Below are 50,701 nucleotides of genomic sequence, written 5' to 3'. Positions count from 1 at the left end.
CTGCGAGAGGCACAGCTGGCGTCGCGCGCGGCGGCCGCGCAGGTGCGCGCCGCGCGGGCACGGGTCACCGCCGAGCGGATGTCGCTGGGCACCGGATCCGTACTGCCGCTGGACCGGCTGCGCGCCCGCCACGAGAGCGTGCTGGCCCGCTGGATCGCCTACGAGACCGACCCCGGCCTGGCCCTGGCGTACCCCGCGATGAGCGACGCCCGTCAGCCCCACACGGCCGCGTTCCTCGTGATCGTCGAGCGCGCCAGAGACCGTCGTCCCGCTGAGGCGGGCCGTGTCACGGCATCCGACTACTCGTTGTACCGTCAGGCCGTCGACGACCTCGAGCACGCTTTCGACCTCGCCGAGCGCTCGGCGCGGGGCGAGCGCGTGCAGCAGGACCTGCCGGATGCGCTGTGGGAGGCCGCCCGCGGCTTCGCCGAGCGCTCCACCGACGTGCTGAATCGCACGGCCGAGCTGCTCGGGGAATGGACCTCGCGTCGCCGGGAGCGCTGAGCTACGCGTCGACCGTGCGCGTGCGCACCAGCCGCTGGTACCAGCGTCCGGAGTCCTTGACTGTGCGCTCCAGCGTGTCGAAGTCCACGCGCACGATGCCGAACCGCTTGGCGTAGCCGTAGCCCCACTCGAAGTTGTCCAGCAGCGACCACACGAAATAGCCTCGCAGATCCACACCGCGGGCCAGCGCCCGGTGCGCGGCCGTGAAGTGCCGGCGCAGGTAGTCGGTGCGCTCGGCATCCCGCACCGAGCCGTCTGGCGAGACCTCGTCCTCGAACGCGGCGCCGTTCTCGGTGACCATCAGAGGCAGCCCGGGGAACTGCTCCGACAGCGAGACCAGCAGCTCCTCCAGTCCGTCCGGGGCGATGTTCCAGCCCATGGCGGTGTGCGGGCCGGGCTGCGGGGCGAACTCGACGATCCGGTCGCTGCCCGGCCAGGCGGTTCCGCCTTCGGCGCCCTTGTGGCCATCGTTGCGCTGCTGCGGTGAGACGCCGTCCCACAGCCGCACGGTGGCCGTGGAGTAGTAGTTCACGCCCAGCACGTCGATCGGCTGGTGGATGGTCTGCAGGTCGCCGTCCTGCACGAAGCCCCAGTCCGAGACGGATGCCGTGTCCGCCAGCAGATCGGCAGGGTACTCGCCGCGCAGCAGGGGACCGGTGAACGCGCGGTTGGCCAGCGCGTCGATGCGGCGCACCGCCTCTGCGGCCCCGTCGCCCTGCCCTCGGAGCACGTGGAAGTTCAGCGTGACCGAATAGTCCGGGTCGCCCGTGGATGCGGCGCGCAGCGCCTGCAGCGCGCGCCCGTGCGCGAGGTTGAGATGATGCACGGCGGCCAGAGCGGATGCCGGCTCGTGCCGGCCCGGTGCGTGACCGCCCTGCCCGTAACCGAGGTACGCCGAGCACCATGGCTCGTTGAGAGTCGTCCAGGTCTGCACGCGGTCGCCGAGGGCTGCGCCCATGATCGCGGCGTACTCCGCGAAGGCGTCCACCGTGGCACGGGATGTCCAGCCGCCGGCATCCTCCAGGTACTGCGGCAGATCCCAGTGGTACAGCGTCGCCACCGGGCGGATGCCGCGCTCGAGCAGCCCGTCCGCCAGCCGCGAGTAGAAGTCCACTCCGTCCCGGTTCACTCCGCCACCCGGCACGGGGACGATGCGGGGCCAGGCGATCGAGAACCGGTACGCCTGCAGGCCCAGCTCGGCCATCAGATCCAGGTCCTGCTCCACGCGATGGAAGTGGTCGCAGGCCACGTCCCCGGTGTCGTCGTTCCACACCAGTCCCGGCGTGTGGCTGAACGTGTCCCAGATCGAGGGCGTGCGGCCCTGCTCGGCCGCGGCGCCCTCCACCTGGTAGGCGGCCGTCGCCGATCCGAACGTGAAGTCCTCGGGGAACACCAGCCCCGAGCCGCGGTAGTCGTCTGCCGGGGAGCTCACTCCGTCGTCTCCTCGAGGTTCACCGTGTAGTCGCGTGCGGTGCCGTCCGGGGCCGTGACGGCGACGGATGCCATACCGGTGCCGCCTGGGAAGACCCGCAGCCGCAGGCCGTCGTGGTAGTCGTAGTCGGGTCGGTCGGTGCGGGCGCCCCAGGGGATCACGGCGCCCGGGCGCGCGTACAGCGGCAGCGACAGGAAGTCGTGCACCTCACTGCGCCAGCCGCCGCCGGTCACGGTCTCGCCGGTCAGCAGCGAGGTCCACTGCCCGGCGGGCAGGTAGAACTCCACCTCGCCCGACGCGCTGAGCACGGGAGCCACCAGCAGGTCGGGGCCCAGCATGTACTGCCGGTCCAGGTGCCCGGTGGCGGGATCCTCGGGGAACTCCAGCGCCATCGGCCGCATGAGCGGCACCCCCGTGCGCACGGCGTCCAGCCCGTGCCGGTACAGATACGGCATGAGTCGCATCTTCAGCTGCGTGAACCGGCGGGTGACCTCCACGGCCTCGTCGTCGAACGCCCACGGCACCCGGTACGAGTTCGAGCCGTGGAAGCGGGAGTGCGAGCCCAGCAGGCCGAACGCCGTCCAGCGCTTGAAGACCCCGGCGTCCGGAGTGCCCTCGAAGCCGCCGATGTCGTGGCTCCAGAACGCGAAGCCGCTCATCGCCAGCGACAGTCCGCCGCGCAGGGTCTCCGCCATCGACACGTAGGTCGAGGTGGAGTCGCCGCCCCAGTGCACGGGCATGCTCTGCCCACCCGCGGTCGCCGAGCGTGCGAACAGCACGGCGTCGCCCGCACCCCGGGCATCCACCAGCACCTCGTGCACGGCGCGGTTGTACAGCTGGGTGTAGAGATTGTGCATGCGCTCGGGATCGGCGCCGTCCGCCCACACCACGTCGGTGGGGATGCGCTCGCCGAAGTCCGTCTTGAAGCAGTCCACGCCCTGGTCCACGAGGCGGCGCAGGTGCGACTGGTACCAGGCGGTCGCGTCGGGGTTCGTGAAGTCGACCAGGCCCATGCCGGCCTGCCACAGGTCCCACTGCCACACCGCGCCGTCCGGACGGGTGACCAGATAGCCGGCATCCGCGGCCTCGCGGAACAGCGGCGACCGCTGCGCGATGTACGGGTTGATCCACACGCTCACCCGCAGATCCTTCTCGTGCAGTCGCGCCAGCATGCCGACGGGGTCGGGGAACACCCGCGGATCCCACTCGAAGTCGCACCAGTTGAACTCGCGCATCCAGAAGCAGTCGAAGTGGAACACCGACACCGGCAGCTCGCGGGCCGCCATCTCGTCGATGAACGAGTTGACGGTCTGCTCGTCGTAGTCGGTGGTGAAGCTCGTCGACAGCCACAGCCCGTACGACCAGGCCGGCACCACGGGCGGCCGTCCGGTGAGGGCGGTGTAGCGGCTCAACACCTGCTTGGGGGTGGGACCGGCGATCACGAAGTACTCCAGCACCTCGCCGGAGACCGAGAACTGCACGCGCTCCACCGCCTCCGAGCCCACCTCGTACGAGACGTGGCCGGGGTCGTTGACCAGCACGCCGTAGCCGCGGGAGGACAGATGGAATGGCACGCTCTTGTACGCCTGTTCGCTGGAGGTGCCACCGTCGGCGTTCCAGATCTCCACCGACTGGCCGTTCTTCACCAGCGGCCCGAAGCGCTCGCCGAGGCCGTAGACGAGTTCGCCCACGCCCAGGTCGAGCTGCTCGTGCACGAACGCACGACGCACCGGTCCGACACCGCCGTCCCGTGCGTTGGAGACGATCCCGCCATCCACTTGCGCGTCCGGCGCCAGCCGCACGTACCCTTCCGCCTTGCGGCCGCTGCCGGTCACCCGGCGGCCGTCGATCTCGAAGGACAGATCCCAGGGGGCGCCGGGGGCGATGCGGGCGGCCAGCCCGCCGGCATCCAGCACCCCGCCGTCGGCGGAGATCGAGACGGATGCCGTGCCCGAGCCGGCGCCGGGCAGGTCGAACCCACCGTGCCACCGGGCACCCGCGTGGTGGGCGATGCGCACCCGGATGACTCCCTCGGCGGGGGAGGAGAGGGTGGTGGTCAGCACGGGCCGGTTGAGCACGTCGCCGCGCTTGGCGATGACCGAGGTGGGTGCGGTGACCACGATCCCCGGCCCGTCCGGCGTGTCGTGGGTGCGCTCGATGTCGTACGCCTCCTGGGCGTACAGGGCGCTGACCCCGGGGCGAAGCTGCCAGAACCCGTCGGTGAACTTCATTACTTGATCGCTCCTGCCGTGATGCCGCGAGTGAGTGTGCGCTGGAAGATGAGGAAGAAGATGAGCGTGGGGATGATCCCCAGCAGTGCCGACGCGCTCGTCGTGGTCACGTCCATGAGCCGGTCGCCCTGCAGCACGCTGATCGCGACGGGCACGGTCTGGTTCGCGTTCGAGGCGAGGAACGTCAGCGGGATGAGGAACTCGTTCCACGTCCAGATGAAGAAGAAGATCAGCAGCACCGACAGTGTGGGCCGGCTGATCGGGAACACCACCCGCCACAGGATCTGCCAGCGGCCGGCGCCGTCGAGGGATGCCGCCTCCAGCACCTCCTTGGGGAACGTGCCGTACACGGAGGAGAGCAGATAGGTGCCGAACGCGGCCTGGATGACCGTGAACACGATGATCACCGACCAGATGTTGTCGTAGAGTCCGACGCTCTTGAACATGTAGTACAGCGGGTACAGCAGCGCCTCCTGCGGCAGCAGGTTGGCCATCAGGAACAGCAGCACGATCCAGGTGCGTCCCCGGACCCGGCCGATGCCGATCGCGAACGCGTTGAGCATGGAGATCAGCACCGCGAGCACCGAGACGACGCCGGAGATGAGGATCGAGTTCCACACCTTCTCCGGGAAGTTCACGCGCTCCCAGAACTTCGCGATGCCGGTGAAGTCCAGCTCGTGTGGGAGGGCCAGCGGGCCGGAGGTGGCATAGTCCACGGGTGACTTGAAGGAGTTCACCAGCACCAGGTAGAACGGCACCAGCACGAGGATGCCGCCGGCGACAACCAGTGCCAGCAGGAGCCAGTCGACGGGACGACGGCGGGTCATGCCGCCGCGCGGGCGCGCGCCCGGCCGGGGCGTCTTGCCGGTGATTATCGCGGTCGTGGCGCTCACAGTCCCGCCCTCTCCTTCTGCTCCACGGAGTTCTGCACTCGGATGAAGATGATCGACACGATCACCACGACGATGGTCAGCACCGTCGCGATGGTGGCGCCGTAGCCGATGTTCCGCTTGGTGAAGAACTCCTGATAGGCGTAGTACGACGGCACGAGGGTGGCACCCGCGGGCCCGCCGCGGGTGATGACGTACACCGGGCCGAACACCTTCAGCGCGGCGATCGTGCAGGTGAGCGTGACGACGAAGATCTCGGGGCGGATGATGCTCACGGTGATGGCCCGGAACCGCTGGATCCAGTTCGCGCCGTCCAGTTCCGCCGCCTCGTACAGCTCGGGGTCCACGCGCTGCAGGGCCGCCATGAAGATGACCACGGGATAGCCCAGCTGCACCCACACCATCACGACCATCAGCACGATCAGCGCCGACGGCATCCGTCCCAGCCAGTCGACGTCCGGGATGCCGAACCAGCCCAGCATCTGGTTGAGAGCGCCGTCGCTGTCGGGGCGCACGATCCAGCCGATCACGATGCCGGCGACCACCACCGGGAGGATCTGCGGCAGGTAGTACGTGGCCCGCAGGAAGCTGCCGACCTTCCCGCCGAACTTCCGGCCGATGACGTCGAACAGCAGCGCCGCGACGAGGAGCCCCAGGATGGTCGGGACGACCACCATCGCCAGGATCATCCACACCGAGTTCGAGAACGACGTCCAGAACGCGTCGTCGGTGAACAGCTTCTGCCAGTTCTCCAGGCCGATGAACTCGGGGGCGCGCACGCCGCGCCACTTCTGGAAGGTGAGGTACACGTTCCAGCCGAGGGGGATCAGCACGATGATCAGCAGCAGCACGAAGCCGGGCAGCAGGTAGAGCCAGTAGCCCCCGGTGCCGCCCTTGCCCTGGGGGATCGCGGGCTGCTCGGGCGGATTCCTGCGCGCGGTGTGCGCGGTGTGCGCGGTGAGAGTCATGTCCATCACTCCTCGGTCGGGTCGGAGTCGGTCGGGGCGGATCGGGGCGATGCGCGGGCATCGCCCCGACCCGCGTGGATCAGCGGAAGTCCGCCGTGCCCTCGTCGTAGGCCTTGCCCAGGCCCTCATCGACGGCCTTGACGTCCTCGGAGCCCGTGACCAGGCCCTGCAGCTGCTGCACGATCACGTCGTAGAAGCCCGGTGCGGGCCAGTCCGGGTAGAAGGAGAGTCCGTCCTTGTCGAGGATGCCGTTGAAGGTCTTGATGAGCTCGGAGCTCTTCACGTCGGTGATGTCGCTGGGGTTCGCCGCGACCGGCAGCCCGCCGTTGTTGCCGATGATGGCCTGGATCTCCGGGCGCATCGTGATGTCGATGAACTTGTAGGCGAGGTCCTTGTTCTTGGCGTTCTCCGGCACCACCCAGAGGTTGCCGGAGGAGCCCAGCGACAGGTCGGCGCCGGGGAAGGCGGTCATGGTCCAGTCGAAGCTCGTCGCTTCGGTGACGAACCGGCCGTACCACCACGAGCCGGAGACGAAGATGGGCGCCTTGCCGTTGATGAACGACACTCCGGCATCCTCCGCCTTGATGGAGGAGACGTCCTTCGCGATGTACCCCTTGTCCACGTACTCCTTCAGCGTCTTGGTCGCGGAGGTGATCTCCGAGCCCTGCCAGTCGACGGGCTTCTTGTAGAGCTGGTAGTCGTCCACGAAGGAGCGGTCGCCGTTCATGAGCGCCAGCTGGTACCAGAGCTGCCCGAGCGGGTACTCGGCACCGGCCTCGGCCAGCGGCGTGATGCCCTTGGCGACGAACGCGTCGAGCACGGTGACGAACTCGTCGTACGTGGTGGGGATCTGCAGGCCCGCCGCGTCGAAGGCGTCCTTGTTGTAGTACACACCCACGAACTCGCCGTAGTTCGGCACGCCGTACCAGCTGTCGCCGCCCATGACGCCCTTGTCGTCGTACTTGGCGGTGGTCTGCAGCGACGGGGCGAGCTTCTTGTCCCAGCCGTACTTCTCCACCGCATCCGAGATGTCGGTGATCAGGCCGGTGGATGCCAGGAAGCCGGCGGTCGCATTGCCCTTGTTGAACTCCATCAGGTCGGGCGCGGCGTCGGTGTCCAGCACCTGGCTGGCCGTCTTCTGGATCTGCTCGAAGGACTTCTCCTCGAAGGTGACCTTGGCGCCGGTCTCCTTCTCGAAGACCTTGATGGCCTCGTTCCAGGCCTTCCCCATGGCGCTGTCGGCGCCCTCGTAGTGCCAGAGCTTCAGCGTCTGTCCGTCACCTCCTCCTCCGGAGCCTCCGGCGGGGGAGCAGCCGACCATGGCCAGTCCTGCGGTGAGGGCCGCGATCGCGGCCAGTGTCTTCGTCCTGCGTGTGGTGCGTGCCATCGTCGGCACTCCTTCTGTGTCAGGGCCCGTCGGGCGGGCGATTCATCGGGATGCTGTTCAGTTGTCGGGTTCGTGAACCATCGAAGCGTTTCGACGATTCACGCGATGCGGGTGATGCGGAAGGTGGATCAATCCGTGCGGGCGCGGACCGATCCGGCGGAGCGGTACTCGGGTGGGATGAGGTGGATCTCGGGAGCGACGTTCTTCTCCTCGAGGTGCCGCAGCGCGATCTCGACGGCGAGATCGCAGGAGCGGCTGGGCACGAGCGGGATCGTGTCCACGGCCGCGCTGAGCGCGGTGGTGTCGAACGCTGTCGCGGCGGAGATCACCGAGACGTCGCGTCCGATGGTCAGGCCGTGGTCGGAGAGCGCGGACAGCAGCGCCTCGTGCGCATCGCCTGTGGCGTGCACGATGAAGGCGCGATCGCCGCGGGCGAGGGCTGCCCCGACGGCGGCGCGCACGGCGCCGGCATCCGTCGACACCTCGCCGGAGCAGACCGTCTCGAGGGCGATGCCGTGCTCCGCCGCACGGGAGACGACGCCGCGGCGCAGACGGCGGGGGAAGTTCGAGGTGCGGTATGACACCGCCGGCTGGCCGATGAGCGTGATCGCGGTGTGTCCGGCATCGGCGAGCCGGTCGATGGACATGCGCCCTGCGGCCTCGAAGTCCAGGTCCACGCAGGTGAGCCCATCCGCGACGTCGGGGATGCCGATGAACACCGTGGGCGTGCGGATGGAGCGCGCGATGTCGGCGCGCGCGTCGTCCGGGCCCACGTCCAGCACGAGGATGGCGTCGACCAATCGGCTGGAGGTCACGCGGCTCATCCCGTCCGAGGCCTGCTCGTCGGTCAGCAGCAGAATGTCGTAGTCGTGCTTGCGTGCGGCGATGGATGCCGCCAGCACGAACGCCATGTGCGTCGGCGCGTGCGTGTCGGCGCGCAGGGGCTCGGTGAGGGCGAAGATGTGCGTGCGCCTGCCCGCCAGCATCCGTGCCCCGGCATCCGGCGTGTACCCCAGGGTCGATGCGGCATCCTCGATGCGGCGACGGGTCTTCTCCGACACCGGCCGCTTGCCGCTGAGCGCATACGAGACCGTGCTGATGGAGACGCCGGCGGCCTCGGCCACCTGGTGGATCGTCGTCATCAGTGCTCCATCGTCGCTGTGCGGAACGCTCGTGTCGAAGCGTTTCGACTGTCTCTGCCAGCGATAATAGGCCGATCCGGACTTCCGCGCAAGGGGTTTGTCGTTTTATCCAACAAAAGAGCGGATGCCGGGGAGAGCACTCTCATGGGAGAGGGCGACGGGGTCTCGGCGGGGGAGGAGATCCGAGGCCCCGCCGCCGGTTCAATTCGTGACGCGGATCTGCGCGATGACCTCGGAGTACTCGGTCTCGCCGACGGGCTCGAAGCCCACGCGGCGGAAGAACGCCTCGGGGCCGCCGTCGCCGGCCTCGTAGATCACGTTCACGTGGTCGACGCCCCGCGCGCGGGCCTCGTCGATCAGGGCCTTGACGGCGAACCGTCCGATGCCGCGACCCTGGTCGTCGGCATCGACGTTGATGCGCCACAGGACGCTGCGGAAGTGCTCGTCGGGGGCGTCGGCGTCGAAGCTCGCGCTCACGAAGCCCACGACCTGCTCGCCGTCCAGCACGACCCGCTGCCAGGACGTCTGCGGGTTCACCACTGTCGCCGCGATGCCGTACGACACCGGAGCGAGGAACTGCTCCTGTCCCGGTTTCAGTGACAGCTTGTTGACGGCGACGATCGTCGCCGCGGAGAGTTCGACCACACGCAGTTCCGACATGAGACCCAGGCTATCCCCTCGCGGAGCATCTGTGGCCGAATCGATGTCATGCCGTGCGTCATCATTCGGAAATCCCCGAGGAGTGCAGGAATCCAGACTCGGGTATCTTGGTATCGAGATAAAATCTGCCCTCGCGAACGGAGATCCGGTGACCGACGACGCCATCATCTACACCTATACGGACGAGGCGCCGGCTCTGGCCACGGCGTCGTTCCTGCCCATCATCAAGGCCTACACCGGTCAGGCCGGCATCGAGGTGGAGACGCGCGACATCTCGCTGGCGGGCCGCATCCTCGCGGCCTTCCCCCAGAAGCTCACCCCCGAGCAGCAGGTGGGCGACGCGCTCGCCGAGCTCGGCGGACTGGCCACGCTGCCGCAGGCCAACATCATCAAGCTGCCGAACATTTCGGCATCCATCCCGCAGCTGAAGGCGGCCATCGCCGAGTTGCAGGGCAAGGGCTTCGACATCCCGGACTACCCCGACGACCCCGCTTCTCTGGAAGAGAAGGACGTGTGCGCCCGCTACGACCGCATCAAGGGCTCGGCTGTGAACCCCGTGCTGCGCGAGGGCAACAGCGACCGGCGTGCGCCGCTGGCCGTGAAGAACTACGCCAAGAAGCACCCGCACCGCAACAAGCCGTTCGCCGAGGGCTCCAAGACCCGCGTGGCGACCATGGGCCACGACGACTTCAAGCACAATGAGCGCTCCTGGGTCGCCGCCCACGACGACGTGCTGAGCTTCCGCCACACCGCGACCGACGGCACCGTGACCGTGTTGAAGGACGGCCTGAAGGTGCTGCCGCGCGAGATCATCGACGCGACGTTCCTGTCGGCGAAGGCGCTGGATGCGTTCCTGGCCGACACTCTCGAGCAGGCCAAGGCCGACGACGTGCTGTACTCCGTGCATCTGAAGGCCACGATGATGAAGGTCAGCGACCCGATCATCTTCGGCCACGTGGTGAAGGCGTTCTTCAAGGACGTGTTCACGCAGTACGGCGACCAGCTGGCAGCGGCGGGCCTCAGCGCCAACAACGGTCTCGGTTCGATCCTGACGGGCCTCTCGGACATCGCCGACGGCGAGCAGATCGCTGCCGCATTCGATCGTGCCCTGGCCGAGGGCCCGCGCCTGTCGTACGTGAACTCCGAGCGGGGGATCACCAACCTGCACGTGCCCAGCGACGTGATCGTCGATGCCTCGATGCCGGCCCTGGTCCGCAACGGCGGCAAGCTGTGGGGCAAGGACGGCGGCGAGGCCGACACCATCGCGGTGATCCCGGACTCGTCCTACGCGGGCGTCTATCAGGCCGTCGTCGAGGACGTCATCGCCAACGGCCCGCTGGACCCCGCCACCATCGGCACCGTGCCGAACGTGGGTCTGATGGCTCAGGCCGCGGAGGAGTACGGCAGCCACGACAAGACGTTCGAGATCCCCTCGGACGGCGTCGTGGACGTGCTCGACAGCGACGGCACCGTGCTGATCTCGCACGAGGTCGGCGCCGGTGACATCTGGCGCGCCACGCAGACCAAGCACATCCCCGTGATGGACTGGGTCAAGCTGGCCGTCACCCGTGCCCGCGCCACCGGCGCCCCTGCCGTGTTCTGGCTGGACGCGAACCGCGCCCACGACGCGCAGATCATCGCCAAGGTGCACCAGGGTCTCGCAACCCTCGACACCAAGGGCCTGACCATCACGATCCTCGCGCCCGAGGAGGCCACCCGCTACAGCCTGGCGCGTCTCCGCAAGGGCGAGGACACCATCTCCGTCACCGGCAACGTGCTGCGCGACTACCTGACCGACCTGTTCCCGATCCTCGAGGTGGGCACCTCTGCGAAGATGCTCTCCATCGTGCCGCTGCTGGCAGGCGGCGGACTGTTCGAGACCGGTGCGGGCGGGTCCGCTCCCAAGCACGTGCAGCAGCTGGTCGCCGAGGACTACCTGCGCTGGGATTCGTTGGGCGAGTTCTTCGCGCTGGCCGCATCTCTGGAGCACTTCGCCGATCGCACGGGCAACGAGAAGGCCCGCGTGCTCGCCGAGACGCTGGATGCCGCCACCGGCACCTTCCTCGAGGAGGACCGCTCGCCGGGTCGCGCCCTGGGCACGATCGACAACCGCGGCAGCCACTTCTACCTGGCCCTGTACTGGGCGCAAGAGCTGGCGAAGCAGACGAAGGATGCCGAGCTGGCAGCCGCGTTCGCCCCGGTCGCCGAGAAGCTCGCCGCCGACGAGAAGCAGATCGTCGCCGAGCTCGCCGCCGTGCAGGGCGAGCCGGTCGACATCGGAGGCTACTACCGCCCCGACGCCGCCAAGGTCTCCGCAGTCATGCGCCCGTCCGCGACGCTGAACGCCGTCATCGACGCCCTGGCCTGACACGCCGACGATGAGCGGGCGAATGCTGCACAGCATCCGCCCGCTCTGTCATCCGCGCGGCTGCCGCGTTCGCCGAAACTCCTCCTGAACGTCGAGACCCCTCATGATTCGCGTGATTCATGAGGGGTTCCGACACTTCGGCTCGGCCGGACGAGCAAGCTCGCCGGCGCTCGCCGGTGTCAGGCGTGCTTGCGGCTGCGTCGCTCAACGCCTTTCACTCGGCTCGACCGGACGAGCAAGCTCGCCGGGCGCTCACCTCGATCAGGCGTGCACCCAGACCTCGAGTCCGTTCGGGGTCATGTCGTAGACCTGCTTGGCGACGCTCGGCGGCATGTTGACGCAGCCGTGGCTCATGCGGTGCCCGAAGTTGTTGTGCCAGTACGCCCCGTGGAAGGCGATGTCCTTGGCGAACCACGTGTTCCAGGGAACGTCCTTGGTGCAGTACGACGCACCCTCGAAGCAGCCCATGTCCTGCTTCGCGGTGTGTGCGAACACCTTGAACCGCCCCAGGGGAGTGGGCGTGCCGGCCAGCCCGGACGAGATCTTCCAGGTCTGCACCAGCTTCTCGTTCTCGTACAGGTACGTCTTCTGCTCGCTGATGTCGACCTCGAGACGCCGGAAGACGGTGGTCGTCTCGAATGGCGTGGCGTTGACGGGCAGCGCGAACGCCGCCTTGCCGTCACCGAGCTGGGTCGCGAAGGCGGATGCGATTCCCGCGGTGTCGCCGAGCGACCGACCGTCCAGGCCGGCCGTCACCTCGCTGAGCACCTTGCCCTTCGAGTCGACGACGTTCACGGCGTTCACGGCGGGGCGGTCGACCAGGCCCGGGAGGGTGGCGACGACGGTCTGGATCGCGGACTGGTCGGCGGTGATCTGCAGATCGCCGTCGACGTCGGCGATCTTGAGCCAGCTCGCGGCCACGTCGGGAGCCACTGGCACGGTGCGCTCCTCGCCGACGTAGAAGCCGATGCTCGCCAGCATTCCGTTGAGCTTCTCGGTGGCGGCGGCGGCCTTGGCATCGGTGATGGCGGGCTGGACCGGCTTCGCATCGCCGGAGAACGAGAACGACGTCGCGCCCTTCTCTGCCGCGCGGGAGAACGCCTTCTCCAGCTCGGGCACGAGGATGCCGGTGCCGTCCTTGGCCGGGGTCGTCGTGTAGGACGCGGATGCCGCATCGAAGGAGACGCCGGCATCGACCGCGTCGGTGTAGCTGTCGGGGACCGCGGCACGCAGTGCGCTCTCGGCGGTCTTGGGGTTCACCGTGACCTTGGCGTCTATCGAGGAGCCCATCCACTGGCCGAGGTTCCACATCGGACGATCGGCGAAGGCCTTCTCGGCCAGCGCCTTGGCGTCGACGCTCGCGCCGAGGTCGGTGCCGCTGAGCTCGGCGCCGTCGCCGGCTCCGCTCAGCGTGACCTGGGTGGTGGCGATCCGGGTGCTGATCGCGTCGGCGGCCATGCCGGGGGTCATGCCGCCCACGGCCACGCCGGCGACGGTGGTTCCCGGGGCGATCAGGATGAGCGAGGCCGCTGCTGCCGCGAGTACGACGGCACCCGCGCCGATGCCGATCCACAGTCCGAGCCGGCGCTTCTTCGGCGCGGGTTCAGTGCGGGCCCATTCCACAGGGCGGTCGTCGCTCGGCGGCAGAACCTCGGTCGGTTCGCTCGCGGCGATGGCGCCCGTATCGGGCCCGGAGATCAGGTCGGTCACGGACTCACCCCCCAAGTACACAACGTGAACAACACTTTCATGGTACGGGACGGGAGGAAGTCGAGGAGGCGCAGTCCGCCCGGATGCTGGACACGGGTAGTAACATTTCGATAACCTGCGCGCTGGTGTATGCGATGAGCTTGCGGCGGCGAGGTTCGTAAGGTGTACTAACAAATATGGAATCGTCACGTCCTGATCGACCGGCTGCCGGGGATCCCTCGGGATTCGGTCCGGGACGTCGACTGCGCTCCCTCTCCAAGGTCCTGCCGGAGCAGGCCCGGGCGCACAATCGGGCGCTGGTGCTGCAGACGCTGTACCACCGCGGCGCCATGAGTCGCGCCGATCTCGCCCGAGAGACGGGGCTCACCAGGGTCACGATCTCCGACCTCGTCGCGGAGTCGATCGTCGACGGCGTGATCCATGAGCTCGGGGTGCGCGACCTGGCAGGCCCCGGCAAGCCGCCGATCGTCATCGACATCGATCGCGAGGGGCACCAGATCATCGGCATCGACCTGTCCGGCGCGTCCCGATTCGAGGGCTCCGTCCTGGATCTCGGCGGTCGGGTGCTGATCTCGCGGTCGGTTCCGCGTCCGGATGCCGCGGACGCCGAGCAGGCGTATGCCGCCGCCCTCGGGCTGATCAGGTCCCTGCTCGCAGAGGTCGACCGCCCGCTGCTGGGCATCGGCGTCGGATCGCCCGGCGTGGTGCGCTCCGACGGCGTCATCCTCAGCGCACCCAACCTCGGCTGGCAGCACTTTCCGCTGGAGGCCAGGCTCGGCGCCGACCTCGGACAGTCGGTGCTGGTCAGCAACGACGCCAACGCCGCCATCCTCGCCGAATACACCTTCGGCGAGGCGGATGCCGATGTCATGCTCGTCCGCATCGGTCGCGGCGTGGGCGCCGGGCTCATCGCCGGCGGTCGCCCGCTGATCGGCGCACGCTTTGCGGCGGGTGAGATCGGTCACGTCGTGGTGGGGACCGACGGCGGTCCGCGCTGCGCCTGCGGGCGGGACGGGTGCCTGGAGGCCTGGGTGAACGTGCCGCGGCTCGTCGCCGAGACCGCCGCGGCCGACGACCCCGCAGCCGTGCTGGCCGACGCGGGCACGCGCCTGGGCATCGCCATCGCTCCGATCGTGGCGGCACTGGACCTCTCCGAGATCGTGATCTCCGGTCCCGCCGCGCAGTTCGGCGGCGAGTTCCTCGTGGCCGCGACACGCGCGCTGCATGAGCGGACTCTGGAAGGCGTGTTCGAGGACGTGCCCGTCCGCCTCAGCAATCAGGGTGACATCGTCGTGCGCGGCGCCGCCGTGATGGTGCTCGCGGCAGAGCTGGGCGTGTCGTGACGGCGGCTGCCGTCCGCATCGGCCTGGACATCGGCGGGACCAAGATCGCGGGCATCGCGCTGGATGCCGGCGGGGAGCCGATCGCCGATGTGCGGCTTCCCACCGGCTGGGGAGGGGACGCCGTGATCGCGGGCATCCTCGATGCCGTCTCGGAGCTTCGCTCGCGGCTCCCGCAGCGCGCGGTCCGGTCTGTCGGCGTGGGCATCCCCGGCGTGATCGACGCCGCCCAGGGGCGCGTGCTGCACGCCGTCAACCTCGGCGTCGAGTCGCTGGAGATCTCGCGGCTCGTGCAGGACGCCACCGGCATCCGCTGCGTCGTGGAGAACGACGTCAAGGCTGCGGCGCTCGGCGCGGCGGCCTCGCGACCCCGCACGGTGCCGATGGCGTACCTGAATCTCGGCACGGGCGTAGCCGCGGGGATCGTCGTCGACGGGCGCATCTGGCGCGGTGCGCGCGGCGGAGCCGGTGAGGTGGGGCATCTCGCCGTCGATCCGCGGGGGCGCATCTGCGGATGCGGGCAGCGCGGCTGCATCGAGACGCTGTGCGGCGGCGGTGCGCTGGCCCGTGCCTGGGATCGTGACGGCGTGCACCCCGTGAAGGACATCCTGGATGCCGCGGACGAGGGCGATGCCACGGCATCCGCTCTGCGGCACGATCTGTTCCGCGGCGCTGCCGCCGCGGTGCGCGCGCTGGTGCTGACCGCCGACGTCGAGACCGTGGTCATCGGCGGAGGGCTGGTGGCACTCGCCGACCGGCTCGCGCCCGGCATCCGCCAGGAGCTCGTGGACGAGGCGGCCTCGTCGCCGTTCCTGCGCTCGCTGCGGCTGGATGAGAGAATCGAGATGCTTCCGGCGGGTTCGCCGGTGGCGGCCATCGGCGCCGCCCTGCTGGGCTCTGCATCGGCAGAGCCCGTTCTGGACAAGGAGACAAGCGTTCATGGCTGAAGTCGTCATCACCTCGGGCAAGGAGGAGGCCGGCGCGCTGGTCGCCGACGAGATCGTTCGCCTGATCGACACGATCGCGGAGCCGGTTCTGGGACTGGCCACCGGTTCCACGCCACTGCCGGTGTACGAGGCGCTGCGCGAGCGCCTCGCGGGCCACGACGTCTCGCACGTGCGCGGCTTCGCGCTCGACGAGTACGTGGGCATCGACCCCGCGCATCCCGAGAGCTACCGCGCGGTCATCACCCGCGAGGTCGTCGAGCCCCTCGGCCTGAACCCCGAACTCATCCGAACGCCCAATGGCGCCGTCGAGACCATCGAGCACGCCGGCGACGACTACGACGCCGCGATCCTGGCCGCCGGCGGCGTGGACCTGCAGATCCTCGGCATCGGCACCGACGGGCATATCGGCTTCAACGAGCCCGGCTCGTCGTTCGCCTCGACCACGCGCATCAAGACGCTCACACAGCAGACGCGACAGGACAATGCGCGCTTCTTCGACTCCATCCACGACGTGCCGCAGCACTGCATCACGCAGGGCCTGGGCACGATCCTGCGCGCGCGGCACCTGGTGATGCTGGCCTTCGGCGAAGGCAAGGCCGGGGCCGTCGCGGCGGCGCTCGAGGGCCCGGTCAGCGCGATGGTCCCCGGCTCCGCCGTGCAGCTGCATCCGCACGTCACCGTCGTGCTGGACGAGGCGGCGGCGTCGCAGCTGAAGCTGGCCGACTACTACCGCTATACCTACGCGAACAAGCCGGCCTGGCAGGGCCTCTGAGCTTCACCGCAGGACTCTGGGATCAGTCCCAGGCGAACGCCAGCAGGTGCTCCTCGCTGAGTGGGGCGAGGGGCACGCTGGTGCGATCGCCCGGCTCCAGCCAGCGCAGCTCCGCGAGCTCGGCCTGCACGACGACGTCCTCGCGTTCGGCGTGCAGCGCGAACGCGTCGGCCACCACGCGGTGACCCGGCTCGTTGGCGGCCGCCGAGATGAACGTTCCGAGCGGACGGAGATCGGCCGCGGCGACCTTCAGCGACAGCTCTTCATCGAGCTCGCGGATCAGCGTCTGCACCGGGCTCTCGCCGGCCTCGGGCTTGCCTCCGGGCTGCATGAACCGCGTCGTGCCCTGTTTGCGGACCACGAGCGCGCGGCCGGCGTGATCGACGATCACGGCGGCGCTGACATGGATGTCAGGCATCGGAGAAGACCTTCCCGGGGTTGAGGATGCCGAGCGGATCGAACACCCGCACGATCTGACGCTGCAGCTCCCACTGGTCCTCACCCAGCTCCTCGGCCAGCCAGCGGCTCTTCAGCATCCCGATACCGTGCTCGCCGGTGAGTGTCCCGCCCAGCCGCAGTGCGGCGCGGAAGAGCTCGCCGGCGGCGTCCCAGATGCGCGGTGGCACCTCGTCGCCGTCGAAGATGAAGTTCGGATGCAGGTTGCCGTCGCCGGCGTGAGCGACCGTCGGGATGCTGATGCCGTAGGCCCGCTCGATGCGGGCGATCTCGTCGAACATGGCGGGCATCGCGCTGCGCGGCACAGAGACGTCCTCGATGAGGGTCGTTCCCAGCGCCGCCATGGCCGGATGCATGGACCTGCGGATGCCGAGCAGCCGCTCGCCCTCGGCGGGGTCGGACGTCATGTCCACGGCGCCGCCCGATGTCCGCAGCACGGCCGCGATCCGGGCGGCGTCGTCGAGCGCGGCGGGGCCGTCGGTCTGGATCGTCAGCTGCGCGGCGCCGGGCGCCGGTGCGGGAAGACTCAGCAGGTCGTGCGCGGCGGCCAGTGACCGGGCGTCCATGAGCTCCATGACGGCGGGCTGCAGGCCTGCGGCGGTGACCGCAGCGGAGGCCGCCGCCGCATCGCGCACGGAGCCGAACGATGCGGCGATCGCGCACACCCGGCCCACTACGAGCCTGCGCAGTTTGAGCGTGGCGCCGACGACCACGCCGAGCCGACCCTCGGAGCCGATCACCAGCGAGGTGACATCCAGTCCGGTCACGCCCTTGACGCTGCGATGGCCGAGGTGCAGGAGGCGCCCGTCGGCGAGCACCAGGTCCAGACCCAGCACGGCATCCCGCACGACTCCGTACTTCGCGCACAGCAGGCCGCCGGCGCCGGTGGCGATGTTGCCTCCGACGGTGGAGATCTCGCGGCTGGCCGGGTCGGGCGCCCACCAGACGCCCTGCTCGGCCAGGCGTGCATTCAGAGTCGCGTTGAGGATGCCGGGCTCGACGACGGCCAGCAGATCGTCCGGACGCACCTCGAGGATACGGTCCATCGCGGTCAGAGACAGCACGATCTGACCCGGGCCGGCGTTCGCAGCCCCCGCCAGCCCGGTTCCCGCGCCGCGGACGACGACCGGGGTGCGCGTCGCGGAGGCGATGCGCATGGTGTGCTGCACGTCGTCGACGCTGCGGGCGCGGACGACGGCCAGCGGGCGACCGGGGGAGCGGTGCCCGCTGCGGTCGGCCCGTGCCTGCTCGAGCGCCTCCGCAGACGTGTCGACGATGTCGCCGAGTTCGCTCCGCAGCCGCTCGAGGACGCTCATGCCAGCGCTCGACGCCCCGCGATCACGCCCACCGCCACCGCCACGACGGCGAAAGCCAGTCCGATCCACGCCTGACCGACCGACCACCATGCCAACGTCACCGCTGCGTAGATGAGCAGTTCGACCAGCGCTCGCAGGAACGGATGCAGGTGCAGCACGGCGCGCGGCGAGATGAACAGCGCCCATACCAGCAGGGTGACGACGGGCGCGCCGATGCCGACGACGATGCTCCATGGCAGGGTCCATGACCCGAAGCCCCAGAGCGCCAGTGAGACCAGCGCCACCAGCAGCACGATCACCCGGATCACATCGAGGGCGGTCAGGGCTGGGCGGTTCACACCGGTGTCGGCGACGGAATCCTGCGTCATACCCCTCAGTCTATTCGGCGGGTGCGGGCCGAGGATTCAGGCGGCGGGGGAGGTGGGCGCGGCCGGCTCGGTGGTCGTCGGCGCGGTGGCCTGCGCGGGTGCCGTGGTGTCCGCGGGAACCGTGCTACCGGCCGGCGCGACGATCTCGGCGGGGGCCGGCGCGTTCAGCGGTGCGGCGACGGCATCGATGGCGGCCGGTGCGGAAGCGGAGAGGCCGCTCGTCGCCGGTGCGGCGTCTGCTGTCGGTGCGGCGTCTGCTGTCGGTGCGGCGTCCGCCGTCGTCCCGGTCGCAGTCGCGTCGGCGGTCGGCGTCGCGTCGGTGGGCGCTGCGGTCTCCGCGGCGGCTGCGGTATCCGATGCGGCTGCCGTTTCCGTGGACGCCGTCGTATCCGTCGTCGTGCCGGTGTCGGTCGTCGTGCCGGTGTCGGTCGTGGTGCCGGTGTCGGTCGTGGTGCCCATGCCGGTGTCGGTCGTCGTGCCCGTGCCGGTGTCGGTCGTGGTGCCCGTGCCGGTGTCCGTCGTCATGCCGGTGTCCGTCGTGGTGCCCGTGTCTGTCGTGGTGTCGGTGTCGGTCGTTGCGGGGCTGCCGGAACCGCTCAGCAGCGTGGGGCCGATCCAGTACGCCGTGCTGTCGGCGGGCGCGCCGTCGATCAGGTACGTGAGGGTGAGACGGACGCCGAGCAGCCGCTGCACGAGCGACGGTCGCAGGTCCAGCGTCGCGTCGCCCAACTCGTCGAGCACGACCTCGTCCCCGCCGTCCGGCATGCCGCCCAGCCACGCGCGCACGGTCGAGCCGGAGATGCCCTTGATCGGGATGCTGTAGTGCACGACATTCAAAGGGTCTCGCCATATGGTCCCGGAGGAGGCCGTGATGGGCTCGGTCGCGCCGGGGTCGCCGGTGCCCGGGTCGCCGGTGCCCGGGTCGCCGGTACCAGGGTCGCCGGTGCCCGGATCCTCCGGGCCTGGCTCGACGGATCCCGGATCGGTCGTTCCGGGGTCGGTCGTTCCAGGGTCCGTCGCGCCGGGATCGGTGCTCGGCTCGGTCGGCGTCGGGTCCGGCTCAGGTTCAGGCGCGGGGGCGGCCGCGGCCTCGTCGACCGTGCGGGGTGCGGGCGCCGGGGGCTCCTGCACACCGGCATCCGGATCCGCCTTCGGTTCGGGTGCCGGCGCCGGCTGCTCGGGGACATCGATCACCAGGGGATCACCGGTGGACAGACCGGGCGCGGGTGCGACGTCGGCGGACGCGACGGACGAGGAGTCCGACTCCGACGCATTGGGCTGGGACGTGGCGGGCGCACCGCCCAGCACCCCGGGCAGAACCGCGGCCACCGCCACGACGCCGGCGATCACGAGCGCAGCCGATCCGGCGCCGACCAGCGCTCCGATCCCGGAGACGACACCCGTGCTGGAACCCGTCGAGCCTCCTGGCGCGCCCGAGGACGACGTCCCCGCGGTCCCGGTCGTGGCAGCGACCCCGGCCGAGCCGGTGGCGCTCGCGACGACGGCGCCCTCGACCACACTCGACGGCATGGCGGCCAGCGCCGCGACGGGAGCCTCTCCGAGCTGCAGCGAGGCGAGGTACGCCGAGGCTCCCGTGACGCCCAGCACGAGGGGGAGCAGCACGAGCGTCAGCCTGCTGGAGACATCCTTCGCCTCTGCGGCGACGATCATGCAGCGCGCGCATCCCTCGAGATGATCGTCCACGCGCCCACGAGCACGCGGGCTGAGGTTGCCGCGTGCGTACGCGCCGAGGCGCTCGATGGTCCACTGGCACTCGGAACCCTCGCCGACGCTCTGCAGGTGTGCCTGGATCCACGCCTCCCGCAGTCCCTCGCGGGCGCGGAATGACAGCTGCGAGACGGCTCCGGCGCTCATGCCCAGCAGCGTGCCGATCGCGGCCGGTTTCATCTGTTCGATCTCGGAGTACCAGAGCACCTCCTGCCAGCGCGACGGCAGCGAGCGGAACGCCTGCGCGGTCAGCCCGCGGTCGAGCTCCTCGCTCACGGCGGCGTCGGTGCTGGCGGGATCGACCACCGTCTCCAGCTCGTCGATGGTGGTCTCGCGGCGTCTGCGCCCCCAGGCGGCGGCGGTGTTGCGGATGCTGGTGAACAGATAGGCGCGGAACGAGCCGTTGGGGCCACCGCCCTTGAGGATGGCCTGGTAGATGCGGGAGTATGCCTCCTGCACGAGGTCGTCGGCGTCGATCGAAGAGGTGATCGAGCGCGCGACGGTCATGCCGGAGCGGTAGTGGCGCCGCCAGAGTTCGCCGAACGCCTCGGCATCGCCGGACCGCGTGCGCAGCACGAGGTCGGCGTCAGCCGCTGCTGACTCCCCGGGGTGCTTCTCTTCCACGACTCCCCTGATCCGATTCCTGTCGTCGGCGTCCGCACAGTGCGGGAACGCTCTCACAGCAAGAGACGCGTGAAAGCTCGAATCATCACGCGTCCTGACCATTCTCACCCGAAACGTTCAGGGAAGCCACCCCTGGGGAGAACTCGTGGAGCGCTCCCAGGAACGCGCCGGAAAAAGATTCCGGAACTCGCGTAATGAATCGGCTTCGGCGTCGTCTCATCCTGTGGAGCATCCCTGACGCGCCACCGGGGGGCGGTGCGGCAGGGGCCGATGCTGGGGTATGGCATCGGATGTGACCGGCTCGGGAACCTCGGGGGAGGAGCTCTCGAGCCGGTCCGCTCGCGTGGGGACATGACCGCTGTGCTGGGGAGCACGGCACTGGGGACGCGGGGCCGCCGGCTGGGGAGTGCGGTGGCCTCTTCCCCGTCCTTCGTCAGGCCGCCGTGCGCTCAGCGCGTCGGCGCGGCGCCCGTCCAGACCGCGTGCACGGTCAGATCGGCGTCCAGCAGCACGGCATCCGCGACATGGTCGGGCTGCAGCCGCCCGAGCGAACCGGCGAATCCGATGGCTCCCGCGGGAGTCCCCGTCAGTGCGCGAACTGCCTCGCCGAGTGGCACACCGGCATCGACGGCTCGTCGCAGCGCGACGTCCTGCGTGAGCGTGGAGCCGGCGATCGAGCCGGTGTCATCGGCGCGGGCCATGCCGTCCTTGACCGTGACCTTCACCGCACCGAGGTCGTAGTGTCCGTCTGCGCTGCCGGCAGCAGCCATGGCATCCGTGATCAGCGCGATGCGCCCGGGAGCGATCTCGAACAGCAGGTGGATCACGTGCGGGTGCAGGTGGAAGTTGTCGGCGATGCCCTCCAGCACCACGCTGCGATCGGCCGCAGCCGTCAGAATCGGCCCGGGAGCGCGGTGGTGGATGCCGTTCATGGCGTTGAAGGCGTGCGTAAGGATCGAGGCGCCGGCGTCGAAGGCGGCGGCCGCGATGGCGGCATCCGCATTCGTGTGTCCGACCGCGACTGCGGTGCCTGCGGCGACGACCTGACGCACCGCGTCGAGCCCGCCCGGGAGCTCCGGGGCGATGGTCACCTGGCGGATCGTGCCGCGGCCGGCCTCCAGCAGGCGCGTCACATCGGCGGCCTCCGGGTGCCGCAGCAGCGACGGCTCGTGAGCTCCGTGATGGCCCGGATCCAGGAAAGGACCCTCCAGGTGGCTGCCCAGGATGTCGGCATCCGTCTGCATGAGATCGGCGATGTCCGTCACCTGTGCCACGAGCTGGTCGATCGTGGCGGTGACCAGCGAGATCACCGCGCGGGTCGTGCCGTGCGAGCGGTGCATCGCGCGGGCAGTGCGGATGGCGTCGGCGCCGTCGTCGTAAGAGGCGCCCGCACCGCCGTGGCCGTGCATGTCGATGAAACCGGGAGTGAGGATGGCACCCTCGCCCGCCGCGGAGGCCGCGTCGACCACGTCATCGGCATCCGCCCAGCCCGAACCGGTGCCGCGCGCCGTGACGACGCCGTCCTCGAAGCGCACCCATGCATCCTCGATGACCGCCCCGTCTCCGTCGACGATGCGCGCGGAGTGGATCACCCGCGAGCCCGTGAAGTCTGTGATCGGTGTCATCGTTCGCTCCTGATGGGGTCGGGGTCCGGAAGGCAGGACCATGAACAAAATCTACCCTTCGACTCCCCGCCGCACCCGCTAGACTTTGCTCGTCGCGACTGGCGTCTGGGTGGGTCACCACCGGGGAGCGGCCTCTATGGAATCGACCGCGCGCCTGGGCCGATGAGGAACACACCCAATCCCCGTGTGAACAGGAGACCGCTATGACCGACCGCTACTTCAACGCCCCGCTCGCCGAGGTGGACCCGGAGATCGCCGAGGTGCTCGAGCGCGAGCTGAACCGCCAGCGCACGTACCTCGAGATGATCGCCTCAGAGAACTTCGTGCCCGTCTCGGTGCTGCAATCGCAGGGCTCGGTGCTCACCAACAAGTACGCCGAGGGCTACCCCGGCCGTCGCTACTACGGCGGCTGCGAGGAGGTCGACGTCGCGGAGTCGCTGGCCATCGAGCGCGCCAAGAGCCTGTTCGGCGCCGAGTACGCCAACGTGCAGCCGCACTCGGGAGCGACGGCCAACGCGGCCGTCCTGCACGCCATCGCGCGCCCCGGCGACACGCTGCTGGGCCTGTCCCTCGACCAGGGCGGCCACCTCACGCACGGCATGAAGATCAACTTCTCCGGCCGGCTGTACAACATCGTCGCCTACGGCGTGAACCCCGAGACCTCGCTGGTCGACATGGACGAGGTCCGCCGCCTGGCCCTCGAGCACAAGCCGAAGGTGATCATCGCCGGCTGGTCGGCCTACCCCCGTCAGATGGACTTCGCGGCCTTCCGCGCCATCGCCGACGAGGTCGGCGCCACGCTGTGGGTGGACATGGCGCACTTCGCGGGCCTGGTCGCGGCGGGTCTGCACCCGAGCCCCGTGCCGCACGCGCACGTGGTCTCCTCCACCGTGCACAAGACCATCGGCGGCCCGCGCTCGGGTTTCATCCTCACCAACGACGCGGACATCGCCAAGAAGATCAACTCGGCCGTGTTCCCGGGTCAGCAGGGCGGCCCGCTCATGCACGTGATCGCAGCCAAGGCCACCGCCTTCAAGCTCGCCGCGACCCCCGAGTTCACCGAGCGGCAGCAGCGCGTGCTGTCGGGTGCGAAGATCATCGCCGAGCGTCTGATGAAGCAGGATGTCGCGGATGCCGGCATCTCCGTCCGCTCGGGCGGCACCGACGTGCACCTGGTGCTGGTCGACCTGCGCAACGCCGAGATCGACGGCAAGCAGGCCGAGGATCTGCTGCACGAGATCCACATCACCGTCAACCGCAACGCCGTTCCGAACGACCCGCGCCCGCCGATGGTCACCTCGGGTCTGCGCATCGGCACCCCGGCACTGGCCACCCGCGGCTTCGGCGACGCCGAGTTCACCGAGGTCGCCGACGTGATCGCCCTGGCGCTGCAGCCGAACGCCGATGTCGAGGCGCTGCGCGCCCGCGTCGAGGCCCTGGCCGAGGCGTTCCCGCTCTACCCGGACCTGCACCAGTGACCGCGAGGGTCCTCGACGGCAAGGCGGCCTCGGCCGCCATCAAAGCCGAGCTGACCGAACGGGTGGCGACGCTGCGCGAGCGCGGCGTCGTCCCCGGCATCGCCACCGTGCTGGTGGGCGCCGACCCGGCATCCCAGCTGTACGTGGGCATGAAGCACCGCCAGTCCGAGGCCATCGGGATGAACTCGATCCAGCGCGAGCTGCCGGCCGACGCGACGCAGGCCGATGTCGAGGCGCTGATCGACGAGCTCAACGCCGATCCGGCCTGCCACGGATACATCGTGCAGTTGCCGCTTCCGAAGCATCTCGACACCGATGCGATCCTGGAGCGCATCGACCCGGCCAAAGACGCCGACGGCCTGCATCCGACCAACCTCGGCCGGCTGGTGCTGAACGTCAATTCGCCCATCCACACACCGCTGCCGTGCACGCCGCGCGGCGTGATCGAGCTGCTGCTGCGCAACGATTACGACCTCAACGGCAAGCACGTGGTGGTCGTCGGACGCGGCGTGACCATCGGCCGCCCGATGGGGCTGCTGCTGACCCGTCGCGACATCAACGCCACGGTCACCCAGGTGCACACCGGCACGCCCGATATGACGCCGTTCCTGCGCGAGGCCGACGTCATCGTCGCGGGCGCGGGCGTGAAGCACCTCATCAAGGCCTCGGACGTGAAGCCCGGAGCGGCGGTGCTCGACGTCGGCGTCACGCGCGAGACCGATCCTGCGACCGGCAAGTCGAAGGTCTACGGAGACGTGCACCCGGACGTCGCCGAGGTCGCCGGCTGGCTGTCGCCGAACCCCGGCGGCGTGGGCCCGATGACCGTGGCGCTGCTGATGACGAACGTCGTCGAGGCCGCCGAGCGCTCCCTGTCCTGAAGCGCTCCGCCGAAAACCCTCCGCATCGCCGAGACCCTGGTGCGCGACGCGCGCTGATGAGGGGTCTCGGCGCCCACGAGGGCTTTCGGCGCAAGCGGGTCGGGCGACGGATCCCTCGCCGGGTGTCAGGCCGCGGGGCTGCTGGCCAGTGACGCCTGGACGGCGGTGATGCGGGCGTACTGGTCGAATCTGAAGGTCGCGGAGCCGGTGGCATCCGTGATCACCGCGCCGGAGAACGATTCGTCGGCCCATTGCAGCGTCCAACCCGCGAGCCGGGCGAGGTCCCAGACCGCGGCGCGCGGGTCGCTGAGCGTGAGGCCGGAGAGGATGCGGGGAAGCACGGTCATCGCGGTGGCGACCGTCAGCGGCGGGATGGCGTCATCCAGCAGCAGCACAGCCCTCGAGCCTCCGGCGGGAGCCGAGTAGTAGGGCGAGATTCCGGTGATCTCCGCCGCTGCGCCGCCGATGACGTGCGCGAGATCGGCGATCCAGACGTCGATGTCCTCACCGGAATCCGAACCGAAGGCGACCTCACCAGTGGTCAGCTCCGGGATGCCGTGCTCGGCGCCGTAGGCGCGCAGGCGCTCGCCGACGCCGGTGGGGTCGCCCTGCGGCAGCGCCCACGACCACATCAGCGAACGCGGCCCCGGTGCGATCGAGGCGATCAGATGCGGGGATGTCTGCAGGGTGCGGGTCGGATCCTCGGTGCCGGCGAACACGAAGGCGCCGGCCGTGAGATCGACGTCCCAGCGGTGATCGCCGAGGGCCTCCGTCGCGGTGCGCAGCTGATCCTGACGGAGGGCGGTGAACAGCGCGGCGCGGTCGGCGAGGGCGCGCAGGGTCTCGAAGGTCATGGGCACAGTCTGACCCCGGATGCTGTGCGCGACCAAAGTCGAGGCCGTGAATTCGCTATGGTCGATGCAGAATATCGGAACGAAGGAGTTTCTGACATGCCCACGACGCAGACCAGATCCCCCCGGCGCAGCGTGATGCGCCCCATCAACAGATTCCTCGAGCAGTGGGTGCCGTCGGCGCTGACGTTCGCGATCGTGCTGACCCTGGTGGTCGCCGTGCTCGCGATGACGCTCACGCACACCAGCCCCGTCGACGTGGTGAAGGGCTGGGGCGACGGGCTCTCCGGCCTGCTGGCCTTCATGACTCAGATGTGCCTCATCCTGCTGCTGGGGTACATGCTGGCCAACACCCGTCCCGTGCGCAAGCTGCTGCGCTGGCTGGCGCGCGTGCCGGGCACCGCGGCCCTGGCATACGTGTTCGTGTTCGTCGTCGCCGCGGTCGCCAGCCTCATCACCTGGGGCCTGGGCCTGATCGTCGGCACGCTGCTGGCCCGCGAGATCGCCGTGGTGGCGCGCGAGCGCGGCATGAAGGTGCACTTCCCGCTGCTGGTCGCGGCCGGGTACTCCGGCTTCGTCGTCTGGCACATGGGCTATTCGGGCTCCGGCCCGCTGACCGCAGCCACTCCGGGGTCGTTCCTCGCGCCCAGCCTGGGAGACAAGGTCATCCCGGTCAGCCAGACCACATTCTCCACCTGGAACATGCTCGCCGCACTCGCGGTGATCGTGGTGTGCGGCCTGCTGTTCTTCCTGATCCGCCCGCGCAAGGACGACGAGATCTACGAGCTGCCCTCCCGCGTCGGCTCCGAGGCCGACGACGACGCCGACGACGAGGTCGTCACGCCCGCCGACCGCATCGACGCCTCCCGCATCCTCACTCTGCTGCTCGGGCTGGGCCTCGTGGCCTATCTGGTGGTGCACTTCGTGCAGGGCGGCACGCTCACGCTGGACATCGTGAACTGGTCGTTCCTGGCGCTGATCCTGCTGATCGTGCGCAGTCCATTCGAGCTGATCCACCTCACCAAGAAGGCCGCCTCCAACGTCGGCGAGATCCTGGTGCAGTTCCCGCTGTACGCCGGCATCCTCGGCATCATGGCGAGCTCCGGCCTGATCAAGCTGTTCTCCGACGCATTCGTCTCGATCGCCACGCCCGTCACCTTCGGCGTGCTGGCACTGATCTCGGCGGGCTTCGTGAACTTCTTCGTGCCCTCCGGCGGCGGCCAGTTCGCCGTGCAGGGACCGATCATGCTGGATGCCGCGAATCAGCTGGGCGTCGACCCGTCGATCGCCATCATGGCCGTGGCGTACGGGGACCAGTGGACCAACATGATCCAGCCCTTCTGGGCCCTGCCGGTGCTGGCCATCGCGGGGCTGAAGATGCGCGACATCCTCGGCTACACGTTCGTCACCCTGCTGGGCTCCGGCGTGGTGATGGCGGCCGTACTGCTGTTCATCAGCCTCTGATCTGCGGGCGCGGCCGCCGGGCTCATGCCCGTGCGGTCGCGCCCTCGGCCCTGCCCATCCGCCACACGCTGGGCACGAAAGCGGTCGAGACGGCGATGACGGCGTACAGGAGGCCGGAGGTGACCAGCACCACCTCGGGGTCGGCGCGCGTGATGAGCCAGCCGTAGACCAGCGTGCCGATCGGCATGACCACGAAGCTGCCCAGCATGTCGTAGCTCGAGACGCGGCTGAGCTTGTCTGTGGGGATGTTCTCCATCATCGCCACGCTCCAGCCCGTGCTGAACACCTCGGCACCGGCTCCGGCGATCAACGCCGCGACAGCCACCAGCACGACCGCGGGATGCACGCCCAGCATGGTCAGCGGGATCGCGAACAGGCTGATGCCCAGCATCCCCATCCGCAGCGGGCGCCGCAGCGGGAACCACATCAGGATCAGCGTCATCAGCAGCACGCCCGCGCCCTCGGCGCTGACCACCCAGCCCCAGCCGGCGATGCCGAGTCGGGCGTCGTTCTTGGCGATGTACGGGCCGACCACGCCCCACGAGCCGACATGGATGGCGTTCATGACCATGAAGGCCAGCACCACGGCGACCAGCCACGAACGGCTCCAGAACTCGCTCCAGCCGGTGCGCAGATCGGTGAACAGCGAGAACCGGCCATCGCCGGCAGGCGGAGGAAGTCTCACCATAGCGAGGATCGGGATGGCGGCCAGCCAGCCGATGATCTGCGCGACCATCGCCCAGGCAGCACCGACCGTGGTGACCAGGATGCCGGCGACCACGGGGCCGCCGATCGTGACCAGTGAGCGCACGAACGACAGCATGGCGTTGGCCTGCTGCAGCGCTTCGGGTGTGGTCAGCTGCGGGATGATTCCCTGCATCGCCGGCATGACGAAGGCCGTGGAGGCGCCGTTGACCGCGGCCAGGCCCACGACGACCGGGATCGTGGCGGTCTGGGTGAACAGCAGGAGGGCGATCGTGCCGATCGAGAGGATGTCGAGCACATAGCAGGCCTGGATCACCAGAGCCCGGGGCAGGCGGTCTGCCACGACGCCGCCGAACAACACGAAGACGATGTTCGCCAGGGTGAAGGCCGTGAGCACGAGCGACAGGCTCACCGGGTCGTTGGAGATCTCCAGCACGGCGAACGCCAGTGCGATGGACGACATCGAGCCCGTGACCATCGTGACGGCGCGAGCCAGGAAGAACAAGCGGAAGTTCCGGCTGCCCAGTGCGGCGAAGCTGCCGATCACCGGCATCGGCGATTCAACATCCGCTCATTCAACCACGAGGCCGGGGCGTGCTCGACGCGGCGGGCCGCGACGTGCTCTCCCGCACGATCAGCGTGTGCGGGACGGGATCGGTGGATGCCTGTTCTCCGAGCGTCGCAGCGACGGCTCGTCGCGCGATCTCGATCTTGTCGGGGGACGCCGTGGTCAGTCGCGGCGTCGAGAAGCGACCTTCGGGAATGTCGTCGAAGCCGGCCACGCGGATGTCGTCCGGAACGCGCCGTCCGGCATCATGCAGCGCGCGGATCACGCCGATCGCGACCTCGTCGGTCACGCAGAACACGGCATCGACATCTCGCTCGGCCAGCGTGATCCCGGCGCGAAATCCGGCTTCGGCGGTGTAGTCCTCGAGGCACACGTCGATCACGGGGTCGAGGCCGTGTGCGGCGAGCACCGACCGACACCCGCTGCGGCGCAGCTCGTTGAAGTGCGGCTGGTGCTCGGCATCGGCGGGCCCGCCGATGAAGGCGATGCGCCTGCTGCCGGAGTCGATCAGGTGCGTCGTGATCTCGGCAGCCGCACGCGAGTTGTCGATGGCGATCGTGCTGACCGTCTCATCGAGGAAGTGCTCGCCGATGAGGGCGACGCTCGTGCGGGCTGAGAACGTCTCGATGTCGTCGAGGGTCAGACCCAGGGGACTGGCGACCAGTCCATCGGGTTGCAGCGCGAGCAGTCGCTCGATCTCGGTGAGCTCGCGTTCACGGGAGCCGTGGGTCTGAGCGATGATGGTGCCGAGTCCGCGAAGGGCGGCCTCCTCGATGATGAGGTTGGCGAGTTCGCCGAAGTATCCGACACCGACCTCGGGAACGGTCAGCGCGATCACCCCGCTGCGGCCGGTGCGCAGCCGCTGCGCGGCGCGGTTGGGGACGTAGCCGAGCTCGTCGATGGCGTGCAGCACGCGCGCCCGCGCCTCCTCGCTGACGTGCGGAAAGCCGATCACGACGTTCGAGACGGTGCGCCTGCCGACGCCGGCGAGTCGGGCGACATCCATCTGGGTGACCATTGCACTAGAGTAATGCTGTTTCCACGTGGAAAATAGCGGCCACCGCGGTGCCCCCCAGCCGCGGTGGCCGGCCACCAGTCCCACGGCAAGAGGTAGTGACGATGACGTCTTCGCATCACCGACCCACCCCTTCGCGGTCCGCCGCGGCGAAATCGGCGCCGCCGCGCCCGGGGTCACGTCTGTGGGTGACCGTCATCGTCCTGGGGCTCGTCGGCCAGCTCGCCTGGACCGTCGAGAACATGTACCTCAACCTGTTCGTCTACGAGATGATCACGCCCGACCCGACCGTGATCGCCCTCATGGTGGCGCTGAGTGCGATCGCCGCGACGCTCGCCACCCTGCTCGTCGGCGCCTGGTCTGACCGCTCCGGCAGGCGCCGGGTGTTCATCACCATCGGCTACATCGCCTGGGGAGTCTCCACGGCCGCGTTCGGTCTGCTCGCGCCCGAGTCCGGTGCAGTCGCCGCGCCCTATGTGATGGCGGCGATCATCGGCATCATCGTGCTGGACTGCGTGATGAGCATGCTCGGCTCAGGCACCAACGATGCAGCCTTCGGCGCCTGGGTCACCGAGGTCACGACCGACCGCACGCGCGGCCGCATCGACGGCGCGCTGGCGATCATGCCGCTGATGGCGATGCTGCTCGTCTTCGGCCTGCTCGACCCCCTGACCCAGGCGGGGCAGTGGCGGCTGTTCTTCGCCATCGTCGGCGCGATCACGGTGCTGGCGGGCATCGGCGCGTGGTTCCTCGTGCGCGACGTGCCACCCGTCGCCGACATCGCCACGAGCCCGTCGGTGCTCGCTCGCCTCGCAGAGGGCTTCCGCCCCGCGGTGATCCGCTCCAACGCCGCGCTGTACGTCTCGCTGGTGCTCTGGCTGGTGGTCGGCACCTCGAGCCAGGTCTTCCTGCCGTACGTGATCATCTACCTCGAGTACTGGCTGCAGGTTGATTCATACGCACTGATCCTGGGCAGCTCGCTGCTGGCGGCATCCGCCGTCAGCGTCGTGGGCGGTCGCGTCATGGACCGGGTCGGCAAGCGCCGCGTGCTGCTGCCGGCCACCGGGATCTTCGCCGTGGGGCTGATCATGATGTTCTTCGCGCGCAGCACCGGCACGGTGATCATCGCCGCCTCTCTCGCGCTGGGCGGCATGATGCTGGCGATCGCCTCGATCTCGGCGACGGTGCGCGATGAGACTCCCGACGGCCGGGCGGGCATGGTGCAGGGACTGCGCATGGTCGCAGCCATCATGATCCCGATGATCATCGGCCCGTTCCTCGGTGCGTGGGTGATCTCGGGCACGGGGCAGGCCTACGTCGATCTGGGCGTGACGCGCCCCGTTCCCGGACCCGAGATGTTCCTCGCCGCGACCGCTGTGCTGGTGCTCGTTCCGGTGCTCGCCGTCGTGCGCAGCAGGTTCGAGCGGCGGGTCGACGAAGCCGTCGGGGAGGCCGCACCATGACCGGCATCCCGTTCCCCGAGTATCCGCGGCCGCAGCTGCAGCGCGCGAACTTCACGATCCTCAACGGGCGGTGGGAGTACGCGATCACTGCCGCAGGGGCAGAACCCGCCACGTGGGACGGCCGCATCCTCGTGCCCTACTCGCCTGAGACCGAACTCTCGGGTGTCGGCAGGCAGCTGCAGCCGGACGAGACGCTCTGGTACCGACGCGCGCTCGAGGTCACCGCGCGCGATGGGCACCGCACCCTGCTGCACTTCGGTGCGGTCGATCAGACCTGTCGCGTGCTGATCGGCGGCGTCGAGGTCGCCACGCACATCGGCGGGTACCTGCCGTTCACGATCGACATCACCGACGCGATCCGCGCAGGATCACACCACGAGCTCATCGTCGAGGTGCGCGATGCCAGCGACACCTCGCATCATTCAGTCGGCAAGCAGCGGCTGAAGCGCGGCGGCATCTGGTACACGGCGCAGTCGGGTATCTGGCAGACCGTGTGGCTGGAGAGCGTTCCCGAGAACCACATCACCGGATTGCAGCTGCGCACCCCCGATGCTCGCATCGGCGCACCGGAAGCCGACCTCGAGCTCACCGTGCACAGTCGCATGGCAGCAGAGGTGTCGGTGATGGTGCGGGACGGCGAGCACGTCGTCGGCACGCTCACAGGCCCGTCCGGCGAGACGCTGCGGCTGAGCATCCCGCATCCGCGCCTGTGGAGTCCAGAGGACCCGCACCTGTACGACCTCGACATCACCCTCGGCGATGATCACGTGCGCAGCTACGTCGGCGTGCGCAGTGTCGATGTGGCTCCGGATGCCCAGGGCGTGCCGCGCCTGCGGCTGAACGGGAGGCCATACCCGCACATCGGCGTGCTGGATCAGGGCTACTGGGACGGCGGCCTGTACACGCCATCCGGCGACGACGCGTTCATCGCCGATATCGCCGCGATGAAGGATCTCGGCTTCACGATGATCCGCAAGCACATCAAGATCGAGCCGCTGCGCTGGTACCACCACTGCGACCTGCTCGGCATGCTCGTCTGGCAGGATGCGGTCAACGGCGGGGAGCGCTACCGACCCTCGGTCATCACCGCACCGGTGATCTCGCCGCGCATCCGCTACTCCGACCACCGGCATGCCGCATTCGGGCGAGCGGATGCGCAGGGCCGCGCGCAGTTCCTGCAGGAGCTGGACGACATGATCGATCTGCTGCGGAACACGCCGTCGGTTGTGACCTGGGTGCCGTTCAATGAGGGCTGGGGCCAGTTCGACGCGGCGCGGGTCGCCGAGCGCGTGCGCCGGCGCGACCCGGATCGCATCATCGACCACGCCAGCGGATGGCACGACCAGGGTGCCGGCGACCTGCGCAGCCTGCACATCTACTTTCAGCCGATCCGTCCCGCCGGGTGGTGGGGCAGGGATTCTCGGGCGCTGGTCGTGTCGGAGTACGGCGGGTACAGCCTGCGACTGCCCGGGCACCGCTATCCCGAGAAGGAGTTCGGATACCGTCGCCTGCAGAACCGCGAGGAGCTCACCCGAGCGTACGAGCGGCTGCACCGCCGTGAGGTGATCCCCGCGATCGCCCGCGGGCTCTCGGCCACCGTGTACACGCAGCTGTCCGACGTCGAAGACGAGTCCAACGGCCTGTTGACCGCGGACCGCACCGAGGTGAAGATCGACCGCGCCGTCGTGCGCGCACTGAACGATCAGTTCCGCCGCGCATTCACCGCGGCAGCACAAGAGGAGAGTGGAACATGACCGAGCGCGAGATCACAGAGCCGGTGGCGCTGTGCCTGGCCAACGGCGATCTCAACCCGGATGCCGTGGGCTGGACGCGCAGGCAGCTGCTGGACACATCGCGCATCGGCCGTGGCATCCGGGACCGCGGTCGCAACAAGCGCTGGGAGTACTGGGCCGTGGTCAGCCCGACCCACATCATCTCGCTGACCGTCTCATCGCTCGACTTCGCCGCTGTGCACGGATTCTGGGTGCGTGACCGTCGCACCGGGGTGACGATCGACCGCGGTCGCGTCGGCGGGCCCTGGACGGCCACGCTGCCGCCGTCGCTCGGAGAGGGGCCTGCGCGAGCGCGGATGCGCGGATTGGACATCTCGATCACCGAGGTCGAGGGCGGCACGCGCCTGATCGCGGCAGCGCCGCAGCTCGCCGTCGATGTCGTCGCCGCGCAGGAGCCGGATCACGAGGCGATGGGTGTCGTGGTGCCGTGGAGCAAGCGCCGCTTCCAGTACACCGTGAAGGATGTCGTGCGCCCCGCCACGGGAACGCTCACCGTCGACGGCGAGGTGACACAGCTCGACGACGCCTGGGCGGTGCTCGATCACGGCCGCGGGCGCTGGCACCACAGCGTGCGCTGGAACTGGGCGGCCGCCGTCGGGCACACGGACGGCCACCTGGTCGGCCTGCAGTTCGGTGCACGGTGGACCGAGGGCACCGGCATGACCGAGAACGCTCTCGTCGTCGACGGCCGGGTCACCAAGATCCACGAGCAGGTGCGCTGGGAGTACGACCTCGAGCATCCGATGCAGCCGTGGCGGATCGTCGGAACCGACGTGGACGTGACGCTCACGCCGGAGTACGACCACGCCTCCCAGTTCGACATCGGCCCGCTCGGCACCCGCGGTGATCAGGTCTTCGGCGTCTTCAACGGCTGGATCCGGGTCGCGGGGGAGAGCACCCGGATCACAGACCTGTTCGGCTGGGCCGAAGACGTCGCGAACCGCTGGTGAGATGGCGCAGGTCGGGTAGAAGACTCAGTATGCGTCGGTCTTGACCCAGGATGCCGGGATGAACCGTGCCGCCAGCGCTTCCGCACCGCGCGCCAACAGCGTGACATCCGCGCTCGCCGAGAGGAAATCAGCGCCGGCGGCGAGATACGCATCCGCCGCGCTCGGATCGAAGGCGTTCACTCCCGCCTTCTTTCCCGCCGCGTGCGCGGCCTCGAAGACCCGGTGCACACTCGCCACGACATCCGGATGTCCCTGCTGACCGGGCAGGCCCATCGACGCCGACAGATCCGCAGGACCCACCAGCACACCGGCCACGCCATCGACCGCCGTGATCTCGGCTGCCGCAGCGACAGCATCCGCCGATTCGATCTGCACGAACAGGGAGATCGTCTCGGACGCACGCTGCACGTACCCCGGGATCCGGCCCCACCGCCCGCTGCGAGCCAGCGCGGAGCCGACCCCGCGCACACCCTCCGGCGGATAGCGCACCGCAGCGACCGCCGTGCGGGCCTCGTCGGCCGAAGACACCATCGGCACCAGCAGATTCTGCGCACCGGTGTCGAGCACCTGCTTGATGATGACCGGCTCGTTCACCGGCACCCGCACGAGCGTCGGCACGTGGTACGCGGCGATCACCTGCAGCTGCTGCTGCACGGTGGTGAGGGTGTTCGGGCCGTGCTCCATGTCGATCAGCAGCCAGTCGATGCCGGAGCCCGCGCAGATCTCCGCGTTCAGCGTCGATGCGGCGCTCAGCCACATGCCGATCAGGGGACGGTCGGCGGCCCGCAGCGCGGCGGCGAAGGTCGGGTCTAGACGAATCGGCATTCGATGGTCCCCATCTCTCGGTAGTCGCATCGCACGGCATCCCCGCGCTGTACCCACATGGGCCTCGTGAACGATCCTGCCAGGATGACCTCCCCGGCCTGAAGGCGCTGACCGTGCTGATGGAACTTGTTCGCCAGCCAGGCCACGCCCGTCGCCGGGTGGCCGAGCACGCCGGCGGCGACGCCGGTCTCCTCGATCTGCCCGTTGCGGCTGAGCACCCCGGGCACCCAGCGCAGGTCGATCTCGTCGGGGCGCATGTGCACGTCGCCGAGCACCATCGCGCCGTAGGCGGCGTTGTCGCTGATGGTGTCGACGATCGTGCGACCCTCCAGCTCGATGTGCGAGTTGAGCACCTCCAGCGCCGGCACGGCGTAGTCGATGGCGGCCAGCGCGTCCTCGAGCATGCAGTCGGGGCCTTCCAGCGGCGCCTTCAGCACGAACGCCAGCTCGACCTCGATGCGCACGTTCGAGAAGTGGTCGAACGGGATCTCGGCGCCGGAGCGGTACACGGTGTCGTCGAACATCACGCCGTAGTCGGGCTCGGTGATCCCGGTCGCCTGCTGCATGGCCTTGGAGGTGAGCCCGATCTTGCGGCCGATCAGCGTGCGCCCGGCCGCCAGCTGCGAGTCGCGCCAGACGCCCTGGATCGCGTAGGAGTCCTCGATCGTGGCATCGGGGTACCGCGCCGTGATCCGCGGGATCACGCTGCGGGTGCGCTCGGCCTCGGCGAGCTCTGCCGCCAGGGCCGTGATGGTGTCGGCGGGGAGTGTCACAGCTGGTGGCCCAGCTTGTACTCGCCCTGCTTCCACTCCGGCATCTCCTGCTCGTCTTCGGAGCGGGTGTACGAGAAGCCGTCGGCGCCGATGGTCACGGCCATCTCGCTGGTGTCGGTGCGGGCGCGCACGGGCTGCGGGTTGCCGTCCAGGTCGAGCACGAGCGACGCGTCGGTGTACCAGCTCGGCACGACCGGGTTGCCCCACCAGTCGCGGCGCTGGTTGTCGTGCACGTCCCAGGAGATGACCGGGTTGTCGGGGTCACCGGTGTAGTAGTCCTGCGTGTAGATCTCCACGCGATGCCCGTCGGGGTCGCGCAGGTACAGGTAGAACGCGTTGGAGACGCCGTGCCGGCCGGGACCGCGCTCGATGGCGTCCGAGTGCCGACGGGCGCCCAGGATGTCGCAGATCGCCAGGATGTTGTGCTTCTCATGGGTCGCGAACGCGACGTGATGCATGCGGGGCCCGTCGCCGCCGGTCATCGCGGTGTCGTGCACGGTGGGCTTGCGGCGCATCCACGCGGCGTACACGGTGCCCTCTTCGTCCTGGATGTCCTCGGTGACGCGGAAGCCCAGTGACTGCATGAAGTTCACGGCACGCGGCACATCGGGGGTCACCTGGTTGAAGTGGTCCAGTCGTACCAACTCGCCGGGCTTGTGCAGGTCGTAGCGCCACGACATGCGCTCGACGTGCGTGGTGGCGAAGAAGAACTCGTACGGGAAGCCCAGCGGGTCGACCACCCGCACGGAGTCGCCGATGCCGTTCACGAAGCCATCCGGATTGCGGCGCACGTCGCAGCCGAGCTCCGTGTAGAAGGCGACCGCCTTGTCGAGGTCGTCCGCGGAGCGCACCCGGTACGAGAAGGCCGCGACCGCCGCGACCGGGCCCTTGCGCAGGATGAGGTTGTGGTGGATGAACTCCTCGGTGGAGCGCAGGTAGATCGCCTGGTCGTCCTCTTCGGTCACGTACAGGCCGAGGATGTCGACGTAGAACTCGCGGGATGCGGCGAGGTCGGTGACGATCAGCTCCATGTACGCGCAGCGCAGGATGTCCGGCGGGGACGCCTGCGGGGTGGCGATCGGGTTGTCCGAGCGGATCGGCGCCTCCTGGCTCACGTAGAAGCCGGAGGAGGTGAGGGTCATTTCATCGCGGTTGGTCATGTCAGCGTCCTTGCTAGGTGTGGGGGAGAAGGGTCAGCGGGGGTCCGGGTCGTCCAGATCCTGCTTGCCGAAGGCGGGGTTGTGCGGGGCGCCCAGCGTGATGTGCACGCTCTGCTGGTCGGTGTAGAAGTCGATCGAGCGGTAGCCGCCCTCGTGACCCAGACCGGATGCCTTCACGCCGCCGAACGGGGTGCGCAGGTCGCGCACGTTGTTGGAGTTCAGCCACACCATGCCGGCTTCGACGGCGCCGGCGAAGTTGTGCGCGCGCTTGAGGTCGTTGGTCCAGATGTACGCCGCCAGGCCGTACTTGGTGTTGTTGGCCAGCGCCAGCGCCTCCTCGTCGGTGTCGAACGGCGTGATCGCGACCACCGGGCCGAAGATCTCCTCCTGGAAGATGCGGGCGTCCGGCGACACGTCGGCGAAGGCGGTCGGGGCGACGTAGTTGCCGGTGGGGAACCCGTCGGGGCGTCCGCCGCCGGCGATCAGGCGGCCCTCGCTCTTGCCCAGCTCGACGTAGCTCATCACCTTGGCGTAGTGCTCGGGGTGCACCAGAGCGCCGACCTCGGTGGTGGGGTCGTGCGGCAGGCCCACCTTCACGCGGCGCGCCATCGCGCCGAAGCGCTCGACGAACTCGTCGTAGATCGAGCGCTCGACGATGATGCGCGAGCCCGCCGTGCAGCGCTCGCCGTTGAGCGAGAACACGCCGAACACGCAGGCGTCCACAGCGGTGTCGAGGTCGGCATCCGCGAACACGACCGCAGGGCTCTTGCCGCCCAGCTCCATCGAGAGGCCCTTCAGGAACGGTGCGGAGTTCGCGAAGATCAGCTGGCCGGTGCTGCTCTCGCCGGTGAACGAGATCAGCGGGACATCCGGATGCTTCACCAGCGCGTCACCGGCATCCTCGCCCAGCCCGTTGACGAGGTTGAAGACGCCCTTCGGCAGCCCGGCCTCCTCGAAGATTCCCGCCCACAGCGACGCCGACAGCGGCGTGAACTCGGCGGGCTTGAGCACCACCGTGTTGCCGGTGGCCAGCGCAGGTCCCAGCTTCCAGGATTCCAGCATGAACGGGGTGTTCCACGGCGTGATCAGGCCGGCGACGCCGATGGGCTTGCGATTGACGTAGTTCATCTGCTTGCCGGGCACCTTGAACGCGTCATCGGCCTGGGCGACGATCAGATCGGCGAAGAAGCGGAAGTTCTCCGCGGCACGCCGCGCCTGGCCCAGTGCCTGCGTGATGGGCAGGCCCGAGTCGAAGGATTCCAGCTCGGCCAGCCGCGCGTCACGCGATTCCACGATGTCGGCGATGCGGTGCAGCACCCTGCTCCGCTCGCGAGGCAGCATCCGCGGCCACGGACCGTCGGTGAAGGCGCGTCGGGCGGCGGCGACTGCACGGTCGATGTCGGCCTTCTTGCCGGCTGCGGCGTGCACGTAGGTCTCGTTGGTGACGGGGTTGAGCACGTCGAAGGTGTCGCCGTCGAGCGAATCCGTGAACTCGCCGTCGATGTAGTGCTGGATCTTCGCCGGCAGATCGGCCGGGGTGTAGACGTCGGTCATCATCATCCTTCTTCGGTGGTGTGGTGGTGGCGGGCATCCAGGAAGGCATCCATGGTGCGCCAGCGGTGGTCGCGGGCGGCGAGCTCGATCTGCAGCGGCTCGGCGCCGCTGCGGATCAGCTCGAGGATCTCGTCGTGCTCGTCGACGGAGTGTCCGGCTCTGCTCGGCACGTATGTGAACGAGGTGTCGCGGATGCCGGAGAGCCGGGCCCATCCGCGATGCACCAGGTCGAGGATGTGCGGGTTCGGGCACGGCTCGAAGAGCACCGAGTGGAACTGCTGGTTCAGCTTCGTGAAGGTGAGGGCATCGAAGTGGTCCAGCAGGTGGCGCATGCGGTCGTTGGCGGCCTGCGCGCGGGCCAGGTCGTCGTCGCTCAGCAGCGGGGCGGACAGCGCTGTGGCCGCTCCCTCGATGATGCCGAGGGTCTGCATGGTGTGCGCGTATTCGCTCTCGTCCACCAGCGAGACGTGCGCGCCGATGTTGCGCTCGAAGGTCACCAGGCCCTCGGCCTCGAGCCGGCGGATCGCTTCGCGCACGGGCACGACGCTCATGCCGAGTTCGCCGGCGATCGCTCCCAGCACCAGCCGGTAGCCGGGCCCGAAGGCGTGCGAGGTGATGCGCGAATGGACCCAGTCGTAGGCCTGCTCCGACTTGCTCGGCGCGTGCACGAGGGTGCTCATCCTCGGGCCTCGGGCGACGCTTCGACAGGCTCAGCGACCCAGGTCTGCTGGGTCCCTGAGCTCGTCGAAGGGTCGCGGCTCTCGAACTTCGCGCGCCACTCGGCATTCATCGGGAACAGGCCGTCGAGCTTCTCGCCTTCTGCTACGCGGTCGGCGATCCAGGCATCCTGCTCCTCCTGCGCGAGCGCCGCGTCGGCGACCTCTTCGGCCAGCGCCGGCGGGATGACGATCACGCCGTCGCCGTCGCCGACGATGATGTCGCCGGGCTGCACCGCCGCGCCGCCGCAGGCGATGGTGACGTCGGACTCCCACGGGACGTGCTTGCGGCCCAGCACCGAGGGGTGGCGGCCCTGGGAGAACACCGGCAGGCCGATCTCGACGACGGCGTCGTAGTCGCGCACGGCGCCGTCGGTGACGACGCCCGCGGCGCCACGGGTCTTCGCGCGCAGCGCCAGGATGTCGCCGAGCGTGCCGGCACCGGCATCCCCGCGGCATTCGATGACGACGATCTCGCCCTCGTCGACGGCGTCGAACGCCCGCTTCTGAGCGTTGTAGCCGCCGCCGTGGCTGGTGAACAGGTCCTCGCGGGCGGGGATGAACCGCAGCGTCTTCGCCGTGCCGACGATCTTGCTGCCGGCGATGTTGGCGCGCACGCCGTCGATGAAGCACGAGTGCAGGCCGCGCTTGCGCAGCTGGCTGGACAGGCTGGCCGTGGGCGCTGCCTCGAGCTTGGCGCGCAGCTCGGGCGTCAGTCTGCTCTGGGCTCCTGAGCCGGTCGAAGCGTCGAGCCCGGCGAGCTCGCGGGAGCCCCACGCCTCGGCGCGCTGCAGGTCGTCGACGGCCGGCAGCGACCCCAGGGCGGGGTCGAACGGCACGGTGCCCTGCGTGACGGTGGTCACCAGGCGCCCCGAGGTGGGGGAGCCCTCGGCATCCGGGGCATCCACCTCGATCTCGACGACGTCACCGGGCACGATGACGCTGGAGCCGGCGGGGGTGCCTGCCAGGATCACATCTCCGGGCTCCAGTGTGAAATGCTGCGACAGGTCGGCGATCAGCTGGGCCAGCGGGAACAGCACGCCCGATGTGCTGTCGTCCTGGCGCAGCTCGCCGTTGACCCATGCCCGCACGCGCAGCGCCGTCGGGTCTACCGTCGAGGCGTCGATGAGCTCCGGGCCCAGCGGAGTGTAGCCGTCGCCGCCTTTGGAGCGCACGTTCGAGCCCTTGTCGTTGGCGCGCAGGTCGTACAGCCCCAGATCGTTGGATGCGGTGACCGAGGCCACGTGCGACCAGGCGTCGGCGACCGGGACGCGGCGGGCGGCCGTGCCGATGATCAGCGCGATCTCGCCCTCGAAGGCCAGCAGCTCGGTGCCGGCGGGGCGCTCCACAGTGCCGCCGGAGACGCCGACGGAACTGGCCGGCTTGAAGAAGTAGGAGGGGGCTGCGGGCGTGCGTCCGCGCTGCTCGGCGCGCGAGCGGTAGTTCAGATGGATCGCGACGATCTTGCCGGGTCGGGGGATTGCCGTCATGGGTGCGCCTCCTTGCGTTCGCACGTGGCGGATGATGCCCTTGTGCGTCGTATTCGAAATCGTATATCATCACCCGCAGTGGGGCAAGCGTTCTGATCACTCGCCCTGGACAACGAAGTCACCTCGAAGGAGAGACTCATGAGCATCCAGCCAGAAGGCGGGTTCACCCCCACCGGAACCATCGCATCGTCGGCGGATCGCCGACGCGTCGTGTTCGCCACCGTGGTCGGCACCACCGTGGAGTGGTACGACTTCTTCATCTACGCGTTCGCGGCCGCGACCGTGTTCGCCACGTTGTTCTTCGAGCCGATGGGTGACCAGTTCGCCCAGATCGTGTCGTTCTTCAGCGTCGGCATCAGCTTCCTGTTTCGCCCGCTGGGCGCATTCCTCGCAGGCCACTTCGGCGACAAGCTCGGGCGTCGCCCGATGCTTGTGCTGACGCTGCTGCTGATGGGTGGCGCCACCACCCTCGTCGGCTTGCTGCCCACGCACGCGCTGATCGGCGTGTGGGCTCCCGTCCTGCTGATCCTGCTGCGCGTGATCCAGGGAATCTCTGCCGGCGGTGAGTGGGGCGGCGCCGTGCTGATGGCCGTGGAGCATGCGCCCAAGCACAAGCGCGGCCTGTTCGGCGCCTCGCCGCAGATCGGTGTGCCGATCGGCCTGTTGCTGGCGTCCATGGTACTGGCCGTGACCGAGAGCATCTTCCCCGGACCCCAGCCGGGTTCCACCGTGGCGCTGGCGGATACGCCGTTCGGCCAGATCGGCTGGCGCATCCCGTTCCTGCTCTCGATCGTGCTGATCGGCGTCGGCTACTGGGTGCGGCTGCGGGTGTCGGAGAGCCCGGTGTTCACCGAGATCGCCGCACGTAAGGACGAGACCCGGATGCCGATCGTGCAGCTGCTGCGCCACCACCTGCCGCTGGTGATCGTCGCGGCCCTCGTGTTCGCCGGGAACAACGCCGTCGGCTACATGACCACCGGCGGCTATGTGCAGCACTACGCCACCGACCCCAAGGGCCCCATCGGCCTGGCCACCGGCCCGGTGTTCTGGGTCGTGGCGCTCTCGGGCGTCACCTGGCTGTTCTTCACCTGGTTCGCCGGCTGGCTCTCCGACAAGCTGGGTCGCCGCACCACGTACATCATCGGCTGGATCGCGCAGCTGATCGGCGTCTTCCTGCTGTTCTTCCTGACCAACCTCGGCACCATCGCCTCGCTGGCCGCCGCGCTCGTGGTCCTCACGGTCGGCCTCGGGTTCACCTACGGACCGCAGGCCGCGCTGTACTCGGAGCTGTTCCCGGCGTCCATCCGCTTCTCCGGCGTCTCGATCTCGTACGCGATCGGCGCCATCGTCGGCGGCGCGTTCTCGCCGGTGATCGCGCAGGCGATCTTCCAGTCGACGCACTCGACCACGGGCATCACCTGGTACCTGGCGGGCATGACCGTGGTCGGCCTGATCGCCACGCTGCTGCTGCGCGACCGCAGCGGCATCCCGCTGGGCCCGGAGAACGAGGCCGAGCAGGCCGCGTCGCCGATCTACGGGATGTCGCGGGCCTGACCGACGGATCCGCTGCCTGTGCATCGCAAAAGGGTCCGGCCGGTGACTCCGCATCACCGACCGGATTCTTCGCCAGGGGGTCAGCTTCTCTTGGCTACCCGCATCGGCGGCAGCTGGACCGTCGATGTGTTCAGATCCTGCGCCTTGATCAGCGAGATGCCGCGTGTCTCGGGGATGGTCCAGACGGTGACGACGCCGACGAGTCCGACCACGAGGAGGAACCAGCCCGGCACGAGAGCATCGTGGGTGAGTGAGATGAGCCACGTGAGCAGATAGGGCGCGGTGCCTGCGAACAGTGCTGCCGTGACGGCGTAGGCGATCGACAGGCCCGTCTGACGGGTCCGCGTGGGGAAGAGCTCCACGACGGTCACCGCGTGGGTTCCCAGCACGATCGCCAGAAGGAATGCGAGACCGAAGGTGGAGATGAACACCGCCGAGTCGGTCCCGACCTGCATGAGCAGGAACAGGGGGACGGCCAACAGGGTCTGCGCGACGGCGGCGAACATCAGCACCGGCTTGCGGCCCAGCCTGTCTGAGGCGATGCCCGCCAGTGGGACGATGATGAGGCCGAGGGCGGAGGCAAGGGTGGACAGCAGCGCGGCCCGTCCGGCGTCGAAGCCGATCGTCTCCTCCTGATAGGTGAGCAGGTAGACCAGCACGACGTAGAACGTGACGTTCATGAAGATCTCGATGCCACAGGTCTGCAGGAACTCCCGACGGTTGCGCTGGAAGACCTCCTTGACCGGAGCGTGCGAGACTGCCTGCAGCTCCTTGAGCTGTTCGAAGTCCGGGGTGTCCTCGATCTTGAGTCGGATGTACAGCCCGACGACGCCGAGCAGGGCGGTGAACAGGAACGGGATGCGCCAGGCCCAGGCCAAGATCACGTCGCCGGGGAATGCCTGGTTCAGCAGGAACACGGCGAACGAAGCGAGCAGGAACCCGAGAAGGCTGCCGAACTCCAGCCAGCTGCAGCCGAATCCGCGCCGCTTGCGTGGCGAGAACTCGCCGAGGAACGCGGCGGCACTGCCGAACTCGCCACCGGCGGCCAGGCCCTGAACCACGCGCGTGACGATCAGCAGGATCGGAGCGAGGATGCCGATCGTCTCGTAGCCGGGCAGCAGTCCGAGCGCGAGGGTCGCGACGGCCATCGCGATGATGACCACCGACAGCGTAACCTTGCGGCCGAGCCTGTCGCCCAGCCGGCCGAAGATCACCGCACCGATGGGGCGTACGAGGAACGACACGGCGAAGACGGCGAATGCGGCGAGCAAACCGGCGGTGTGATTGGCCTCGGGGAAGAACACGACCGCGATGGTGCCTGCCATGTATGCGTACACGGCCCAGTCGAACCAGTGGACGAGAACACCGATGGAACCGGCGACCACGCTCTTGCGCAGGCTCTTCGCCGATACGCTCTCGGCGGGATCGACGACGCTGCCGATGGGTTCTGGGGTGGGGGATATTGCCGACATTGACCGATCTCCTCGTTGAGCGGGTGCTTTCGCTCACAAGCTTGCTGGCGGCCAAGCCATCTGTAAAACGGAATAAAGTACAGGCTGCGTTCGGTTCGGCCTATACCTCGACTGCAGCCGTGTGAGCATCGGCGCCGAGGATCTTCCGGCACTGGCCGATGAAAGCAGTCGCTCGACGAGTGAGATGGCTGCCGGCGAGGTGAACCGCGACCACCGGGAGTCCGTGCCATTCGCCGGCGAGCGGGCGGGTCGCCAGCGGCAGGCCCTCGTAACTGACGTCGATGTCCGTCGGCTGGTTCAGTATCGAATAGCCCAGGCCGCGCGCGACGAGTGCCCTTACGAGCTCGAACTCCGTGGTGCGGAATCGGATCGTGGGCGTGAGTCCGTGCAGCGTGAAGAACGAGCGGAAGTACTCCCCGCCGGGTGGCAGGTCGAAGAGTATCAGCGGTTCGTCAACCAGTCGGCGGAGGGGGATGCTCTCCTGCCGGGCGAGCTCGTGGTCGCGCGGCAGCAGCACGTAGGGCGGGATGGACTGCAGAGGGATCTTGCGCACGTCCCCGGCCAGGAGCCCAGGGGCGAAGTCGTAGTCGTACAGCAGCGCGACGTCGCACGTACCGTCCAGGAGTTTCGAGCGGAGGCTCGCATGGGAGCCCACGACGAAGTTCAGGTCGACAGCAGGATTGGACGTGAGAAAGGCGTCGAGCACCGGAGGCAGCAGATGCGGCGCCAAGGTCGAATAGCATCCGACGGTCAGCCTCCCCGACAGCGCCGTATTGTGCTCCTCGGCACTGCGCTCCAGATCGTCTGCCTGAGCCAGCAGCTGACGCGCACTGCGCAGGATCGAGTGGCCCACCGAGGTGAGCGTGAGTCCGCGGGCGTGTCGCAGGAACAGCTGGACGCCGAGTCCGTCCTCCAGTTCCGCGAGAGCCGTGGACACCGCCGACTGCGAGAGGAGCACCCGTGCTGCCGCCGCTGTGACGCTGCCGGTCTCAGCTGCGGCGACGAAGTACTCCAGTTGTCTGAGCGTGACACGGGCCATAGTGCTCACCTTAGGTCGGTGGCTCAGTGCCGGGCCAGTCCGGCGCGGGGTCAGTTCCGCACGGCGTTATCGGGACGATGCTGCGCGGTCGCGGCGACGTCGAGCGCCGTCCAGGCCAACGCGGTGGCGCCGTCCAGAAGCGTGCGTTCCGCAACAGGGCCGACGCAGTGATCGGCGAACTCGCACTGGTGGTTCGACACCGGGTAGGAGTCGACGCCGATGTAAGGGTGGATCGCCCGTACGAGCTGCGACACGTTGCCCATGTCGGTGGAGGCCGAAGCCATCGTCGTGGACGGACCCTCCGACGCGAAGGTGCGCCCGAGCGCCGTCGCGTTCGCGACATACGCATCCAGCGCCTCGCGATCGGTGCGGAACTCCGCGTACGGCTTGCTCTCCGGTGTGATCTCGAGCGTGCAACCGGTGGCGAGCGCTCCCGCCTCGAAACAGGCCATCACCCGGGGTGCGAGCTCTTCCAGCTGTTCGAGCGTCGCCGCCCGCACGTACCAGCGGCCCTCACTGCTGCCGGGGATGGCATTGGGTGCTGTCCCCGCATTCGTGACGATTCCGTGCACGCGCACACTCGCAGGCAGCTGCTGCCGCAGCAGGCCGAGTGCGACCTGCGCGATGGTGAACGCGTCGGCGGCGTTGACGGCCAGAGTTGGGTAGGCAGCGGCATGCGCAGTCCTGCCGGTGTATGCGATGTGCCAGTGCGCCACGGCGAGAGGTACCGCTTCAGCCACGTCGACAGGTGCGGGGTGTGCCATCATCGCAAGATCTAGACCTGCGAATGCGCCCCGGTCAAGGAGATCGATCTTCCCGCCGCCACCCTCTTCGGCGGGAGTGCCGTACACCTCGACGGTCAAGCCGGCGGTGTCGGCGACCTCGGCAAGGGCGAGACCCGCCCCGGCGCTCATCGCTGAGATCAGATTGTGCCCGCAGGCGTGACCGAGCCCCGGCAAGGCGTCATACTCGGCCATCAGCCCGACACGGAACTGGCCGGAGCCGGCCACCGCGCGGAAAGCGGTCGGCAGGCCCAGGTAGCCACGCTCCACGGAGAATCCGGCGTCTTCGAGGACCGCGGCGACCGCGTGCGCGGATTCAACCTCCTGCCAGGCCGGCTCGGGGTGCTCGTAGAGCTGCTGGGACAGCGCGATCAGCGCACCGGAATGAGCTTGAACCGCCTGCTGCGCCTCGTGCTTCTGGGCAGAGGCCTGCTCCAGCGGAATCGTGTCATTCATCACCGGGGACTCCGTAGGCGGGCGCCGTCTCCGGGTGCATGCCGCGGGTGACGTAATCGTCGCGCTGCGGCAGCCATAGATCCAGCAGCGTCGACAGCTCGCCGATCGGATCGTGCTCGGCCCAATCCACTCGCAGGTCCGTGACGTTCCATCCCGCGTCCCGGGCGACGGCCATGCCGGCTGAATGCACCTCGCCGGCTTCGCCGCCGGCATCCAGCCCCGCGCTCATGGCGGCCAGAAGCCGGACTTCGAGGTCGCCTTCAGACTCTTCGAATGCCCTGAGCATCGCGGCGGGCACCTCCGCGGAGGAGAGCAGGTTGCCCGCGGTCACGACCCCGTTGCCGGTCGCTGTTGCGTGCGTGCCGAGGGTGTGGGCACCTGAGTGCACGGCGACGCGACCGGTGGCATCCACCACCGCCACCTGACGGTACTCACTCGTCGCGTCGGCGGACATCAGTGCCGCCAGCGCCTCGTCAGGGTCCTTACCGGTCGCGAGCGCGTCGAGAAGCGCCTTGCCGTAGCGAGGATCGGTGATGTTCTGAGACCCGACGGCGCCCACGCCACCCCGCAGGTGCAGGCACCGGGCTGCGACCGCCGGAGATGACGACGAGACCGCCATGCCCACGGCACCCGATGCGTCCCGGGCGATGATCGAGAAGGTCATCGCGCGCGCTCGCTGATCACGGCGGTCGCGTCGATCTCGACGAGCCACTCGGGACGTGCGAGGGCACTGACGACCAGGCCCGTTGAGACGGGGAAGACGCCGGTGAGCCAGCGGCCCATCACCCGATACACGGTCTCGCGGTAGCGCGGGTCGATGATGTAGACGACGACCTTCACGATGTCCTCGAGCGACGAACCGGCCTCGTCGAGCAGCATGCTGATGTTGGCCATGGCCTTCTCGGCCTGCGCCTCGACGTCGCCGATCCCAACCGACTCGCGGGTCTCGAGATCCTGCCCGATCTGGCCGCGGAGGTAGACGACCCCGTTCGCGACGACGGCCTGGCAGAGGTCGTTGTTGAGGTTCTGCTCCGGGTAGGTGACCTTCGTGTTGAAGGGGCGAATGCGGGTGTGCGTAGGCATCAGTTGACTCCAGTCGACAGGACCGCCTCGCGGTCGGGCTCTTCAGGAACAGGCGAGGCGGGTGCCTCTCTCGGGGTGGTGTAGGTCAGGTAGTTCTGCTGGATGAGGATGCTGTCGGCGAGGTACTTCGCGTCGTGCCACACTCCCCAGATGAAGCTGGATCCGCGGCGGGACTGCCAGGGCAGTCCGAGGAAGTAGATGCCCGGCTCGGCGGCGACACCGCGCTGGTGCTTCGGGCGACCGTCATCGTGGAACGCATCGACGTGCATCCAGCTGTAGTCGGCGGCGAATCCGGTGGCCCAGATGATCGTCGTGACGCCCGCCTCAGCGAGATCCAGCGACAGGATCGGGTCGCTGATGCACGATGGCTCGGGGCCGAGGATGTGAGCCTCAGGCTCCTCCGGCAGATCAAGTCCATTGCGTGCGATGAACTCATCGGCCTGCTCCAGCAGGCCGAGGTAGTTCGCGTCGCCGCGCCGGATGTTCTCGCGCAGGTCGGGATTGAAATGCATCACACCACCGTCGAATGCCGACGTGCGCCCGACGAGAGTCACGCCGTCCGCGGCGAGTCGCCGGAAGTCGACGGTGTGTCCGCCTTCCGCGCCGCTCACGGCGATCGTGACATGCTCGGCCCCTTGCGGCGGCGTGGCCATCTCCCACAGCCCCAGCACGCCGAGCCACCACACGAAATCGCGCCCCCGGTAGCTGCGCGGAGGGCGGTCGTGCGGCCCGACCGAGAGGTACACCCGGCGGCCCGCCCGCTGGATCTCGGCGGCGATCTGTACGCCCGAGGATCCGGCGCCGACCACCAGCACAGCACCTTCGGGCAGCTGTCCCGGTCGGTGGTACTCGCTGGAGTGGAGCTGGTGTAGACCAGCACCCGATGGCACGATTGGCGGGATTGCGGGCTGCTGGAATGGGCCGGTCGCGGCCACGACGTAGCGCGCATCGATGTCGCCATCCGTGGTCTCCACGCGGAAACCGGGGCCGCCCTCCCGCTTGCGCACGGCGGTGACCTCGACGCCGGTGCGCACGGGTGCGTCGAGCATCTCCACATACTCCTCGAAGTAGCGCGCCATGCGGTCCTTACTCGCGAACTCGTCGTCGCCGACGCCTTCGATGGCGAGCCCCGGGAATCGGTCATGCCACGCGGGTCCGTTGGCCACCAGCGAGTCCCAGCGCATCGTGCGCCAGCGTTCGGCGATGCGGTCGCGCTCGAGCACGACATGCGCGATTCCGCGCTCCCCGAGGTGCTCACTCATCGCGATTCCGGCCTGGCCTGCGCCGATCACGACGACATCGGTCTGCTCGATTCCCGCGCGCTGGTCGCGCCGTTGTGCGTCAGTGTTCGACATCCTGCTCCCTCTCCTCAGGGGAGCCGATTCTCGAATCGTTTCGTTTCGTGGCTCCTCGCGTTGACCACGCTATTGCGACGAGCATGAGAGATAAAACAGAAAGAAGAGTGGGAAGGCATAGAAGAAATCAATGGCTGCGCGACTCGGCGGATCCGGGGTGGATGCCACAGCGCTCTGAACCCCCGTTCGCACCGCTGCGGGGTCAGCCCCCTGAGAGCTTGCGGATCGCGGTGGCCGAGTGCTGCAGGCGGGCGATGATCTCAGCATCCGGTTACTGCGATGCCACGTGCACGACGGCCAGCGCCGCCGGGTACCCTGCTGCTGCGGGACCGCAGCGGCATCCCGCTGGGCCCGGAGAACGAGGCCGAGCAGGCCGCGTCGCCGATCTACGGGATGTCGCGGGCCTGAGGCGCGCCATCTCTGAAGGACGTCTGCGCTTCTGAAGGATGCCCGATGCTCGGGCGTCCTTCAGAAGCGCGGACATGCCCCGAAGCCGACCGGACGTCGGACGCTTCAGCCGCCGAGCGCCTCGCGGATCGCGGCGGCGGAACGCTGCAGGCGGGCGGCGATCGTGGCATCCGGATGCGGGGATGCCACGTGCACGACGGCCAGCGCCGCGGGGCGCCTGCCGCGGAGCGCCAGCGGCACGGCGACCGAGCGCAGGTTGGGGATGACCTCGTCGTGACTGGTGGCGAAGCCGCGTTCGCGGGACACCTCGACCTCGGCGCGCAGGTCGGCCGAGACTTCGGGCCACTCGGAATCCCGCAGCTGGGCGAGGATGGCCCGCCCTGGTGCGCCGGCGGTCACCGGATGCCGGGTGCCCGGCCGCTGCGCGACGTTCGCCACCGTGTGACGCGGCTCGACGCTGGTGAGCGTGATGACCTCGTCGCCGTCGAGCACGGCCAGGAAGGCCGTGAGCCCGAGCTCGTTCGCGACGGCGGTGAGCTCGGGCAGCGCCTCGGCCTGCAGGTCGTGCGCGACCCCGGCCGCCAGCGCCGCCATCCGGGGACCGAGGGACGCGAGTCCTGCCGCGTTGCGAGCCACCAGGCGGTGATCCTCCAGCGTGCGCAGCAGGCGGTAGGCGATCGAGCGGTGCACCTCGAGCCGCGCGGCGACCTCGTCGATCGACAGCGGGCCGTCGGCGAGTATCTCCAGGATCCTGATGCCGCGGCTCAGCGTCTGCGAGGCGGGGGCGGCGGACATGCGGGCTCCTTCTCATCGCGGTGCTCTTGTCACGGCATCCGCTCGTCGTATACGATCTGTTCAATAGTAGAACGTGCTGTTCGAATATAGAACGCGCGTGACGGCAGTGCAACACCTGACGACGATGTTCAGGGAAGGACCCGAAGATGCAGTTCCACCACCACGGCTATGTCTCCCACGATCCGCGCGTGCTCCCCGCCGCCGGGCTCGGCATGAACCGCTCCGCCGATCTGCCCGACGAGGTCGACGTGCTCATCGTCGGCTCCGGGCCCGCCGGCATGCTGCTGGCCGCGCAGATGTCGCAGTTCCCCGACGTGAACACGCGCATCATCGAGAAGCGGGACGGTCGACTCGTGCTCGGGCAGGCCGACGGCATCCAGCCCCGCAGCGTCGAGACCTTCCAGGCGTTCGGGTTCGCCCCGCGCATCATCGCCGAGGCGTACAACATCGGCTGGATGAACTTCTGGGGTCCCGACCCCGAGAACCGCGACAACATCATCCGAACCTCCCGCACCGAGGACTACGGGCTGAAGATCAGCGAGTTCCCGCACCTGATCGTCAACCAGGCGCGCGTGCTGGACTACTTCGCCGAGGCCGCCGCGCACGGGCCAGGGCGCATCGAGCCCGACTACGGCGTGGAGTTCCGGGGGCTCACCGTGCACGATACGGGGGAGTACCCCGTGGAGGTGCGGGTGAAGTACTGCGCGGGGTCGCGTGAGGGCGAGGAGCGCATCATCCGCGCCAAGTACGTCGCCGGCTGTGACGGCGCTCGAAGCGGCGTGCGCGAGGCCATCGGGCGCAAGCACGTCGGTGCGATGGCCGCGCACGCGTGGGGCGTCATGGACGTGCTGGTGAACACCGACTTCCCGGACTGGCGCACCAAGTGCGCGATCAACGCCGAGGCGGGCAACATCCTGCACATCCCGCGCGAGGGCGGCTACCTCAGCCGCATGTACATCGACCTGGGCGCCGTCGCCGAGGATGACAACCACCAGGTGCGCTCCACCTCGATCGAGCAGATCATCGCCAAGGCCAACGAGATCCTGCACCCCTACACGCTCGACGTGAAGCAGGTCGCCTGGCACAGCGTGTACGAGGTCGGCCACCGCGTCACCGACGGCTTCGACGACGCTCTGGATGCCGAACGTCACCCGCGCGTGTTCCTCACCGGAGACGCCTGCCACACGCACAGCGCCAAGGCCGGGCAGGGCATGAACGTCTCCATGCAGGACGGGTTCAACCTGGGCTGGAAGCTCGGACACGTGCTCACCGGCCGCGCTCCGGCCGAGCTGCTCTCGACCTACGCCGCCGAGCGCCGTCCGGTCGCGCAGCAGCTGATCGACTTCGACCGCGAGTGGTCATCGCTGATGGCCCGCAAGCCCGAGGAGATCTCCGACCCGCAGGAGCTGGCGACCTACTACCTGGCGACCGCCGAGTTCCCCTCGGGGTTCATGACGCAGTACCCGCCGTCGATGATCATCTCAGGCGCGTCGCGGCAGGAGCTGGCCGGCGGGTTCCCGCTCGGCAAGCGCTTCAAGTCCGCCCAGGTCACCCGCGTCAGCGACGGCAACGCCGAGCACCTGGGCCACCACGCCAAGGCCGATGG

At 69.0% G+C, this 50,701-nt stretch carries 42 protein-coding genes, 1 pseudogene and 1 riboswitch; of the genes and pseudogenes, 14 read left to right on the top strand and 29 right to left on the bottom strand.

The window, feature by feature from the left end:
- Positions 1–504: pseudogene (locus tag WA967_RS11820) on the top strand (hypothetical protein); the annotation flags it as partial.
- A 1-nt stretch (position 505) separates the two neighbouring features.
- Here the strand turns inward: WA967_RS11820 and WA967_RS11815 are convergent.
- The 7 genes from WA967_RS11815 to WA967_RS11785 all read right to left on the bottom strand — a co-directional run bounded on the left by WA967_RS11815 (position 506) and on the right by WA967_RS11785 (position 9,214).
- Positions 506–1,936, bottom strand: a complete 1,431-nt coding sequence (locus tag WA967_RS11815) for a GH1 family beta-glucosidase (protein ID WP_424422743.1) — start codon at positions 1,934–1,936, stop codon at positions 506–508.
- Complete coding sequence (gene yicI, locus WA967_RS11810; protein ID WP_424422741.1) at positions 1,933–4,167, bottom strand: alpha-xylosidase; 2,235 nt, start codon at positions 4,165–4,167, stop codon at positions 1,933–1,935. Before yicI ends, WA967_RS11815 begins: the two co-directional genes overlap by 4 nt.
- Positions 4,167–5,060, bottom strand: coding sequence for a carbohydrate ABC transporter permease (locus tag WA967_RS11805; protein WP_424422738.1), 894 nt, complete (start codon positions 5,058–5,060; stop codon positions 4,167–4,169). Before WA967_RS11805 ends, yicI begins: the two co-directional genes overlap by 1 nt.
- On the bottom strand, positions 5,057–6,025 hold the full coding sequence (locus tag WA967_RS11800; RefSeq protein ID WP_424422736.1) for a carbohydrate ABC transporter permease: 969 nt from the start codon (positions 6,023–6,025) through the stop codon (positions 5,057–5,059). The genes WA967_RS11805 and WA967_RS11800 overlap by 4 nt, the downstream gene beginning before the upstream one ends.
- 79 nt (positions 6,026–6,104) lie before the next feature.
- Positions 6,105–7,412, bottom strand: coding sequence for an ABC transporter substrate-binding protein (locus tag WA967_RS11795; RefSeq protein WP_424422734.1), 1,308 nt, complete (start codon positions 7,410–7,412; stop codon positions 6,105–6,107).
- A 128-nt stretch (positions 7,413–7,540) separates the two neighbouring features.
- On the bottom strand, positions 7,541–8,554 hold the full coding sequence (locus tag WA967_RS11790) for a LacI family DNA-binding transcriptional regulator (protein ID WP_424422731.1): 1,014 nt from the start codon (positions 8,552–8,554) through the stop codon (positions 7,541–7,543).
- Between the two features lie 201 nt (positions 8,555–8,755).
- Positions 8,756–9,214 (bottom strand): GNAT family N-acetyltransferase, encoded by a 459-nt coding sequence (locus WA967_RS11785; RefSeq protein WP_424422728.1) that lies wholly within the window; start codon positions 9,212–9,214, stop codon positions 8,756–8,758.
- 148 nt (positions 9,215–9,362) lie between these two features.
- Between WA967_RS11785 and WA967_RS11780 the strand changes: the two genes are divergently transcribed.
- Positions 9,363–11,582, top strand: a complete 2,220-nt coding sequence (locus WA967_RS11780) for an NADP-dependent isocitrate dehydrogenase (RefSeq protein WP_424422726.1) — start codon at positions 9,363–9,365, stop codon at positions 11,580–11,582.
- A 261-nt stretch (positions 11,583–11,843) separates the two neighbouring features.
- On the opposite strand, the gene WA967_RS11775 is transcribed toward WA967_RS11780, so the two are convergent.
- The gene (locus WA967_RS11775; protein ID WP_424422723.1) at positions 11,844–13,292 is read right to left on the bottom strand and encodes a L,D-transpeptidase; all 1,449 of its coding nucleotides are present in this window, start codon (positions 13,290–13,292) and stop codon (positions 11,844–11,846) included.
- 176 nt (positions 13,293–13,468) lie between these two features.
- Between WA967_RS11775 and WA967_RS11770 the strand changes: the two genes are divergently transcribed.
- From WA967_RS11770 to WA967_RS11760, 3 genes are read left to right on the top strand one after another with little or no spacing between them, the layout of a single operon-like run.
- Positions 13,469–14,635: an ROK family transcriptional regulator gene (locus WA967_RS11770; protein WP_424422720.1), complete on the top strand. Its 1,167-nt coding sequence runs from the start codon at positions 13,469–13,471 to the stop codon at positions 14,633–14,635.
- Positions 14,632–15,579 carry an ROK family protein gene (locus tag WA967_RS11765; RefSeq protein ID WP_424422718.1) on the top strand — a complete coding sequence of 316 codons (948 nt, stop codon included), beginning with the start codon at positions 14,632–14,634 and terminating at the stop codon, positions 15,577–15,579. Before WA967_RS11770 ends, WA967_RS11765 begins: the two co-directional genes overlap by 4 nt.
- The gene (locus tag WA967_RS11760) at positions 15,572–16,351 is read left to right on the top strand and encodes a glucosamine-6-phosphate deaminase (RefSeq protein WP_424422716.1); all 780 of its coding nucleotides are present in this window, start codon (positions 15,572–15,574) and stop codon (positions 16,349–16,351) included. Before WA967_RS11765 ends, WA967_RS11760 begins: the two co-directional genes overlap by 8 nt.
- 22 nt (positions 16,352–16,373) lie before the next feature.
- Here the strand turns inward: WA967_RS11760 and WA967_RS11755 are convergent, their stop codons facing one another.
- The 5 genes from WA967_RS11755 to WA967_RS11735 all read right to left on the bottom strand — a co-directional run bounded on the left by WA967_RS11755 (position 16,374) and on the right by WA967_RS11735 (position 22,468).
- On the bottom strand, positions 16,374–16,769 hold the full coding sequence (locus tag WA967_RS11755; protein ID WP_424422713.1) for an NUDIX hydrolase: 396 nt from the start codon (positions 16,767–16,769) through the stop codon (positions 16,374–16,376).
- Positions 16,762–18,123 carry an FAD-binding oxidoreductase gene (locus WA967_RS11750; protein WP_424422710.1) on the bottom strand — a complete coding sequence of 454 codons (1,362 nt, stop codon included), beginning with the start codon at positions 18,121–18,123 and terminating at the stop codon, positions 16,762–16,764. The genes WA967_RS11755 and WA967_RS11750 overlap by 8 nt, the downstream gene beginning before the upstream one ends.
- A complete protein-coding gene (locus WA967_RS11745; protein WP_424422709.1) occupies positions 18,120–18,491 on the bottom strand; it encodes a YrdB family protein in 372 nt (123 codons plus the stop codon). Before WA967_RS11745 ends, WA967_RS11750 begins: the two co-directional genes overlap by 4 nt.
- 36 nt (positions 18,492–18,527) lie before the next feature.
- Complete coding sequence (locus tag WA967_RS11740; RefSeq protein WP_424422706.1) at positions 18,528–20,843, bottom strand: sigma-70 family RNA polymerase sigma factor; 2,316 nt, start codon at positions 20,841–20,843, stop codon at positions 18,528–18,530.
- Between the two features lie 449 nt (positions 20,844–21,292).
- Positions 21,293–22,468 carry an N-acetylglucosamine-6-phosphate deacetylase gene (locus WA967_RS11735; protein ID WP_424422703.1) on the bottom strand — a complete coding sequence of 392 codons (1,176 nt, stop codon included), beginning with the start codon at positions 22,466–22,468 and terminating at the stop codon, positions 21,293–21,295.
- An 84-nt stretch (positions 22,469–22,552) separates the two neighbouring features.
- A riboswitch (ZMP/ZTP riboswitch) is annotated at positions 22,553–22,635 on the top strand.
- A gap of 36 nt (positions 22,636–22,671) precedes the next feature.
- Between WA967_RS11735 and glyA the strand changes: the two genes are divergently transcribed.
- Entirely contained in the window at positions 22,672–23,946 is a 1,275-nt protein-coding gene (glyA, locus tag WA967_RS11730) for a serine hydroxymethyltransferase (RefSeq protein WP_424422701.1), read from the top strand.
- The gene (locus tag WA967_RS11725) at positions 23,943–24,824 is read left to right on the top strand and encodes a bifunctional methylenetetrahydrofolate dehydrogenase/methenyltetrahydrofolate cyclohydrolase (RefSeq protein WP_424422698.1); all 882 of its coding nucleotides are present in this window, start codon (positions 23,943–23,945) and stop codon (positions 24,822–24,824) included. Before glyA ends, WA967_RS11725 begins: the two co-directional genes overlap by 4 nt.
- 125 nt (positions 24,825–24,949) lie before the next feature.
- Here WA967_RS11725 and WA967_RS11720 read toward each other — a convergent pair whose 3' ends face one another.
- Positions 24,950–25,678: a DUF6882 domain-containing protein gene (locus WA967_RS11720; protein ID WP_424422696.1), complete on the bottom strand. Its 729-nt coding sequence runs from the start codon at positions 25,676–25,678 to the stop codon at positions 24,950–24,952.
- 96 nt (positions 25,679–25,774) lie between these two features.
- Between WA967_RS11720 and WA967_RS11715 the strand changes: the two genes are divergently transcribed.
- The gene (locus tag WA967_RS11715; protein WP_424422693.1) at positions 25,775–27,139 is read left to right on the top strand and encodes a short-chain fatty acid transporter; all 1,365 of its coding nucleotides are present in this window, start codon (positions 25,775–25,777) and stop codon (positions 27,137–27,139) included.
- 22 nt (positions 27,140–27,161) lie between these two features.
- Here WA967_RS11715 and WA967_RS11710 read toward each other — a convergent pair whose 3' ends face one another.
- Together WA967_RS11710 and WA967_RS11705 are read right to left on the bottom strand one after the other, a co-directional pair.
- The gene (locus WA967_RS11710) at positions 27,162–28,397 is read right to left on the bottom strand and encodes an MFS transporter (RefSeq protein ID WP_424422690.1); all 1,236 of its coding nucleotides are present in this window, start codon (positions 28,395–28,397) and stop codon (positions 27,162–27,164) included.
- A 22-nt stretch (positions 28,398–28,419) separates the two neighbouring features.
- Complete coding sequence (locus WA967_RS11705; protein WP_424422688.1) at positions 28,420–29,430, bottom strand: LacI family DNA-binding transcriptional regulator; 1,011 nt, start codon at positions 29,428–29,430, stop codon at positions 28,420–28,422.
- Between the two features lie 185 nt (positions 29,431–29,615).
- Here WA967_RS11705 and WA967_RS11700 point away from each other — a divergent pair, with 185 nt between their 5' ends.
- From WA967_RS11700 to WA967_RS11690, 3 genes are read left to right on the top strand one after another with little or no spacing between them, the layout of a single operon-like run.
- Positions 29,616–30,890 (top strand): MFS transporter, encoded by a 1,275-nt coding sequence (locus tag WA967_RS11700; RefSeq protein ID WP_424422685.1) that lies wholly within the window; start codon positions 29,616–29,618, stop codon positions 30,888–30,890.
- A complete protein-coding gene (locus WA967_RS11695; protein WP_424422682.1) occupies positions 30,887–32,644 on the top strand; it encodes a glycoside hydrolase family 2 protein in 1,758 nt (585 codons plus the stop codon). Before WA967_RS11700 ends, WA967_RS11695 begins: the two co-directional genes overlap by 4 nt.
- The gene (locus WA967_RS11690) at positions 32,641–33,633 is read left to right on the top strand and encodes a DUF2804 domain-containing protein (RefSeq protein WP_424422680.1); all 993 of its coding nucleotides are present in this window, start codon (positions 32,641–32,643) and stop codon (positions 33,631–33,633) included. Before WA967_RS11695 ends, WA967_RS11690 begins: the two co-directional genes overlap by 4 nt.
- 24 nt (positions 33,634–33,657) lie before the next feature.
- Here the strand turns inward: WA967_RS11690 and WA967_RS11685 are convergent, their stop codons facing one another.
- From WA967_RS11685 to WA967_RS11660, 6 genes are read right to left on the bottom strand one after another with little or no spacing between them, the layout of a single operon-like run.
- Positions 33,658–34,458, bottom strand: a complete 801-nt coding sequence (locus WA967_RS11685) for an aldolase/citrate lyase family protein (protein WP_424422677.1) — start codon at positions 34,456–34,458, stop codon at positions 33,658–33,660.
- The gene (locus tag WA967_RS11680) at positions 34,443–35,231 is read right to left on the bottom strand and encodes a fumarylacetoacetate hydrolase family protein (RefSeq protein WP_424422674.1); all 789 of its coding nucleotides are present in this window, start codon (positions 35,229–35,231) and stop codon (positions 34,443–34,445) included. Before WA967_RS11680 ends, WA967_RS11685 begins: the two co-directional genes overlap by 16 nt.
- Positions 35,228–36,391 carry a 3,4-dihydroxyphenylacetate 2,3-dioxygenase gene (gene hpaD / locus WA967_RS11675; RefSeq protein WP_424422671.1) on the bottom strand — a complete coding sequence of 388 codons (1,164 nt, stop codon included), beginning with the start codon at positions 36,389–36,391 and terminating at the stop codon, positions 35,228–35,230. The genes WA967_RS11680 and hpaD overlap by 4 nt, the downstream gene beginning before the upstream one ends.
- Before the next feature lie 33 nt (positions 36,392–36,424).
- Positions 36,425–37,945 (bottom strand): 5-carboxymethyl-2-hydroxymuconate semialdehyde dehydrogenase, encoded by a 1,521-nt coding sequence (hpaE, locus tag WA967_RS11670; protein WP_424422668.1) that lies wholly within the window; start codon positions 37,943–37,945, stop codon positions 36,425–36,427.
- Positions 37,946–37,947: 2 nt separating this feature from the next.
- Positions 37,948–38,625: a GntR family transcriptional regulator gene (locus WA967_RS11665; RefSeq protein WP_424422666.1), complete on the bottom strand. Its 678-nt coding sequence runs from the start codon at positions 38,623–38,625 to the stop codon at positions 37,948–37,950.
- A complete protein-coding gene (locus tag WA967_RS11660) occupies positions 38,622–40,151 on the bottom strand; it encodes a fumarylacetoacetate hydrolase family protein (RefSeq protein WP_424422664.1) in 1,530 nt (509 codons plus the stop codon). The genes WA967_RS11665 and WA967_RS11660 overlap by 4 nt, the downstream gene beginning before the upstream one ends.
- Before the next feature lie 138 nt (positions 40,152–40,289).
- Between WA967_RS11660 and WA967_RS11655 the strand changes: the two genes are divergently transcribed.
- A complete protein-coding gene (locus tag WA967_RS11655; protein ID WP_424422662.1) occupies positions 40,290–41,705 on the top strand; it encodes an MFS transporter in 1,416 nt (471 codons plus the stop codon).
- Positions 41,706–41,785: 80 nt separating this feature from the next.
- On the opposite strand, the gene WA967_RS11650 is transcribed toward WA967_RS11655, so the two are convergent.
- The 6 genes from WA967_RS11650 to WA967_RS11625 form a co-directional block, all read right to left on the bottom strand.
- Positions 41,786–43,177 (bottom strand): MFS transporter, encoded by a 1,392-nt coding sequence (locus WA967_RS11650; RefSeq protein WP_424422660.1) that lies wholly within the window; start codon positions 43,175–43,177, stop codon positions 41,786–41,788.
- Between the two features lie 100 nt (positions 43,178–43,277).
- Positions 43,278–44,216: a LysR family transcriptional regulator gene (locus WA967_RS11645; RefSeq protein ID WP_424422657.1), complete on the bottom strand. Its 939-nt coding sequence runs from the start codon at positions 44,214–44,216 to the stop codon at positions 43,278–43,280.
- A 50-nt stretch (positions 44,217–44,266) separates the two neighbouring features.
- On the bottom strand, positions 44,267–45,454 hold the full coding sequence (locus WA967_RS11640; RefSeq protein WP_424422655.1) for a M20 family metallopeptidase: 1,188 nt from the start codon (positions 45,452–45,454) through the stop codon (positions 44,267–44,269).
- The gene (locus WA967_RS11635; RefSeq protein WP_424422652.1) at positions 45,447–46,118 is read right to left on the bottom strand and encodes a DUF1028 domain-containing protein; all 672 of its coding nucleotides are present in this window, start codon (positions 46,116–46,118) and stop codon (positions 45,447–45,449) included. Before WA967_RS11635 ends, WA967_RS11640 begins: the two co-directional genes overlap by 8 nt.
- The gene (locus WA967_RS11630; protein ID WP_424422651.1) at positions 46,115–46,537 is read right to left on the bottom strand and encodes a RidA family protein; all 423 of its coding nucleotides are present in this window, start codon (positions 46,535–46,537) and stop codon (positions 46,115–46,117) included. The genes WA967_RS11635 and WA967_RS11630 overlap by 4 nt, the downstream gene beginning before the upstream one ends.
- Complete coding sequence (locus tag WA967_RS11625) at positions 46,537–47,892, bottom strand: flavin-containing monooxygenase (protein WP_424422649.1); 1,356 nt, start codon at positions 47,890–47,892, stop codon at positions 46,537–46,539. Before WA967_RS11625 ends, WA967_RS11630 begins: the two co-directional genes overlap by 1 nt.
- 279 nt (positions 47,893–48,171) lie before the next feature.
- On the opposite strand from WA967_RS11625, the gene WA967_RS11620 reads away from it, so the two are divergent.
- The gene (locus tag WA967_RS11620; RefSeq protein ID WP_424422745.1) at positions 48,172–48,300 is read left to right on the top strand and encodes a hypothetical protein; all 129 of its coding nucleotides are present in this window, start codon (positions 48,172–48,174) and stop codon (positions 48,298–48,300) included.
- A 105-nt stretch (positions 48,301–48,405) separates the two neighbouring features.
- Here WA967_RS11620 and WA967_RS11615 read toward each other — a convergent pair whose 3' ends face one another.
- Positions 48,406–49,095 (bottom strand): IclR family transcriptional regulator, encoded by a 690-nt coding sequence (locus tag WA967_RS11615; protein ID WP_424422647.1) that lies wholly within the window; start codon positions 49,093–49,095, stop codon positions 48,406–48,408.
- Between the two features lie 146 nt (positions 49,096–49,241).
- On the opposite strand from WA967_RS11615, the gene WA967_RS11610 reads away from it, so the two are divergent.
- Positions 49,242–50,701: FAD-dependent monooxygenase (locus tag WA967_RS11610; RefSeq protein ID WP_424422645.1), on the top strand; the 1,460-nt coding region annotated here is incomplete at its 3' end.

Origin of the sequence: Microbacterium sp. (assembly GCF_049650565.1) — a bacterium.
GTDB lineage: Bacteria > Actinomycetota > Actinomycetes > Actinomycetales > Microbacteriaceae > Microbacterium.
This window is presented reverse-complemented; position numbering and strand designations above follow the sequence as displayed.

Excerpts from the sequence above, each read along its gene's own strand:
- yicI (WP_424422741.1), bottom strand. The coding sequence starts at position 4,167 with ATGAAGTTCACCGACGGGTTCTGGCAGCTTCGCCCCGGGGTCAGCGCC.
- WA967_RS11800 (WP_424422736.1), bottom strand. The coding sequence starts at position 6,025 with ATGACTCTCACCGCGCACACCGCGCACACCGCGCGCAGGAATCCGCCC.
- WA967_RS11795 (WP_424422734.1), bottom strand. The coding sequence starts at position 7,412 with ATGGCACGCACCACACGCAGGACGAAGACACTGGCCGCGATCGCGGCC.
- WA967_RS11790 (WP_424422731.1), bottom strand. The coding sequence starts at position 8,554 with ATGACGACGATCCACCAGGTGGCCGAGGCCGCCGGCGTCTCCATCAGC.
- WA967_RS11785 (WP_424422728.1), bottom strand. The coding sequence starts at position 9,214 with ATGTCGGAACTGCGTGTGGTCGAACTCTCCGCGGCGACGATCGTCGCC.
- WA967_RS11770 (WP_424422720.1), top strand. The coding sequence starts at position 13,469 with ATGGAATCGTCACGTCCTGATCGACCGGCTGCCGGGGATCCCTCGGGA.
- WA967_RS11760 (WP_424422716.1), top strand. The coding sequence starts at position 15,572 with ATGGCTGAAGTCGTCATCACCTCGGGCAAGGAGGAGGCCGGCGCGCTG.
- WA967_RS11755 (WP_424422713.1), bottom strand. The coding sequence starts at position 16,769 with ATGCCTGACATCCATGTCAGCGCCGCCGTGATCGTCGATCACGCCGGC.
- WA967_RS11750 (WP_424422710.1), bottom strand. The coding sequence starts at position 18,123 with ATGAGCGTCCTCGAGCGGCTGCGGAGCGAACTCGGCGACATCGTCGAC.
- WA967_RS11745 (WP_424422709.1), bottom strand. The coding sequence starts at position 18,491 with ATGACGCAGGATTCCGTCGCCGACACCGGTGTGAACCGCCCAGCCCTG.
- WA967_RS11735 (WP_424422703.1), bottom strand. The coding sequence starts at position 22,468 with ATGACACCGATCACAGACTTCACGGGCTCGCGGGTGATCCACTCCGCG.
- glyA (WP_424422701.1), top strand. The coding sequence starts at position 22,672 with ATGACCGACCGCTACTTCAACGCCCCGCTCGCCGAGGTGGACCCGGAG.
- WA967_RS11720 (WP_424422696.1), bottom strand. The coding sequence starts at position 25,678 with ATGACCTTCGAGACCCTGCGCGCCCTCGCCGACCGCGCCGCGCTGTTC.
- WA967_RS11715 (WP_424422693.1), top strand. The coding sequence starts at position 25,775 with ATGCCCACGACGCAGACCAGATCCCCCCGGCGCAGCGTGATGCGCCCC.
- WA967_RS11710 (WP_424422690.1), bottom strand. The coding sequence starts at position 28,397 with ATGCCGGTGATCGGCAGCTTCGCCGCACTGGGCAGCCGGAACTTCCGC.
- WA967_RS11705 (WP_424422688.1), bottom strand. The coding sequence starts at position 29,430 with ATGGTCACCCAGATGGATGTCGCCCGACTCGCCGGCGTCGGCAGGCGC.
- WA967_RS11695 (WP_424422682.1), top strand. The coding sequence starts at position 30,887 with ATGACCGGCATCCCGTTCCCCGAGTATCCGCGGCCGCAGCTGCAGCGC.
- WA967_RS11690 (WP_424422680.1), top strand. The coding sequence starts at position 32,641 with ATGACCGAGCGCGAGATCACAGAGCCGGTGGCGCTGTGCCTGGCCAAC.
- WA967_RS11685 (WP_424422677.1), bottom strand. The coding sequence starts at position 34,458 with ATGCCGATTCGTCTAGACCCGACCTTCGCCGCCGCGCTGCGGGCCGCC.
- hpaD (WP_424422671.1), bottom strand. The coding sequence starts at position 36,391 with ATGACCAACCGCGATGAAATGACCCTCACCTCCTCCGGCTTCTACGTG.
- hpaE (WP_424422668.1), bottom strand. The coding sequence starts at position 37,945 with ATGACCGACGTCTACACCCCGGCCGATCTGCCGGCGAAGATCCAGCAC.
- WA967_RS11665 (WP_424422666.1), bottom strand. The coding sequence starts at position 38,625 with ATGAGCACCCTCGTGCACGCGCCGAGCAAGTCGGAGCAGGCCTACGAC.
- WA967_RS11660 (WP_424422664.1), bottom strand. The coding sequence starts at position 40,151 with ATGACGGCAATCCCCCGACCCGGCAAGATCGTCGCGATCCATCTGAAC.
- WA967_RS11655 (WP_424422662.1), top strand. The coding sequence starts at position 40,290 with ATGAGCATCCAGCCAGAAGGCGGGTTCACCCCCACCGGAACCATCGCA.
- WA967_RS11650 (WP_424422660.1), bottom strand. The coding sequence starts at position 43,177 with ATGTCGGCAATATCCCCCACCCCAGAACCCATCGGCAGCGTCGTCGAT.
- WA967_RS11645 (WP_424422657.1), bottom strand. The coding sequence starts at position 44,216 with ATGGCCCGTGTCACGCTCAGACAACTGGAGTACTTCGTCGCCGCAGCT.
- WA967_RS11640 (WP_424422655.1), bottom strand. The coding sequence starts at position 45,454 with ATGAATGACACGATTCCGCTGGAGCAGGCCTCTGCCCAGAAGCACGAG.
- WA967_RS11635 (WP_424422652.1), bottom strand. The coding sequence starts at position 46,118 with ATGACCTTCTCGATCATCGCCCGGGACGCATCGGGTGCCGTGGGCATG.
- WA967_RS11630 (WP_424422651.1), bottom strand. The coding sequence starts at position 46,537 with ATGCCTACGCACACCCGCATTCGCCCCTTCAACACGAAGGTCACCTAC.
- WA967_RS11625 (WP_424422649.1), bottom strand. The coding sequence starts at position 47,892 with ATGTCGAACACTGACGCACAACGGCGCGACCAGCGCGCGGGAATCGAG.
- WA967_RS11620 (WP_424422745.1), top strand. The coding sequence starts at position 48,172 with ATGCCACGTGCACGACGGCCAGCGCCGCCGGGTACCCTGCTGCTGCGG.
- WA967_RS11615 (WP_424422647.1), bottom strand. The coding sequence starts at position 49,095 with ATGTCCGCCGCCCCCGCCTCGCAGACGCTGAGCCGCGGCATCAGGATC.